Genomic DNA, 57,671 nt, shown 5'->3' on the forward strand with positions numbered 1-57,671 from the left:
TTATTGATTTTTCGCGAAACCATTTGATCATATGACAAGATGTGTATCCACCTTAACTTAATGATTTTTACCAAAATCATTAGGGGATTCATCAGCGCCTGGCATGCGGGTGTCTCGATGTATCAGGGGCGCGAGCGTTGCAATGACTTCTCTATTGGGATTGAACTGGAAGGCACGGACACCACCCCTTATACCGATGCACAGTACCAGCGGTTGGTGGATATCACCCAAACGCTCATCAGGCTTTACCCTGCGATTGCAGAGAACATGACGGGACACTGTGATATCGCCCCGGCGCGAAAAACCGATCCTGGCCCTGCATTTGACTGGCCCCGGTTTCGCGCCATGCTTACCGCGTCGTCAGAATAAGGAGATAACATGACGTTGTTTACCATGCTGCTGGTTATCATCGCTGAACGCTTGTTCAAACTCGGTGAGCACTGGCATCTGGATCACCGGCTGGAGGTGCTTTTCCGCCGGATTAACCATTTTTCCATGCTGCGTACGCTGCTGATGACCGCGGGCGTGATGGTGATTACGTTCTTGCTGCTGCGCTCGTTATACGGCCTCTTTTTCAACGTGCCGCTACTGGTGGTGTGGATCCTGCTCGGCGTGCTGTGTATTGGCGCAGGCAAGGTGCGTATGCACTATCACGCTTATCTGAAAGCCGCTTCCCGTGATGATGCGCATGCACGTAGCGCCATGGCCAGCGAGCTGACGATGATCCACGGCGTGCCGCCGGATTGCGATGAACGCGAGTTCCTGCGTGAACTGCAAAACGCGCTGCTGTGGATTAACTTCCGCTACTACCTGGCGCCGCTGTTCTGGTTTGTGGTGGGGGGCCCGTGGGGGCCGGTACTGCTGATGGGATATGCGTTCCTGCGCGCCTGGCAGACCTGGCTTGCCCGCTATCTCACCCCGCATGAACGTTTGCTCTCCGGCATTGATGCGATCCTGCACGTGCTCGACTGGCTTCCGGTTCGTCTGGTGGGTGTGGTCTACGCGCTTATTGGCCACGGCGAAAAAGCGCTCCCGGCGTGGTTCGCCTCGCTTGGCGACCGTCATACCTCGCAGTACCAGGTGCTGACACGCCTGGCGCAGTTCTCTCTGGCGCGTGAGCCGCATACCGACAAGATAGAAACGCCGAAAGCGGCGGTCTCGATGGCGAAGAAAACGTCGTTTGTGGTGGTCGTTATCGTGGCGTTGCTGACCATTTACGGCACGCTGGTCTGAACCCGCGTGCCGTAGCGGTTACGGCGTATCGGCAGGCGGGATGCCAAAATCAGGCATCCCGTTTTCGTGCCAGCGGACGAGCTTCAGGCGGGTATGACGATTGGGGTCATAAAGCGGATCGCCTTCAATTTCGGTGTAATTTCGCGCGTGATACACCAGCACATCTTCTCCTTCCGGCGTTTGCGTAAAGCTGTTATGGCCTGGCCCATACTGGCGGTTTTCGTAGCTGGTGATGAAGACCGGGCGCGAGGCCTTGTGCCAGTTGGCAGGATTTTGCGGATCGGCATTGATCTCTGTCCACAGCAGCCCCATGCAGTAGTTCTCGTCGGTCGCGCTGGCGGAATAGCTGATATACAACTTGTCGCCGTGGAACAGCACCGCCGGGCCTTCGTTGACCCAGAAGCCGCGGCACTCCCAGTCATATTCCGGTTTACTGAGCATCACCGGCTCGCCTTTCAGCGTCCACGGGTTCTCCATTTCACATAAATAGAGATTGGAGTTGCCGGAGATATCCGGGGCTTTTTGCGCCCACAGATACCAGCGTTTCCCCTGATGCACGAACGTGGTCGCGTCCAGCGCAAAGGTGTCGAACGGCGTTTTTACCTGGCCTTTTTCAGTCCACGTGCCGGTTAGCGGGTCGCGGTCGGCACACTCCAGCACAAACATGCGGTGCTGGAACATGCCCAGACCGTCCAGCGCCTGGGTGTGCGCGGCGGCAAAATAGATGTACCACTTGCCGTCGATATGATGCAGTTCCGGTGCCCAGATAAGCTGGCTCATTGGGCCGGTCTCCGGTTTGCGCCATACGACCACCTCGTCGGCACTGCGCAGCCCTTCCAGCGTCGCTGCCCGGCGGATCGCCAGCCTGTCGTATTGCGGCACGGAGGCGATAAAATAATATTGCCCTTCATGACGCAGAATGTACGGGTCAGCGCGTTGTTCTATAAACGGGTTAGGCCAGTTATGCATGCGGCGTTCCTTCTTTTGTTTCGGCTCTCGTTTCCTGCCAGGCGTTCAGTTCGCTGTAGTTGGTGCGGCGTTTCTCCAGGTCGAGCTGGATCTGTTTCATGGTTTCCCGATCCACTTTCAGCAGTCGTACTACGCCCGCAGTGATCAAATACCCCACACCCGGGATCACGGTAAACAGCAGAACGATCCCGTTAATGGCCTCTGCGCTTTGTGCTTTCGCACCGGCGTCGTAGCCATACCAGGAGAGCAGGAAGCCCACCATCGCGCCAGCAATCGCCAGCCCCAGCTTGAGGAAGAAGATATTGCCCGAGAAGCTGATCCCGGTGATGCGTTTACCGGTTTTCCACTCGCCATAGTCATCCACATCGGCCATTAGCGACCAGTGCAGCGGAGACGGGATCTGGTGAAGAATGTTAAGCAGGAAGTAGAGCACCACGATGGTGACGGTCGCTTTCGGGTCGAAGAAATAGAACGCGCAGGAGAAAAGCGCCAGCACGATGTTGGTCCAGAAGAACACTTTCAGTTTACACCAGCGGTCGGTCAGCACTTTCGCCAGCATACTGCCGAGCATCATTCCCACCACGCCCAGGCTGATAAACAGGGTGGCAAAGTGAGTGCTCTGGCCCATTACCCAGGTGACGTAATACATGGTGGCCGCCATGCGGATAAAGCCCGGGCAGACGTTGCAGAGCGTCAGCAGCAGAATGCGTACCCACTGGTCGTTTTTCCACACGTCCTTCAGATCGTTTTTCAGCTCATCATGGGTCTGCACCGCCGGACGTACGCGCTCGCGCACGGTGGCGAAGCAGAACAGGAACATACAGGTACCAATCAGCGCCAGCACGGTCATCGCCATCTGGTAGCCTTTGGCTTTGTTATCGCCACCAAACCAGTCCGCCATCGGCAGGAGCGTGAGCGACAGTAAAAGCGTGGCAATACCCACCATCACAAAGCGATAGGACTGGCAGGCCACGCGCTCTTTTGGGTCATTGGTGATCACGCCGCCCAACGAGCAGTAGGGAATGTTGATGGCCGTATAGGTTAACGAGAGCAGGAAGTAGGTCACAAAGGCATAGATAACTTTGCTGTTATAGCTCCAGTCTGGCGTGGTGAACATCAGGATACTGAACAGCGCATAGGGGAACGCAATCCACAAAAGCCATGGACGAAACCGCCCATATTTACTGCGGGTACGGTCCGCGATGGCTCCCATGATCGGGTCCGTAACGGCATCAATGACGCGCACGGACAGCAGCAACACGCCGACCAGCGCAGGTGCCAGCCCAAAAATATCGGTATAAAAATAATTAACAAACAACATGATGGCGCCGAAGATGATGTTGCATCCTGCATCGCCCATCCCATAGCCGATCTTCTCTTTTACTGACAGTTTATTGTTATCCATTGACTGCTCTCCGGGTGACGGTATGGAGAGAATTATTTGCTGGCTAATCGATATATGCGTTGCAGTATCAGGGCGGTGATATGGATAAAGCGGCTGACGAGGTGAATTTGTGAGGAAGGTAACAAACGCTCAGCACCCGCGAAACGAGTGCTGAGCTGAAGAGCTATTAATGTGCTTTTACGGTTTTACCGTTTTTCTGTTTTACCAGATACCCCACGCCGAGGATCGCAATCCAGACCGGGATCAGGTAAACGGAAATCGCCATGCCTGGGGTGAGTAGCATAATTACCAGCACGCCCGCCATAAACAGCAGGCAAACCCAGTTACCCAGCGGATAGAGCAGGGCAGGGAAGCGGGTGGTTACGCCCTGCTGCTGTTTAGCGCGGCGGAACTTGATGTGCGCCAGGCTGATCATCGCCCAGTTAATCACCAGAGCCGAGACCACCAGGGCCATCAGCAGGCCAAACGCCGATTCAGGTGCCATGTAGTTAATCAGCACGCAAAGCGCCGTCACGATAGCCGAAACAATGATGGTATTGACCGGCACGCCGCGCTTATCGACGTTCAGCAGGGCTTTTGGTGCGTTACCCTGCTGCGCAAGGCCGAACAGCATGCGGCTGTTGCAGTACACGCAGCTGTTGTAAACGGAAAGCGCCGCCGTCAGCACGACGATATTGAGCGCATTCGCCACGAAGGTATCGCCCAGTTCGTGGAAGATAAGGACGAACGGGCTGGTGTCGGCCGTGACGCGTGTCCACGGCAGCAGCGAGAGCAGAACGGCCAGTGAACCCACATAGAAGATCAGAATTCGGTAGATAACCTGATTCGTCGCTTTCGGGATGCTTTGCTCCGGGTTGTCGGCTTCAGCGGCGGTGATCCCCACCAGCTCCAGCCCCCCGAAGGAAAACATAATAATGGCCATCATCATCACCAGACCGGTCATCCCGTGAGGCAGGAATCCACCTTGCTCCCAGAGGTTACGCACCGTGGCCTGTGGGCCACCGTTGCCGCTGAACAGCAGCCAGCCGCCAAAGATAATCATCGCCACCACGGCAATGACTTTGATGATGGCAAACCAGAACTCCATCTCACCGAACACTTTTACGTTGGTCAGGTTGATGGCGTTGATAATGACGAAGAACGCTGCCGCAGAAACCCAGGTTGGGATCTCGGGATACCAGAACTGAATGTATTTCCCCACGGCGGTCAGTTCTGCCATGGCCACCAGAACGTAAAGCACCCAGTAGTTCCAGCCGGAAGCGAAACCGGCAAAACTGCCCCAGTATTTGTAGGCAAAGTGGCTGAACGAGCCTGCAACCGGCTCTTCAACGACCATTTCACCTAACTGGCGCATGATCAGAAACGCAATAAAACCTGCGATAGCGTAACCCAAAATAATGCCTGGACCGGCGGACTGGATGACGGATGCGCTTCCCAGAAACAGGCCTGTGCCGATAGCACCACCCAATGCGATGAGCTGTATATGGCGGTTTTTAAGGCCGCGCTTTAGCTGATCGCCGTGCTGTTGAGCTTCCATTTGAAACCTCGTGTGTGGTTGTTATGTTCACGCTGTGCGTGTGTAATTATGAATATCCGTTTTCTGTATTTATTTCTTTACGGTTAATAAGACCGAAAAAAGCGGAGATGTCTTCCGTAAGCGCAAGAATAGTGGTAAGCGCCTGTGAATGCACCTGCTTTATGAAGGGCTGATGACGAGTTGAATAAAAAGAAAGCATTTGTAAATCGCACCGTTAATTCTTACTACCCCAACCTATAGAATAGAAATGCCTTAAAAGTGGGCGAATTTTCATTTTTTGCGTTGTTGAATCGCTTCAGATTGCAAAAACCCTCGTTTCATTATGGTTAAAACTCCCTCTTTGGTAGTAATCAGCTCATTTGTGCAAAGTTACATTTCTGAAACGTTATTTCTGTAAGGTTGTTAAAATGTGCAGGGTTTACTGATTTCAATCAAAACCAATATGGACAGAAGGTGAATACTTTGTTACTTTAGCGATACGAACTTGAAATTGGTAAGACCAATTGACTCCGGGCAAAAAGGCGTAAGACAGGGAATATGGCCTACAGCAAAATTCGCCAACCAAAACTATCCGATGTGATTGAGCAGCAGCTGGAGTTTTTAATCCTCGAGGGGACACTGCGTCCGGGTGAGAAACTTCCGCCAGAACGCGAGCTGGCTAAACAGTTCGACGTATCCCGCCCCTCTCTGCGTGAGGCGATTCAACGCCTCGAAGCAAAGGGCTTGCTGCTTCGTCGCCAGGGCGGCGGAACCTTTGTTCAAAACAGCCTGTGGCAGAGCTTCAGCGATCCGCTGGTAGAACTTCTCTCTGACCACCCAGAATCCCAGTTTGATCTGCTTGAGACCCGTCACGCGCTTGAAGGTATCGCGGCCTATTACGCCGCCCTTCGCAGCACTGATGAAGATCGCGTGCGTATCCGCGAACTGCATCAGGCCATTGAACGGGCACAGCAGTCCGGCGATTTAGACGCCGAGTCCAATGCCGTCGTCCAGTATCAGATTGCCGTCACCGAAGCGGCACACAACGTAGTGCTCCTCCATCTGCTACGCTGCATGGAGCCGATGCTGGCCCAGAACGTTCGTCAAAATTTTGAATTGTTGTATGCCCGTCGGGACATGCTCCCGCTGGTAAGCAACCATCGCACCCGAGTATTCGAGGCGATAATGGCCGGGGAACCGGAGCAGGCGCGCGAAGCGTCGCACCGACATCTGGCTTTCATTGAGGAAATCTTGCTGGACCGCAGCCGAGAACAATCGCGTCGCGAACGTTCATTACGCCGCATACAGCAACGAAAGGATTAAGCGCCAGGTACTTTTAGAGCGCGGCAACTAAACGCAGAACCTGTCTTATTGTGTTTTCTGACGAAAATACAATGGGACAGGTTCCAGACAAATCAACGTATTAGATAGATAAGGAATACCCCCATGTCAGAACGTCTCCAAAATGACGTGGATCCGATCGAAACTCGCGACTGGCTACAGGCGATCGAATCGGTCATCCGTGAAGAAGGTGTTGAGCGCGCTCAGTATCTGATTGATCAGCTGCTTTCTGAAGCCCGCAAAGGCGGCGTGAAGGTTGCTTCAGGTGCAGGGGCTAGCAACTACGTAAACACGATTGCCGTTGAAGACGAACCGGAATACCCGGGCAATCTGGATCTGGAACGCCGTATCCGTTCTGCCATCCGCTGGAACGCCATCATGACCGTTCTGCGTGCGTCCAAGAAAGATCTGGAGCTGGGTGGCCACATGGCGTCCTTCCAGTCCTCTGCGACCGTTTACGAAGTGTGCTTCAACCACTTCTTCCGTGCTGCTAACGAGAAAGACGGCGGCGACCTGGTGTACTTCCAGGGCCACATCTCTCCGGGCATCTATGCACGTGCATTCCTGGAAGGTCGTCTGACTGAAGAGCAGATGAACAACTTCCGTCAGGAAGTTCACGGTAAAGGTCTGTCTTCTTACCCGCACCCTAAACTGATGCCTGAATTCTGGCAGTTCCCGACCGTATCCATGGGTCTGGGCCCAATTGGTGCAATCTATCAGGCGAAATTCCTGAAGTACCTGGAACACCGTGGTCTGAAAGATACCTCTGAGCAAACCGTTTACGCCTTCCTGGGCGACGGTGAGATGGATGAGCCAGAATCTAAAGGTGCGATCACCATCGCTACCCGTGAGAAGCTGGACAACCTGTGCTTCATCATCAACTGTAACCTGCAGCGTCTGGATGGTCCGGTAACCGGTAACGGTAAGATCATCAACGAACTGGAAGGCATCTTCGCAGGTGCTGGCTGGAACGTTATCAAAGTAATGTGGGGTTCCCGTTGGGACGAACTGCTGCGTAAAGACACCAGCGGTAAACTGATCCAGCTGATGAATGAAACCGTTGACGGTGACTACCAGACCTTCAAATCCAAAGACGGTGCCTACGTTCGTGAGCACTTCTTCGGCAAATATCCTGAAACCGCCGCACTGGTTGCAGACTGGACTGACGAGCAGATCTGGGCGCTGAACCGTGGTGGTCACGATCCGAAGAAAATCTACGCTGCACTGAAAAAAGCGCGCGAAACCAAAGGTAAAGCGACTGTAATCCTGGCCCACACCATTAAAGGTTACGGCATGGGTGATACCGCAGAAGGTAAAAACATCGCTCACCAGGTTAAGAAAATGAACATGGACGGCGTGCGCTATATTCGCGACCGTTTCAACGTGCCAGTGACCGATGAGCAGGTAGAAAACCTGTCTTACATCACCTTCCCGGAAGGTTCTGAAGAGTACAAGTACCTGCACGAACGTCGTCAGGCGCTGAAAGGCTACCTGCCAGCTCGTCAGCCTAACTTCACCGAGAAACTGGAACTGCCAGCGCTGGAAGACTTCTCTCAGCTGCTGGAAGAGCAGAACAAAGAGATCTCCACCACTATCGCTTTCGTTCGTGCCCTGAACGTGATGCTGAAGAACAAGTCGATCAAAGATCGTCTGGTGCCAATCATCGCTGACGAAGCGCGTACATTCGGTATGGAAGGTCTGTTCCGTCAGATCGGTATCTACAGCCCGAACGGCCAGCAGTACACCCCGCAGGACCGTGAGCAGGTTGCTTACTACAAAGAAGACGAGAAAGGTCAGATCCTGCAGGAAGGTATCAACGAGCTGGGCGCAGGCGCATCCTGGCTGGCTGCTGCGACCTCCTACAGCACCAACAACCTGCCGATGATCCCGTTCTACATTTACTACTCTATGTTCGGGTTCCAGCGTATCGGTGACCTGTGCTGGCAGGCAGGCGACCAGCAGGCTCGCGGCTTCCTGATTGGTGGTACTTCCGGTCGTACGACCCTGAACGGTGAAGGTCTGCAGCACGAAGATGGCCACAGCCACATTCAGTCTCTGACTATCCCTAACTGTATCTCTTACGACCCGTCTTACGCGTACGAAGTGGCAGTCATCATGCATGACGGTCTGCAGCGCATGTACGGCGAAGCGCAGGAGAACATTTACTACTACATCACCACCCTGAACGAAAACTACCACATGCCGGCAATGCCAGCAGGTGCCGAGGAAGGTATCCGTAAAGGTATCTACAAACTCGAAACCATCGAAGGTAGCAAAGGTAAAGTTCAGCTGCTGGGCTCCGGTTCTATTCTGCGTCACGTTCGTGAAGCAGCGCAGATCCTGGCGAAAGACTACGGTGTGGGTTCCGACGTGTACAGCGTGACCTCCTTCACTGAACTGGCGCGTGATGGCCAGGATTGTGAGCGCTGGAACATGCTGCACCCAATGGAAACCCCACGCGTTCCGTACATCGCTCAGGTGATGAACGACGCGCCAGCGGTGGCGTCTACTGACTATATGAAACTGTTCGCTGAGCAGGTTCGTACTTACGTTCCAGCTGATGATTATCGCGTACTGGGTACTGACGGCTTCGGTCGTTCTGACAGCCGCGAAAACCTGCGTCACCACTTCGAAGTTGATGCTTCTTACGTGGTTGTAGCAGCACTGGGCGAACTGGCTAAACGTGGCGAAATCGATAAGAAAGTGGTTGCGGACGCAATTACCAAATTCAACATCGATGCAGAAAAAGTTAACCCGCGTCTGGCGTAAGAGGTAAAAGAATAATGGCTATCGAAATCAATGTACCGGACATCGGGGCTGATGAAGTTGAAATCACCGAGATCCTGGTCAAAGTAGGCGACAAAGTTGAAGCTGAACAGTCGCTGATCACCGTAGAAGGCGACAAAGCCTCTATGGAAGTCCCGTCTCCTCAGGCTGGCATCGTTAAAGAGATCAAAGTCTCTGTTGGCGATAAAACCGAGACTGGCAAACTGATCATGATTTTCGATTCCGCCGACGGTGCAGCAGCTGCTGCACCTGCGCAGGAAGAGAAGAAAGAAGCTCCGGCCGCCGCTGCTCCAGCAGTTGCCGCGGCAGCGAAAGAAGTTAACGTGCCTGACATCGGTGGTGACGAAGTTGAAGTCACTGAAATCCTGGTGAAAGTGGGCGATACCGTTGCAGCTGAGCAGTCTCTGATCACCGTAGAAGGCGATAAAGCGTCTATGGAAGTGCCGGCGCCGTTCGCGGGCACCGTTAAAGAGATCAAGATCAACACCGGTGACAAAGTGTCTACCGGCTCTCTGATCATGATCTTCGAAGTGGCGGGTGCTGCACCTGCCGCTGCGCCAGCTCAGGCTGCTGCTCCGGCTCCAGCGGCTGCACCAGCAGCAGGCGGTGTGAAAGACGTTAACGTTCCTGACATCGGCGGTGACGAAGTCGAAGTGACCGAAGTGATGGTGAAAGTGGGCGACAAAGTTGCCGCTGAACAGTCACTGATCACCGTTGAAGGCGACAAAGCCTCTATGGAAGTGCCTGCGCCGTTCGCGGGTACCGTTAAAGAGATCAAAATCAGCACCGGCGACAAAGTCTCTACCGGCTCTCTGATCATGGTCTTCGAAGTGGAAGGCGCTGCGCCTGCAGCCGCTCCGGCTGCCGCGGCTGCTCCAGCACCGGCTGCTGCACCGGCTCAGGCTGCTAAACCAGCGGCACCTGCTGCAAAAGCGGAAAGCAAATCTGAGTTCGCTGAAAACGACGCTTACGTCCATGCGACCCCGCTGATTCGTCGCCTGGCGCGCGAATTCGGCGTGAACCTGGCGAAAGTGAAAGGGACTGGCCGTAAAGGTCGTATCCTGCGCGAAGACGTTCAGGCTTATGTGAAAGACGCGGTGAAACGCGCTGAAGCTGCACCAGCTGCAGCCGCAGGCGGCGGTATCCCGGGCATGCTGCCATGGCCGAAGGTGGACTTCAGCAAGTTCGGTGAAATTGAAGAAGTGGAACTGGGCCGCATCCAGAAAATCTCTGGTGCTAACCTGAGCCGTAACTGGGTCATGATCCCGCACGTTACGCACTTCGACAAAACCGATATCACCGATCTGGAAGCGTTCCGTAAACAGCAGAACGCCGAAGCTGAGAAGCGTAAACTGGACGTGAAATTCACCCCAGTGGTCTTCATCATGAAAGCCGTTGCCGCTGCCCTGGAGCAGATGCCACGCTTCAACAGCTCCCTGTCCGAAGATGGCCAGAAGCTGACGCTGAAGAAATACATCAACATCGGTGTTGCGGTTGATACGCCAAATGGTCTGGTTGTTCCGGTCTTCAAAGACGTGAATAAGAAGAGCATCACTGAGCTGTCCCGTGAACTGACCACCATCTCCAAAAAAGCGCGTGATGGTAAGCTGACTGCCGGCGAAATGCAGGGCGGTTGCTTCACTATCTCCAGCATCGGCGGCCTGGGTACTACCCACTTCGCACCGATTGTTAACGCGCCGGAAGTGGCTATCCTCGGTGTGTCCAAGTCCGCGATGGAGCCGGTGTGGAATGGCAAAGAGTTCGTGCCGCGTCTGATGATGCCAATCTCTCTGTCCTTCGACCACCGCGTGATCGACGGTGCTGATGGTGCGCGTTTCATCACCATCATCAACAACATGCTGAGTGACATTCGCCGCCTGGTGATGTAAGTGAAAAGCCGGCCAGTCGGCCGGCTTTTTTCTGTTAATCTCATGTGGTTTGTGAGGTTATTGGCGAAAGCGACAATTCGTGAGCCGTTTGTTGTTTCAAAATTGTTAACAATTTTGTAAACTGCGGGCGGATAGAACGTCCCGGTGGATGAAGGGCGACAAGTACCTGGACCGCCGGAAATCAATAAGAGGTCATGATGAGTACTGAAATCAAAACTCAGGTCGTGGTACTTGGGGCAGGTCCCGCAGGTTACTCTGCAGCCTTCCGTTGCGCTGATTTAGGTCTGGAAACCGTCATCGTAGAACGTTACAACACCCTTGGTGGTGTTTGTCTGAACGTAGGTTGTATCCCTTCTAAAGCGCTGCTGCACGTAGCGAAAGTTATCGAAGAAGCCAAAGCGCTGGCTGAACACGGTATCGTCTTCGGCGAGCCGAAAACCGATATCGATAAAATCCGTACCTGGAAAGAGAAAGTTATCACTCAGCTGACCGGTGGTCTGGCTGGCATGGCGAAAGGCCGTAAAGTGAAAGTGGTTAACGGTCTGGGTAAATTCACCGGCGCGAACACTCTTGAAGTGGAAGGCGAAAACGGCAAAACCGTAATCAACTTCGACAACGCGATCATCGCGGCGGGCTCTCGTCCAATCGAACTGCCATTCATTCCACATGAAGATCCACGCGTGTGGGATTCCACCGATGCCCTGGAACTGAAAACCGTTCCAAAACGTCTGCTGGTTATGGGCGGCGGTATCATCGGTCTGGAAATGGGTACCGTGTACCATGCACTGGGTTCAGACATTGACGTGGTTGAAATGTTCGACCAGGTTATCCCGGCTGCGGATAAAGACATCGTTAAAGTCTTCACCAAGCGTATCAGCAAGAAATTCAACCTGATGCTGGAAACCAAAGTGACTGCCGTTGAAGCGAAAGAAGACGGTATTTACGTTTCCATGGAAGGTAAAAAAGCGCCATCCGAACCACAGCGTTACGACGCCGTGCTGGTGGCGATCGGCCGTGTGCCGAACGGTAAGAACCTCGACGCGGGCAAAGCTGGCGTGGAAGTGGACGACCGTGGCTTCATCCGCGTTGACAAACAGCTGCGCACTAACGTGCCGCACATCTTTGCTATCGGCGATATCGTCGGTCAGCCAATGCTGGCGCACAAAGGTGTTCACGAAGGTCACGTTGCCGCTGAAGTTATCGCCGGCATGAAACACTACTTCGATCCGAAAGTGATCCCATCTATCGCGTACACCGAGCCAGAAGTGGCATGGGTCGGTCTGACCGAGAAAGAAGCGAAAGAGAAAGGCATCAGCTACGAAACCGCCACCTTCCCGTGGGCTGCTTCTGGCCGTGCTATCGCTTCCGACTGCGCAGACGGTATGACCAAACTGATCTTCGACAAAGAGACTCACCGCGTTATCGGTGGTGCGATTGTCGGTACCAACGGCGGCGAGCTGCTGGGTGAAATCGGTCTGGCGATCGAAATGGGTTGCGACGCGGAAGACATCGCGCTGACCATCCACGCTCACCCAACTCTGCACGAGTCCGTGGGCCTGGCGGCAGAAGTGTTTGAAGGTAGCATCACCGACCTGCCAAACGCGAAAGCGAAGAAGAAATAAGTTTCTTCAGACAAAAAAAGCGGCCTGTGGCCGCTTTTTTTATGTGCTGGATTCAGGGAGCCACAGGCTGCCAGGTTTTATCCGGGCTATAGGCGGTTAACGCCTGGGCTTTCTGCTCAGAGTCATTGCCGAGATCGGCCTGGTACACTTTGTCATCCTGGTTTATCACAAAGCTCATGACGCCTGTCTGGCCATAGCTGACGGGCCACGCCACCATCGCAAAGCCTTTTTCATCAGGCAGGATACGGAACCGATAGCCGTGATAGCCTGCACCGGGCTCTTTGGGGCTGAAGGCCGGTCCCAGCGGGCTGGGGGCTTCACCCGGCGAAACGGGCCAGTAGAGACCATCTTTTTTCCCTTCAGAGCTGACAATTTTCTGCGCGTATTTTTGATTCATGGCGAAATAGCTCTGCTGGGCATCCACATAGGCATGTAATGCTTCGATGGCGGCAAGCTCGTTACGCCCGATCTCGCGGGTCAGGATCTCCTCGGCGCCCTCCTTGATATCGAATTGCCATCCGGCAGCGGTTTTGACAACCGGGATAGGCAACTGCCAGTCGTTATTTCCGACGACCAGATGCGCCGTATTACCGTCGATAACCGTGTTGTGCCGCACCTTCCAGTCGCGGAGGAAACGATCGACGGCATCAGGATCGACCCCTTCAGGCGGCAGAAAATCGCGCCAGTTCTCTCCAAGCAGATTGTTCATTGCCGTTTCATTCTGTTCACTGATGGCATGCGCCAGCGCATCGGTCGCCTGAACGGGCGTGCTGAAGGATTGCTGTGCCATCGCAGCGGCGGACATCATGAACAACACCATTCCACAGACAAGATTCTTTTTCATGTTGGCTCCCTTAACGATGACGGAATTCACGGTGTTCAGCACGTCCGGCAGGGGCCTGACGCGGCTGCTGATGACGGGCAGCCAGTTGTCTGCTTTGCGCACCTCGCTGCTGCTGGGCTTGCCAGTTGGCAGAGCGGCTGTCGTTACCACTCAGGGCATTCGCGCGAGGCTGGCTGGTTCGCTGCGGGATATGGCGTTGCTGAGCAGGCTGCGCGATCCGTTTCTCCTGCCGCTGTGTTACGGCATGGCGATTATCACGCTGCTGCGTGGTGGTTCGCTTTGCCGTTTGCGGTCTGGTGTCGTAGCCACGGTAGTTGTTGCGCTGGGATATCTGCTTCAGCTGTTCGCCTGAAGCCTGGCGCTGTGCATCTTTGGTTCCCGGACGCGCGGTTTGCGGGAAGGTTTTACCCGTCGATTTCTCCATCTGGCTCAGGGCCGCCTGACGCTGGCTGTCGCGGTTAACCGGTTTTTGCTGCGTAGAACTGAGCCCCGTTACCGTGTTAGTGGAATGGAAGCGGTTATTAAGCTGGCTGGTGGGGTAGGGCACACCTTCCCGATACGCCGGGTTATGCTGCCAGGTGCGGTTGGCATCCGTCAGGCGTTGACCACTGATTTTGTTGAAGTTCTCAACGTTAATATTGATATTGTTATCACCGTTGCGGTTATAGCCGCCGTGATTCCAGTCATCGTCATGATGGTGGTCCCAGTCGTCGTCATCATCCCAGTCGATGTTGCTGAAGATGGCGTAGGTTGTCGCCACACCCAGGCTGAAGCCTAAGCCTTTGACCAGACTGTCCGTAAACTGCTCTCCCGGAGAAGGAGGAAGATAGGTTGGCGGATAGGCAGTGTTTGGCCAGGTACCGTAAACGGTATTGGGGTTATAGGTGGGGACGTAAACGACCTGCGGATCCGCGGATTCAATTTTGATCACCGTCGGGGCAGGCGTGGTGGAAGTCGTCGATTCGCTGGTGGCCGATTTGGCCGGGGCAGGTTTCGTCACGGTGGTGATCGTCTGCTGAGGCGTCGATTGTAAGGCGCCGGTCTTTTGAGCCAGCGCGCGCAGGCGTTGGACGGAATCCATGACATCCTTCGGTTGCGCGAGAAACGCATCCCCCAGATTTTGTACCCACGGCGGGTTTTCACCCATCAGCGACATCAGTTGAGGAAACGCGACCAACGATTTTACGCTGGGATCCCAGGGCTGGCTGGCAACGGCCTGGATAGCGGCGTCTCCTTCCATTTTAGGGTTGTCTTTGGACCACTGCGCCGCCTGGATGACGTTGGCCGGGTAGGTCGAGGCCATTAAAATTTGTGACAGCAGGGCATCCGGATAGAGCGCGATGGGAGCAACCCACTGATCGATTTGCGCGGCCGTATAGGCTGGGGCGACGACAGGGGCGGGTTGCACTGCTGCGGGGGGTACCGGTTGTTGTGCGACGGGAGCGGGGACGACAGGCTCTGTCGCCCGACTTTTGACAAACATGACGCCTGAGGCGGCAAACAGCCCGGCACTGCACAGAAGAACAAGCAGATGTGGTTTAAAGGGCAACTTCATAAAATGACTCCAACGAGACAAGCGCTGTGCCGTGAGGCGTTACGGTTGGCGTGAGTATTATTCACTCGCCTTTTACTGTTTTGACTTTTGTTGGGGAACTGCCGGTACGTCCGGATAAAGAGTGTGAGTATTTATTACACAATTATATGTGATAGCTGAAAAGCCGCTGGGATTTCAGAAGGCCGCTCTTGCGAGCGGCCAGCAGCTAGTTGCCGAGGTTTACAACAAACAGCACCGTGATGTCGGATATGTTCCAGCCACCGTGCAGTGCCGTAAGCAGTAAACCGAGCGCAACGATCAGCGCAGTGATTCGCATCTCCATTGCGTGCGTTCCTGTACAGGCTACGCGGGTTCATTCTTCACCGGGAAAGGCAGAACCTGGCAAGTTGATGTTGCCGCGTAGATGAAGGAACTGCTCCCGGGCCCGGTGACTGGTTGCTACACCAGCGGAGCAGGCCGCGGAGAAGAATAGTCAATTCAATGGATCTGAAGAAGGCAAAAAATGCAATTACATGGGCTTTCATACGAAATGGGAAGGTGCTACGCAAAATCGTGATAGCAGCTTGCAAGCCCACAGGGAGTGATGCACAATATTTCACGTTGGTGTTGCCGCAAATCTGCCAACCCGGTGTGCTACCACCGCAAGGCAACAAATAAACCGCTTTCAGGCGGTTTTTTTGTTGCCAAAATTCCCCCCGTCTGCCCTCTACACCATGCTTAACGATTCAGCAAATTTTTTAATGTTGCTTTTTTGTAAACGGATTAACACTGTGCAGAAATCCTGCTATGCTGCCCGACGCGGTATCGGGCATTTACCCTACAAACTGCTGTCTCACAGGAGCGTGAAGAGAACGCCCGCCGCATATGACAATGAGAGCGAGGAGAACCGTCGTGCTAGAAGAATACCGTAAGCACGTAGCAGAACGTGCCGCCGAGGGAATTGTACCCAAACCGTTAGATGCAACCCAAATGGCCGCGCTCGTCGAGCTGCTGAAGAACCCGCCTAAGGGCGAAGAAGAATTCCTGTTAGATCTGCTGATCAACCGCGTACCGCCTGGCGTAGATGAAGCTGCCTACGTAAAAGCCGGATTCCTTGCTGCTATCGCCAAAGGCGAAGCCACCTCCCCACTGGTTACTCCTGAAAAAGCCATTGAACTGCTCGGCACCATGCAGGGTGGTTATAACATTCATCCGCTGATTGACGCGCTGGATAACGACAAGCTGGCACCGATTGCCGCTAAAGCGCTCTCTTCAACGCTGCTGATGTTCGATAACTTCTACGATGTGGAAGAAAAAGCCAAAGCAGGCAACGTCTATGCGAAGCAGGTGATGCAGTCCTGGGCCGATGCCGAATGGTTCCTGAACCGTCCTGCGCTGGCTGAAAAAATTACCGTTACCGTATTCAAAGTCACCGGTGAAACCAACACCGATGACCTCTCTCCGGCACCGGATGCATGGTCTCGCCCGGATATCCCGCTGCACGCACTGGCGATGCTGAAAAACGCCCGTGAAGGCATTGAGCCGGATCAGCCAGGCGTTGTCGGCCCGATCAAACAGATCGAAGCGTTGCAGAAAAAAGGATTCCCGCTGGCTTACGTCGGTGACGTTGTCGGTACCGGTTCTTCCCGTAAATCCGCCACTAACTCCGTCCTGTGGTTTATGGGTGACGATATTCCGCATGTGCCGAACAAACGCGGTGGCGGCCTGTGCCTGGGCGGTAAGATTGCCCCAATCTTCTTCAACACCATGGAAGATGCTGGCGCACTGCCAATCGAAGTGGATGTCTCTAACCTGAACATGGGCGACGTGATTGACGTTTACCCGTATAAAGGTGAAGTCCGTAACCACGACACCAACGAGCTGCTGGCGAGCTTCGAGCTGAAAACCGATGTGCTGATCGACGAAGTGCGTGCCGGTGGCCGTATCCCGCTGATCATCGGTCGTGGCCTGACCACCAAAGCGCGTGAAGCGCTGGGTCTGCCGCACTCAGACGTGTTCCGTCATGCGAAAGACGTAGCAGAAAGCAATCGTGGCTTCTCGCTGGCGCAGAAAATGGTTGGCCGCGCGTGCGGCGTGGCCGGTATCCGTCCTGGCGCTTACTGCGAGCCGAAGATGACCTCTGTGGGCTCTCAGGACACCACTGGCCCAATGACCCGTGACGAGCTGAAAGACCTGGCGTGCCTGGGCTTCTCGTCCGATCTGGTCATGCAGTCCTTCTGTCACACGGCGGCGTATCCGAAGCCGGTTGACGTAACCACGCACCACACGCTGCCAGACTTCATCATGAACCGTGGCGGCGTCTCTCTGCGTCCGGGCGACGGCGTTATCCACTCCTGGCTGAACCGTATGCTGCTGCCGGATACTGTAGGTACCGGCGGTGACTCCCATACCCGTTTCCCGATTGGTATCTCCTTCCCGGCGGGCTCCGGTCTGGTGGCGTTTGCCGCAGCGACCGGCGTGATGCCGCTGGATATGCCGGAATCGGTACTGGTGCGCTTCAAAGGTAAAATGCAGCCGGGTATCACCCTGCGCGACCTGGTTCACGCTATCCCGCTGTATGCCATCAAACAGGGCCTGCTGACCGTTGAGAAGAAAGGTAAGAAGAACATCTTCTCTGGCCGCATCCTGGAAATTGAAGGGCTGCCGGACCTCAAAGTTGAGCAGGCATTCGAGCTGACCGATGCGTCTGCAGAGCGTTCCGCCGCGGGTTGTACCATCAAGCTGAACAAAGAGCCGATCATTGAGTATCTGAACTCTAACATCGTCCTGCTGAAGTGGATGATTGCGGAAGGCTACGGCGACCGTCGTACGCTGGAGCGTCGTATTCAGGGGATGGAGAAATGGCTGGCGGATCCGCAGCTGCTGGAAGCCGATGCTGACGCAGAATATGCGGCGGTGATCGACATCGATCTGGCAGACATTAAAGAGCCAATTCTCTGTGCACCGAACGATCCTGACGATGCGCGTCTGCTGTCTGACGTGCAGGGCGATAAGATCGACGAAGTGTTCATCGGTTCCTGTATGACCAACATCGGTCACTTCCGTGCTGCCGGTAAACTGCTGGATACTCATAAAGGCCAACTGCCAACCCGCCTTTGGGTAGCGCCACCAACCCGTATGGATGCGGCGCAGCTGACTGAAGAGGGTTACTACAGCGTGTTTGGTAAGAGCGGTGCGCGCATCGAAATCCCTGGCTGTTCCCTGTGTATGGGTAACCAGGCGCGCGTGGCAGACGGTGCGACGGTGGTCTCCACCTCTACCCGTAACTTCCCGAACCGTTTAGGTACCGGTGCGAACGTCTACCTGGCGTCTGCTGAGCTGGCGGCGGTTGCGGCGCTGATTGGCAAACTGCCAACGCCGGAAGAGTACCAGACCTTCGTTGCTCAGGTTGATAAGACGGCGGTGGATACCTATCGCTATCTGAACTTTGACCAGCTCTCTCAGTACACCGAGAAAGCTGACGGGGTGATCTTCCAGACGGCGGTATAAAAGCAAAACCGTCTCCACGAGACGGTTTTTAGTGTTTGCACCCTCTCCCGTGGGAGAGGGCCGGGGTGAGGGCATCAGGCCGCAGGGCCTTGCTCTCACCTTTTTATTTTCATTCCTCCCACCTCACACGCTTTTTTTCTTCCTCTCTGCTGCGATAATTACCGTAATGGCTTTGCAGAGGAAAACACTATGGATTACGAATTTCTGCGCGACATCACCGGGGTGGTGAAAGTGCGTATGTCGATGGGCCACGAAGCCGTTGGACACTGGTTTAACGAAGAAGTGAAAGAAAATCTTGCGCTTCTTGATGAAGTTGAACAGGCGGCGAATGCGATAAAAGGCAGTGAACGCTCCTGGCAACGTGCGGGTCATGAATACACGCTGTGGATGGATGGCGAAGAGGTGATGGTGCGGGCCAATCAGCTGGAATTCTCGGGCGACGAGATGGAAGAGGGGATGAGCTACTACGACGAAGAGAGCCTGTCGCTGTGCGGCGTGGAGGACTTTCTGCAGGTCGTGGCGGCGTACCGGGAGTTTATGAAACAGAAATAGCACACAGGAGCGTCCTTGCTCCGTGCGAGTCTTACACGGCCGGAATATTGCGGCCGTAGTAGATTTCGCGCATCTCTTTCCAGAGCAGGTCGGTAATGACTTTACGCTCTTCTTCGCTTAAATCTTCTGGCTTTGTGTGGAACATGTAGTGCTTAAGGTCAAACTCCTTAAGCAGCATCTTGGTGTGGAAGATGTTCTCCTGGTACACGTTCACGTCCATCATGTCGTACAGCGATTTCATGTCCTCGGACATAAAGTTCTGAATGGAGTTGATCTCGTGATCGATAAAGTGCTTCATGCCATTGATATCGCGCGTAAAACCACGCACACGATAATCAATGGTGACGATATCGGATTCCAGCTGGTGAATTAAATAGTTCAGCGCGTTTAGCGGGGAGATCACGCCGCAGGTGGATACTTCGATATCGGCGCGGAACGTACACAGGCCGCCTTCCGGGTGGCTTTCCGGGTAGGTGTGCACGCAGATATGGCTTTTATCGAGGTGGGCGACAACCACTTCAGGCAGCGGGCCCGGGTGTTCGGTTTTGTCGATAAGCTTAGGATCGACCGGCTCTTCGCTGACCAGAATGGTCACGCTGGCGCCCTGAGGTTCATAATCCTGGCGGGCGATGTTCAGAATATTTGCGCCGATAATAGAGCAGGTTTCCGACAGGATCTCGGTCAGTCGGTTGGCATTGTAGAGTTCATCGATATAGGCGATGTAGCCATCGCGCTCTTCCGCTGTTTTGGCATAGCAGATATCGTAAATACAAAAACTCAGGCTTTTGGTCAGGTTGTTAAAGCCATGCAGTTTAAGCTTTTTCAATTAGTTCACCCCCTGGGAGGACAGTGCATCTTGCAGGTACTGTGGCAAGGCAAAGGCTGCGGTATGGACCGCCGGATTGTAGTAACGGCACTGGAGACCCGCCTGATGGAAGCGCGCCTGGATAATTTCCGTGGAGAGATGGCGCAGGACGTCGTTATCCGTCGCCCAGGCAAAGGTCATGATCCCGCCGTAGTAGGTCGGAATGGCAGCCTGATAGAAGCTAACATCGCCAAAATAGGTGCTCAGTTTGCGGTGGCTGTCGAGCGCTTCATCCTGCTGCAGGAAGCAGACGCCATTTTGCGCCACGAAGATACCGCCAGGGTTCAGACAACGCTTGCAACCCTCGTAGAACGATGAGGTAAACAGCGAGGCTCCCGGGCCGATAGGGTCGGTACAGTCGGAGATAATGACGTCAAACGTCTGAGTCGTCTGGTTGACGAAGTTCACGCCATCGTCAATCACCAGCTTAAAGCGCGGATCGTCGTAGCTACCCGCGTTATGGTTAGGCAGGTACTGACGACAGAATGAGACCACGCCCGCGTCGATCTCTACCATGGTGATGGTTTCAATGGACTGGTGGCGGGAGACTTCGCGCAGCATCGCCCCGTCGCCGCCGCCGATAATCAGCACGTGCTTCGCGTGGCCATGGGCCAGCAGCGGGACGTGGGTCATCATCTCATGATAGATAAACTCATCTCGCTCGGTGGTTTGCACCACGCCGTCCAGCGCCATTACGCGGCCAAAAGCGGCATTCTCGAAGATGATCAGATCCTGATGATCGGTTTTCTCATGATAAAGCACGTTATCAACGGCAAAGTACTGACCAAACTGGTCATGCAGTGTTTCATGCCACAACGTGTGGTCGGCCATACGCGGACTCCTCTTCGTTAACATCCGTTACACTCACGAAAAATGAGCGAAACATGATAGCTAACTATAACCGTGGTTGCACGGTTCCAGGCGAAACAAGAGGCGTCGGGAAGGTTATTTCACGTAGGCGAGCAGGCTAAGCGAATCGCGGGCCAGCGCTTTGCATTTTTTTGCCGTTGGGATGCCAATACCGCTTAAATCACGGTAACTGTCTTCACCGAGCGCTTTCATGTCGAAGCTGTCGTAGTTGCTGAGGTCCCATTGGTTCTGCTGGGCAAAAAAGACCAGTGCGCGACGAATTTGCCCGTTGGGTAAATTCTGGTAGCCACAATCATTTTTCAGGAACACAAAAACCGCCGTCAGATCGGCCATATCTTCCGCTTCATTTTCACTGAGCGCATAGCTGTTGGCACACATTGCCATCAGGCTGGTGAACAAAATTGTCCTGAAAAACGTCTTCATTGCTTCTACCACTGCATCACGGAAAATCAACGTTAGCATATTTGGTGCCAGTGCGACGATCTTTATTATTGCCGCGTTACTTGACCTTCCGGTAAGGGGAGGGTTTATGCTCAAAAGATCGTCTGCACGAAATAAGGAAATGAATATGCAACGTCGTGAATTTCTAAAATATTCCGTTGCGTTGGGGGTTGCCAGCGCATTACCACTGTGGAGTCGCGCGGTTCTGGCGGCTGACAGACCTGCCTTACCCATTCCTGATTTATTGACCGCCGATGCCCGTGGCCGTATCCAGTTAGTGGTTCAGTCCGGTAAAACGGCCTTTGGCAAATATAACGCCACCACCTGGGGCTATAACGGCAATGTGCTTGGCCCGGCGTTGCAGCTGCGCAGAGGAAAAGCCGTCACCGTTGATATTCACAACACGCTGGCAGAAGAGACGACGCTGCACTGGCACGGGCTGGAAGTGCCGGGCGAGGTCGACGGCGGCCCGCAAGGGATTATAAAAGCGGGCGGGAAGCGCACCGTGACCTTTATCCCCGAGCAGCGGGCGGCAACTTGCTGGTTCCACCCGCATCAGCATGGTAAAACGGGCCATCAGGTGGCCATGGGGCTGGCAGGCCTGGTGCTGATTGAAGATGACGAAAGTCGCCTGCTGCGTCTGCCCAAACAGTGGGGTATCGACGATGTGCCGGTCATTGTGCAGGACAAAAAATTCTCCACAGACGGTCAGATTGATTATCAGCTGGATGTGATGACCGCGGCGGTAGGCTGGTTTGGCGATACGCTGCTGACTAATGGCGCGATCTACCCCCAGCACGCTGCACCAAAAGGCTGGCTGCGGTTACGTCTGCTCAACGGATGCAACGCGCGCTCGCTGAACTTTGCCACCAGCGATAATCGTCCGCTGTACGTCGTGGCGAGCGACGGAGGACTGCTGCCTGAGCCGGTCAAAGTGAATGAACTCCCTGTGCTGATGGGCGAGCGCTTTGAGGTGCTGGTGGACATCAGCGACGGTAAGTCATTTGACCTGGTGACGCTCCTGGTCAGCCAGATGGGGATGGCCGTTGCGCCATTCGATAAGCCACACCCGGTTTTACGTATTCAGCCGCTGCAGATCACCGCCTCCGGTACGCTGCCGGACACCTTAACCACGCTGCCGGCGCTTCCATCCCTGGATGGGCTTACGCAACGTAAGCTGCAGCTCTCCATGGATCCGATGCTCGACATGATGGGCATGCAGGCGCTGATGAAAAAGTATGGCGATCAGGCGATGGCGGGGATGCACCACGGGCAGATGATGGGCCATATGAACATGGATCACGGCACGATGGGCGGTATGAATCACGGCGGTCACGGGTTTGATTTCCACAACGCCAATATGATCAACGGCAAAGCGTTCGATATGAACACGCCAATGTTTGCTGCTACAAAAGGGCAGTTTGAGCGCTGGGTGATTTCAGGCGAAGGCGACATGATGCTGCATCCGTTCCATATTCACGGCACCCAGTTCCGTATTCTTTCAGAGAACGGCAAAGCGCCGGATCCGCATCGCGCGGGCTGGAAAGATACAGTGAGAGTGGAAGGCGGCGTCAGCGAGGTGCTGGTGAAGTTTGACCACGAGGCGCCAAAGGAGTTTGCCTATATGGCGCACTGTCATCTGCTGGAACACGAAGATACGGGGATGATGCTGGGTTTTACCGTATAAAAAAGCCGGGTGGCGGCTTCGCCTTACCCGGCCTACATTTCGCAGGTGCGGCCTGATGCCCTCACCCTGGCCCTCTCCCGGTGGGAGAGGGAACAAACATAAAAAACGGCAACCGAAGTTGCCGTTTTGCATTTATTTTGCGTCATCCGGCAACGCATACGCGACAATATAGTCGCCCATCTTCGTGCCAAACGAACCGTGACCGCCCGCAGAGATGACAACGTACTGCTTGCCATTCACTTCATAGGTCATCGGCGTTGCCTGTCCACCGGCTGGCAGACGGCCTTGCCACAGTTTCTCACCGTTGGTCATGTTGTACGCGCGCAGGTAGTTATCTGCGGTTGCCGCGATGAACAGCACGTTACCGGCGGTAGAAATTGGGCCACCCAGCATTGGCATACCCATGTTGAACGGCACCGGAACCGGCATCGGGAACGGCATGCTGTCCTGCGGGGTACCAATACGTTTTTTCCACACGATCTGGTTGGTTTTCAGATCCAGACCGGAGATATACCCCCAGGCAGGCTGTTTACACGGCAGACCAAACGGAGACAGGAACGGATTCAGGGTCACGCCAAACGGTACGCCATACTGCGGCTGAATACCGGCTTCGGTACCGCTGCCTTTCGCGTCTTTCGGCTGCTCCATTGGGTTACCTGGACCACGTGGGATCAGTTTAGAGACAAACGGCAGCGCCATCGGGTTGGCGATCGCTACCTGGCGGTTAGGGTCAACGGAGATCCCGCCCCATTCGAACATCCCAAGGTTACCCGGGAAGACCAGCGTGCCCTGCTCAGAAGGCGGGGTAAAGATGCCTTCATAGCGCAGCTGATGGAACATTACGCGGCACACCAGCTGGTCAAACATGGTGGCACCCCACATGTCTGCGCCGCTGAGGTCTTTCTTCGGACGGAAGCTCAGTTCGGAGAACGGCTGCGTTTTAGTGACGTAATCGCCTTTAGCCGCGCCCTGAGGAACCGGTTTTTCCGGTGCAGGCACAACCAGCTCGCCGTTACGGCGGTCCAGTACGAAGATGTTACCGGTTTTCGCCGGAGCATAAATCACCGGAACGGTTTTGCCGTTAACGGTAATGTCTGCCAGCGTTGGCTGGGACGGCATATCCATATCCCACAGATCGTGGTGAACGGTCTGGTAGCTCCACGCCAGTTTCCCGGTGGTCGCGTTCAGCGCCAGAATGGAGCTGGCATAACGTTCCTGCTCAGGGGTACGGTTACCGCCCCAGATATCAGGCGTGGTCACGCCCATTGGCAGGTAGACCAGATCCAGCTTCGCATCATACGCAGCCGGTGCCCAGGAGTTTGGCGAGTTGAAGGTAAAGGTGTGTTCATCAGACGGGATCGCGTTAGGATCTTTCGCGCCCGGATCGAAGGCCCACAGCAGTTTACCGGTATTCACGTCGAAACCACGGATAACGCCAGAGGTTTCGCGGGTGGAGAAGTTATCCGTGACCGAACCAGCAATCACGATGGTTTTATCAGTGATGATTGGCGGTGAGGTGGGTTCATACAGACCCGGCGTGGTGTCCGGCATGTTGGTCTGCAGGTTCAGGATACCTTTGTTGGCGAAGGTTTCGCACAGCTTGCCCGTTTCGGCGTTAATCGCGAACAGACGGCCATCGTTCACCGGCAGCATAATGCGGCGAGGACAGTCGGCAATGACGTCCGGACTGGCATTATCCGCACGCGCTTCGTGGTAAGAGACACCGCGGCAGGTGATGTGCTGGAACGACGGGTTGGAGTTCAGCTGCGGATCGAAGTGCCATTTCTCTTTACCGGTGGCCGCGTCGAGCGCGAACAGGCGCTGGTGCGCCGTACACAGATAAAGCATGTTGCCCACTTTAATTGGCGTCACTTCGTTGGTCAGTTCACCCGGATCGTTTGGCATCTTCAGATCGCCGGTACGGAATACCCAGGCTTCTTTCAGGTTTTTCACGTTGTCCGCGTTGATCTGCTTCAGCGGGGAGTAGCGCTGACCTTCCTGGTTACGGCCATACGCTGGCCAGTCGCCGTCAGCCACCTGCGAGATAGCCGCCGCAGGGGTGGATTCTGCATTCAGCGTACCGTTGATCTCCTGCGGGTCGTTAAAGCCGGCCCAGGTCAGGATACCGCCACTGATTAGCAGAGCGACAAGCAGCGCTGCAACGGCACCGCTGGAAGGCACAATCAGGCGACGCCAGACGAACGGCAGGATCAGCCAGATACCGAAGAAGACCAGAATGTCGCTGCGTGGCGTCAGTGCCCAGAAGTCGAACCCGACTTCCCAGACGCCCCAGATCATGGTTGCGAGGAGTAATGCCGCATAAAGCCACAGTGCGGATTGTTTTCTACGCCAGAGCAGAACAGTTACGCCAAGCATAACCAGGCCCGCAATGGGGTAGTACCAGGAGCCGCCAATTGCGACCAGCCAGACGCCACCGATTAACAGGTACAGGCCGCAGAAGGCGGCGAATAACGCTGTTAGTGTCACCAGTAGACGCGGCCGTTTAGAGTTTGTTTCAGCCATAGAAAGTGTACTCGTCAGTTTTTGTTAATAATTTGCTAGCAACTAATTATAGGTATTAACAAGTGTGATCGGAATCACAATATTTGCTTTTTATAACTCATACGCCAGGCTTAGCCATTTGCTGATATAATGGCTGGCTTGCGTATCGATGCCGGAATAACATTCATCCGCATTGAGAGATTTTCATTAAAATCATATGGTTAGTAATATGAAACATACTGTTGAAGTGATGATCCCGGAAGCCGAGATCAAAGCGCGTATCGCCGAACTGGGTCGTCAAATCACCGAACATTACAAGGACAGCGGCAGCGAAATGGTGCTGGTTGGTCTGTTGCGTGGCTCTTTCATGTTCATGGCAGACCTGTGCCGTGAAGTGCAGGTGTCACATGAGGTCGATTTTATGACCGCCTCCAGCTACGGCAGCGGCATGTCCACAACCCGTGATGTGAAAATCCTGAAAGATCTGGATGAAGATATTCGTGGCAAAGATGTGTTGATCGTCGAAGACATCATCGACTCCGGTAACACGCTTTCTAAAGTGCGCGAGATCCTGAGCCTGCGTGAGCCGAAATCCCTGGCCATCTGTACTCTGCTGGATAAACCAGACCGCCGTGAAGTGCAGGTACCGGTGGAGTTTGTTGGTTTCTCTATTCCGGACGAGTTCGTCGTCGGTTACGGTATTGACTACGCGCAGCGTTATCGCCATCTGCCGTATGTTGGGAAGGTTGTGCTTCTGGACGAGTAGTGCGGCCTGGTGCCCTCACCCCAGCCCTCTCCCACAGGGAGAGGGAGAAAATCCCCGCTTTATTTATGGTTCACATGCTTAAGCTTGAGGTTGGCAATGCCCGAACGGTAACGCTGCTCCAGCGTTTCGCGGTTGGTGGCGGTCACTTCCAGATTGCGCAGCAGGCCGTCGTGAATGCCGTACGCCCAGCCGTGGATAGAGACCTTCTGCCCGCGCTTCCACGCTGACTGCATGATCGTTGAATGACCCAGGTTATACACCTGCTCCATCACGTTCAGTTCACACAGCGTGTCCATCCGGCGCTCCTGCGGCATTTCACCCAGCAGTGAGCTATGTTTGAACCAGATATCGCGGATGTGCAGCAGCCAGTTATCGATGAGCCCCAGTTCCGGGTTTTCCACAGCGGCCTGCACGCCGCCGCAGCCGTAGTGACCGCAAATAATGATGTGCTCGACCTCCAGGACGTCTACGGCGTACTGAACGACAGACAGGCAGTTGAGATCGGTATGAATCACCAGGTTGGCAACGTTACGGTGAACAAACAGTTCGCCGGGCTCAAGGCCCGTCAGTCGCTCAGCCGGAACACGGCTGTCGGAACATCCAATCCAGAGAAAGCGTGGATTCTGCGCTTGCGCGAGCTTTCCAAAAAAACCGGGGTCTTCCTCCACCAGCATTTTTGACCATAGTGCATTGTTGCTGATGAGTGTATCTATGTTGTTCATGGAGGTTAGCGACCTGTAACCAAGTGATTGCGTTGCGCTACTATAGGGTAACCCGACTTTTAATGAAACCACACAACGTGTGTCAGAAACTAAGGTAAGTTTAATTCATGGCGATTGCACTGGAGCTTGAGCAGCTTAAAAAAACCTATCCGGGCGGCGTTCAGGCGCTACGCGGGATAGATCTCAAAGTAGAAGCGGGGGATTTCTATGCGCTTCTGGGGCCGAATGGCGCGGGGAAATCGACGACCATCGGCATTATCAGCTCGCTGGTCAATAAGACCTCTGGCCGGGTCTGCGTGTTTGGCTACGATCTGCAAAAAGATGTAGTCAACGCCAAACGTCAGCTCGGTCTGGTACCGCAGGAGTTCAACTTCAACCCGTTTGAGACGGTGCAGCAGATCGTCGTCAACCAGGCGGGCTACTATGGCGTTGAGCGAAAAGAAGCGTTAGCTCGCAGCAAAAAGTACCTGAAGCAGCTTGATCTATGGGAAAAACGTAACGAACGTGCGCGTATGTTGTCTGGCGGCATGAAGCGCCGTCTGATGATTGCCCGTGCGCTGATGCATGAGCCAAAACTGTTGATCCTCGACGAGCCCACCGCCGGGGTAGATATTGAGCTTCGTCGCTCAATGTGGGGGTTCCTGAAAGATCTCAACGACAAAGGCACCACCATTATTTTGACGACGCACTACCTTGAAGAAGCGGAAATGCTGTGCCGCAACATCGGCATCATTCAGAACGGCGAGCTGGTGGAAAACACCTCAATGAAGGATCTGCTCTCGAAGCTCAAATCAGAAACGTTCATTCTGGATCTGGCGGCAAAAAGCGCGCTGCCGAAGCTTGAAGGGTACCAGTATCGCCTGGTCGACACCTCCACGCTGGAGGTGGAAGTATTGCGGGAGCAGGGCATTAACAGCGTCTTCTCCCAGCTGAGTGCCCAGGGCATTCAGGTTTTAAGTATGCGTAACAAAGCGAACCGACTGGAAGAGCTGTTTGTCTCTCTGGTGCAGGATAAACAAGGAGACAAGGCATGACGCATCTTTATTGGGTCGCGCTGAAAAGCATCTGGGCGAAAGAGATTAACCGCTTTATGCGCATCTGGGTACAAACCCTGGTGCCGCCGGTGATCACCATGACGCTCTATTTCATCATCTTCGGTAATCTGATTGGTTCCCGCATTGGTGAGATGCATGGCTTTACCTATATGCAGTTTATCGTTCCGGGTTTGATCATGATGGCGGTGATCACCAACGCCTATGCCAACGTGGCTTCGTCTTTCTTTAGCGCTAAGTTCCAGCGCAACATTGAGGAGCTGCTGGTGGCACCGGTACCAACGCATGTAATCATCGCGGGTTACGTTGGCGGTGGTGTGGCGCGCGGCCTGTGCGTCGGGATCCTGGTGACGGCTATCTCCTTGTTCTTCGTGCCGTTCCAGGTGCACTCCTGGCTGTTCGTGGGGCTGACGCTGCTGTTGACGGCGATCCTGTTTTCGCTTGCCGGTCTGCTGAACGCGGTGTTTGCCAAAACGTTTGACGATATCAGCCTGATCCCGACCTTTGTGCTGACGCCGCTGACCTATCTGGGTGGGGTGTTTTATTCCCTGACGCTGCTGCCGCCGTTCTGGCAGGCGTTGTCACACCTGAACCCGATTGTCTACATGATCAGTGGTTTCCGCTTCGGCTTTCTCGGCATTACTGACGTACCGCTGTTCACTACCGTTGCGGTGCTGGTGGTATTTATCGTCGCCTTCTACCTGCTGTGCTGGTACTTAATCCAGCGCGGACGCGGACTGCGCAGCTAACCTTCCGCCCGGTGACTTTCTAGTTGCCGGGCCTTTTCTTTGACTGTTATCACCGTAAGCTAATCTTCACTTCGCTAAACTACTCGCCTGCTAAGGAGAGAGTTATGCTGGGATGGGTCATTACCTGCCACGATGAACAGGCGCAGGAGATGTTGATAAAGCTTGAAGCCAGGTTTGGTCCACTGGCGCAGTGTCGTGCGGTGAATTACTGGCAAGGGCTGAGCACCAACATGCTGAGCCGGATGATGTGTGATGCCCTGCATGAAACCGACACTGGCGAAGGCGTTATCTTTCTCACCGATAAATCTGGCGCTGCGCCGTATCGTGCGGCTGCTCTGTTGAGCCACAAACACGACGGCTGCGAAGTGATCTCCGGTATTGATCTTCCCCTGCTTGAGTTAATGTATCCACGGCGTGAATTATTAAGCAGCGCAGAGTTTCGCGATGCCATCGTGGCGCAGGGTGAGCCGGGCGTCAGCAGCTTGTGGCATCAGCAGCAGAAAAATCCCCCCTTCGTTCTTCTTCACGACCTGTATAAGAATTAAACATTGGTATTGATGGTGCATTTGTTACAATGGCACCAGTTTATTCGTGCCGATATCACATACATGTTCACGCGTATTTTGTTCCTGTGCCTGCTGGTTCTCTCTGGCGGGGCATCAGCCAGTTTATTAAGTCAGCAAGGTCTTCCTGCCCAGTACATGCAAACCACTGAAGATGCGGCTATCTGGGCGCAGGTGGGAAACGAGGTCGTTAACGTCGGCCATGTCAGAGCCGGACAGATCCTTGCCGTTGTGCCTACCGCTGCGGATTATTACGAGTTTCGCTTCGGCTTCGGGACTGGATTTATCGATAAAGGCCATCTGGAGCAGGTGCAGGGAAAGCAGCGCGTTGAGGACAGCCTTGGCGATCTTAATAAGCCGCTCAGTAATCAAAACCTGATCACCTGGAAAGACACACCGGTCTACAACGCGCCGTCCAGCGGCAGTGCGCCATTCGGTACGCTGAGCGCCAATCTTCGGTATCCGGTTTTAAGCAAACTCAAAGACCGCTTAAACCAGACGTGGTACCAGATCCGTATCGGCAATCGCCTGGCATGGATCAGCAGCCTGGACGCGCAGGAAGATAATGGCCTCCCGGTGCTGACCTACCATCATATTCTGCGTGATGAAGAGAACACGCGTTTCCGGCATACCTCTACCACCACCAGCGTGCGCGCGTTCAATAACCAGATGGCCTGGCTGCGTGACCAGGGGTATACCACCCTGACGATGTACCAGCTGGAAGGGTATGTGCGTAACAAACTGAACCTGCCGGCCAAATCGGTGGTGATTACGTTTGATGACGGGCTAAAGTCCGTAAGCCGCTATGCTTACCCGATTCTGAAAGAGTACGGGTTTAACGCCACGGCGTTTATCATCTCATCCCGCATTAAGCGACATCCGCAGAAGTGGGATCCGAAATCACTTCAATTTATGAGCGTTCAGGAGTTGAAGGGCATCCAGGACGTGTTTGACATTCAGTCCCACACGCACTTCCTGCACCGCGTGGATGGTAACAAGCATCCGATTCTACTGAGCCGCAGCTACCACGTGATTTTGTTTGATTTCGAACGCTCGCGCCGGGCGCTGGCGCAGTTTAACCCGCGCGTGCTGTATCTCTCTTATCCGTTTGGTGGCTATGACAATAAAGCCATAAAAGCCGCGAATGACGCCGGTTTTCACCTCGCAGTGACAACGGTAAAAGGGAAGGTCAAGCCGGGGGATAATCCGTTCTTACTGAAACGCCTGTACATCTTAAGAACGGATTCGCTGGAGACCATGTCGCGGCTGATCAGCAACCAGCCGCAGGGGTAAGCTATTCGTAGGTAAACTGCAGGGTGCCGATGGCGCTGAACGTGCCTGAAGTGACTTTTTCTGTATCAGACTTAACTAACCGGGCCGTAAGTAACCAACTGAATATCGTGAGGGTAGTATTATCTTGTGCGGTATAGCTGCTAGTTGAATTAGGCACTATCTGCCTGTTGTTCGGCCACTTCAGTAACACGCCCACGCCTTGTGCCGCGTTCGACGATGCGATGTTGGCGAGTAATGAGCCATCAGTCCCGGTTGTTTTACTGGTGGTCAACTTCACGGTGACTTTACGGGTGTTGGTGCAATTCCCTGTCACCCCAAAATCGGCGTTTATGGTTTTATCGTTCTCGATATCGGATACACCATAATCCCCCAGGTCTACGGTTTTGGGAGCCGTGAGCGTGCAGGTGGGTTTTTCTATTGGTGTAATGAAGGCCATATTGGCTATGGTAATGGTCGGTTTGGGATGATCGTCTGGATCGGATCCCACCGGGTCTCCAATGGTAATTTTTCCAATTGTTCCACCAACCGGGCCAATAGATACTACGTTAGCAGGAATACCGGCAAACGTGGGAAGTTGGTAAAATTCGACCATGGCCCGCCAGGCGCGATTATCCAGCAGCTCATCCTGGTCATTCATGTGTAATGCAAGAAACCAGCTCGTACTGGGAGCGAAATAGGCCGTGGCAGTATTGTCTACTGTGCCAAAAGCCAGAGCATAGGCTATTCCGGTTACATTGGTTTTGAATAAAGCTTTACCATCAATACTGCCGACTAACAGACTGGCGTCTGCCAGGGTGAAAATGTTTTCGCCATGTTTTCCTAACGTGCATTTACTACTTAATCCGGGGCTCAGATTCAGGCGATATAGCGAGCTGATTTTTGTAGGAACAGCGACATTATCCACGATTTGCAGGGTCGGCTTTGCGCCATTAAAGTCGCCGATGGACTGCGTGTCGCCAAATCGAAATTTACACTCAATATCTGCATGGGCGTAAAAAGCGTTCATGGTTAAAAACATAAATAAAATGATAAAACCGTTAAAACGTGGGGACACGGTTATCCCAGGACGCTGTGCCATAATTGTTCCTTTTTAGCGTTGCCTGTTAGCGATATGTCACGCTGACTAATGCGCGCGCGGTCACTTTTCCTGCGCTGACCGGGCCGTAATTTTGGTAGCGGGCGTAAAAGTTATACGCTTTCAAATAGCTTTGTTGGTCTGATGGGGTCGCTATTTTGACCTCCACATCAGACTGCCCCTCGCTGTCGAGGACGTTTTGATTATTGGATTCAGAAAAAATTACAATCCCCACGTTTTCAGCGCCGCCAGCAAGGGCGGATGTTTCATTACTGAATATCTGTTTTGAAATCCCATCAATTTGGGCAGACTGCGGTTTAAAGGTAAAGTGCAGCGCTTGTCCGGATCCCGATTCATCCCCGCTGCAGTCCACAACCTGAATCATAAAGCGTGTTCCTCCCGCGGGGTCTGCTGGTTGAAGTCGATCGGTGCCCTCCGCGGTATAAAACCACGTTTTTCCCACCGTTGGCAGCGTTACGTTTCCACTTTCTGGAATACTGACCTGGCACGTATTGTTGATAATATTTGCCGTCATATCCATTTCCAGGCTGGAGGCAAAACCCGCAGCGGGAAACCCCATGCAGAGGGCCAGCCATGACATCGCATTTCTTAAGATTAAGCGGGACTGGAACATCCTGTTTAAGCTACCTGTCTGAATAAACATTATTGATAGGTCACGGTAAACGTCACGGGCGCATTGACCGAACCTGTCGTCACGTCCGAAATCGTTTTACCATTTGCAATGACGATGCGCGCATCCATTTCAAAATTCCCCGTCCCGTTAGACAGGTTGATGACAGACGTCGGGACAGTGGCGCAGTTCAATATGGAGCCTGAGTCGACAGAGCCTTTCCAGATTTCAAAACCGACGTTATGCCCGGCTGCATATGCATTACCGGTACACGACCCGCCTGCACCCGGCATGGCCTGAATGGCGGCGTTTTTTACCCCGGCACAGTTCGTGAAGGCGATTTTGAAGGTTTCTCGTCGGCTCTGGCTCACCAGGTCAGACTTAAACACATCGCCAAACGGCAAAATGTCAATGGGGGCTCCGCTGGCGTTTTGAATCTCCGCGTTACAGGTCCCGGCCTCAATGGTGGATGTAAACGTTGCCTGCACGCTCGTCGTCCCCGTAATCGCACTTAACGCAACGGAAGGCAGGGTGGCAGTCATTGCAAGCACCAGTAATGTCATTTTCATTTTCATATCAACGCTCCTCATTGCTGCCAGTTATTCATAGGTGAAATTAAACGTAGCGATACCGCTAAAATTGCCGGTCGTGCCCTGGCCGTTTGCGGTTTCCACCAGCGTTGCCAGAAGTGGTACCTCGCCAGCACTTATCTCTCCGCTCGACCAGACGAGGCGCTGTGTATCGGTGGATGAATTAATGACGAAGGGGGTATTCGGGGTGGCGGTACGGGAAATCGCCACGCCAATATTTTCCGCACTGCCGTCGCCGGAAAGGGAGTTCTTAATTGCCGTCGTCAGCGTGCTGGCGCTACCGCTGATGGTGGTTTTCAGCGATGCCAAACTCGGCGGGCATGAGACCATTTTGAGTTTAAAGTTGGTCGTGGCTTTGGCATTTTTCAGGATGATGTAATCCAGGCGCACCTTGCCGTTAGTCCCTATTGGGATCACATTGCTGGTGCCATCACCGCTGCCGCCTTCGATTTTCATATCGCAGGTGGTGTCACGGATATTTGCGGTAAAGGTAATATCGAGATTATCGGCGTGTGTTTCCAGCGACAGCGCCATTAGCCCCGTGCTTAAAATAACTAACCCTGTTTTTTTCCAGGCTCTAAAAAGCATGTTTTAACTCCCTTTATAAGGCTGTGACGCGGCAGGTCTGGCCCGTCAGCAGCGTTGTCGGTCCAATCTTTTTCGCATCCGGTGGGATGTGGTAGGAGACGGTACAAGATGTGCCGGGCTCATTTCCCCAGACGATGTTTAACGTCCCTTTATCTTCAATTCCGCGGATCCAGGCTTGCCCGGCCTGACCCACGCTACCCACGGATACGCCCTGGTCGGTTTGCACATCGGCGCCTAACGGGATAAACCCGCCATCGTCACGCATCAGTTCCATTAACACTGAGCGCCCCTGATCGGTTTCAAAGTTAACCAGCACAACGGCACCGCTACGGGGAACGGTGGTGGAGCGGGTATTTTTCACTTCCACGTCAGAGTGCATTTCGCTGATATCAAGACCTACGCTATTTTCACGGTAGGCGGACAGATAGGGCATAAGGGCATAGCCTGAGGCGCCGATTTCACCGTTACCGATAGAGACGCGGGCGCCTTCTGCCCCCTCAGCTTTAATTAAGGCAAGCGTATCGCTTTCGCTGATGCTGCCAGGAGCAAGTGTTACGCCACCGGAGTGCAGAACAATCCCGCCGCTATAGCTGGCAGAATATTGTCGTGTACCGTCATCTGAGGCGGAGACGGAAAGGCTTAGCGGTCCATGCGGGCCGTTATAACTGCCGTACCCGCTTAACTGATTTAACGTATCGTCGTAACGCGTGGTGCTTTCGGTAATGCTGTAACTGAAGCGGTTATCTTCGGTGTTGCCGTTAGCGCTGGCGTTAAAGCTACTGCCGCCTTTTAAATCGCTGCCGATGCCCGTCGTGAGTGAGGAGAATCCACCCGCTCGCTTGCTGTTACCCATCAGCGTGTCGAATGGAATCGTGAGGTTCAGATAGACGCTGTCATCTTTTTCCCCAAACTCATTGTAGGTGCGCTGCACGGTGAGGCTATAACTTCCCCAGCTTAACGAATGACTGTGGCCAACCGAGTATTGCGCCGACGAACTGCTTTCATTCCAGTAGTCCTGCCAGGTTGAGTTGACATACAGCGATCCCAAATCAAGATCGGCAATATTCAGCGGTTGGCTGATATTCACCTGGATCTGGTTTTTCATGCGCTGGAAGGTCTGATACACGTCGCTATTGTTACGTTCCGGGTTACGCTCCCTGTCACGGTATTTGATCTCATTGGTCAACGAGGCCGCATCGTTCAGGCTGAGATAGTCAGACGTTGAAAACCGGTAGGCGGCGACGTTGAAAGAGGTATTCGTGGCTTCCATAAGTTTGCTGTAGGAGACGCGATAACTTTCGCCCGTGAGATGTCGTAAGCCGTCTATCCGGGCATCCGAATGCGTGACATCAAGAGCGAATGCGCCGACTCCGGTATTCATGGCAATACCCAACAATGCGGCGTAGAAATCGCTATCGGTATATTCCAGTCCCGCATACCCCGTGAAGGTATTGGTTAAGCCATAGTAGCCCGTCGCATATCCCACCTTTGGTTTGTCACGCAGGCTGTCGTCACGCAGTTCACCCACGCCGACATCCCATCGGGAATAGCCAGGACGAAGCATTTGTGCGACGGAAGAATAGGCGACTGAGAAGGAACGTTTGCTCCCATCCGTCTCTTCTACCGTGACGATGAGATCGCTACCGTAACCTGTTGTACTGAGGTCGGTGATTTCAAACGGTCCTGGGGGGACGGAGGTTTCGTAAATCGTATTGCCGCTTTGGGCGATCGTGACTTTGGCGTTGCTGTTTGCAACCCCTCGGATCACCGGCGCATAGGTCGATATACCATTTGGAAGCATACGGTCATCGTTATACAAACGCGCCCCGCGCAGGCTAATGGAATCGAAGGCGTCGCCACGGGTATAGGAATCGCCGGCGATAAACTGCGCTTTCAGCGGCGTGATATCACGCTGAAGATAGATATCCTGACTGGCGTAATGGGTACCGGAATCCTGATCCCAGTTCAGGTTGCCTCGCGCCCGGAGTCGCCATGGCCCCAGGTTTGCCCCATAGCGCAGACCTGCATAGGCCGTATCAGTGCTGGAATCCGGCATGTCTGCGTGCCAGCCGTTAAGATCCCATGAGAGCATGGCCACCGGGATCCCGTCTTCCCACAGTGAAGGATCGACAAATCCCGCAGGACGCTGAATGACGAAAGCCTGAGGAATGGAAAGGTCTAACTCCTGTGTGGAGGGATCGTAAGCCACACGCGAGCCGGGATAGGCGTCTGGCATAGAGACACAGGTGTCAGCAGAATCCTCCTCAGGGTGTTTCAGTTGCTCGGTGGTGACATTTGCCTGCGTGAGTAGTTTCGGGGTGATGCAGGGAGTGGCGCGCGGTGTGCCATTCTCCTTAAACAGAAGATCCGTGGTAACGGAAGGTTTCCCGTTAACGATCATCTTCACCTTATAGGTTCCGGCAATAACAGGGTTGCCTTTTGAAAAACGACTGATATCAATGGATGCGCCAGTGTTATAAAGAAACTGCTCGTTAAACTGCACGTCTTCTTCGTTATTATTTTCAGCAGCAAATGCACATAACGGCAATACCGCACTTATCGATAAACATAGTAGCGAACGTCTAAAGTGCATGATGAACTCTGTCCCAGGGCAACGCTAATTATACTTTTTGTGAATGTTCTGAAGCTGACAGGGAATCAATGCGGTATAGACTCATACTTATCAATTCCACCGAAATCATTAATGGCTTGCCAGGTTATTTTGCTATTTCCAGATGAGGTGTAATTTTTCACATTCATCGTCTGGCTTGAGAACGGTTCAATATAATGCGTTTCGATCTCGTAACTTTTACCGCCTGAAATAAGCGCCGCACTTGCCAGCGAAACATAATAAGGCGAATCATTTTTCGCACTTAAAACGATTTTTTGCCCTTGTCGGGTTTGGGACCACTTAAGATTTTTGGCCGCGTCTGTCGGTTCCCCTTTTAACCCAGTGGGACGGAAAAAGAGTTTAATGCGGGTGCGGAAAGCAAGCTGCAGCATACTTTGGTTATCGCTCTCCTTAGCCTTCGGCGGAACTTCCAGAACGTTAAACCAGAACAGCGACTCTTTATCTTTTGGCAATGCCTGACCCAGCCAGGTGATTCTGACGGTTTGCCCTTTTTGCGGTTCAACACGCGAAACAGGCGGCGTCACAATAAAAGGCAGTTTCAGCTCCTGAGGGTTAGTGGTATCTCTTCCATCATCGAGCCAGGTCTGTACCAGCAGAGGCCGGGTGCCACGGTTATCCATTGACACCGTTACGTCTTTTGCCGATTCAGGATAAATAACACGGGTGCCGGAAATCACAATATCTGCACTGGCATTAAGAGCAAACACGCTCATCGAGGCCAGCAGCAGGGCTTTTAGTCCGCTCTTAATATTCAGTACGTGCATGTCTACTCTCAAAAAATAGGCAAAAATGTGCCCAGCAGGGCACATTAACGGGAGGGATAAAATTATTCGTAGCTCATGGTGAAGTACGCGTTGGCGCTGACTTTACCTGACTGCACTGGGTTCGTGTCTTTCACCCAGTTGGAACCCGGAACGTATGCAACGCGATAGAACAGCTTGCCGGAACCGGCGGTGAGATTGGCTTTCTGCGTATTATTAGCAGGCTGGCCGACCATAATACGAGAAGATTCGGTAGGGGCATTATTATACAAGGCAAGTGCAACGTTGGTTGCTGCGCCTGCTACGCTGGCGTCAGGTTCAATGGTACCGTTTGCAATGGCACCCATATTTTTTGACATAAAGCTTGCTGAAGCAGTCTTTAATGTTCCAGGGCAGTTGGTGAGCAGCAGTTCAAAATTCTTAGAGCCGACACCGGTATCGACGGTGGTTGATTCAACATCAGATTTTTTAACAACCGGTAAGGTAATAGTAATATTATTTTGTGATTCACCATTGGCGGTGGAAATATTACACGTTGTGTCTGTTACCGCACCGTCAAAGGTGATTAAACCGATATCGGTGTCTGCTATTGCTGAAAAAGAACCCATTGCAAACAAAGTTACAGCTGAAGCTAATAACGTTTTTTTTAACATAATTTAAATTCCATTTAAAAACATTGTGCAGATTTAATTTAAGCAAAATGATGATAGGGATCTATGAATGGGTTGGGTATTTAAAATTGCTAAAAGCCATTATTAGAAAAATTGAATGTTTGATAAGTTATTGAAAATGATCTTTAAATTTGTTTTGAATGAACGGAGAGAGACGATTTTTATTGTAGCCAAATTATATTGGATTGTTTAGATTATAAATGGCAAAGATCATTCCTTTAATTATATCATTCAGAATAATGTTTTTTTTAAACCAAGAGAAACGCTAAGAGAGGAGAAAATAGGGGAAATAAATAGAGGAGAGGCTATGTATACAAAAAAAAGATGTTTTCTTTTCCTTTGAGGAGCGGAACCTGAAGGCTCCGCTCCTGGCGGCATCAGGCAACCTGCACCGGAATTGCCTTCGCGGTGCGTTTCATCTCGTTGTCGCCTTCAAAATAGGCGACTTTAGGCTGCCAGCGGCGCGCCTCTTCGTCGGACATCATGACGAAGCTCGCGATGATCACAATATCCCCTACGTCTGCACAGTGCGCGGCGGCACCGTTAACGGAGATGATCTTAGACCCGCGCTCTGCGGCAATCGCGTAGGTGGAAAAGCGTTTGCCGTTGTTCACGTTCCAGATGTCAATCGCTTCGTTTTCAAGAATACCCGCCGCGTCGAGAAAATCCTGATCGATCGCGCAGGAGCCTTCATAGTGCAGGTCGGCCTGCGTGACTTTCACACGGTGAAGCTTACCTTGCAGCATTTTGCGAATCATTACGTGTACCTTTAATCATGCGTTAACCCCTCCTGTAAGAGGGGAGGGTAAGAAGGTTATGCCAGTTCAACCACTTTGTTGTCGATAAGGCGCGCCTGGCCGAGCCATGCAGCCACCAGAATAACCGCGCGCTTGCTGGCGTCGGTTAACTCAAGCAACGTGTCAGCATCACGGATTTGAATATCGTCAGCGCGGAAGCCTTTATCGTTCAGCGCTTGTTCAGCCAGGGCCACGATCTCTTCAGCGGTCAATTCTTTCGCCGACAGTTGCTCTGCCATGGTATTCATGACTTTGCTTAATCCTGGGGCAATCTTACGCTGGTCAGCGGTCAGATAGCCGTTACGGGAGCTGAGCGCCAGACCGTCTTTGGCACGTACAATCGGCACGCCCACGATCTCGATATCATAACCCATGTCGGCAACCATCTTACGGATCAGAGCCAGCTGCTGGAAATCTTTCTCACCAAAGCAGGCTACGTCCGGCTGCACCAGGTTGAACAGCTTGCTGACGATGGTGGACACGCCGCGGAAGTGGCCTGGACGGCTGGCCCCTTCGAGCATGGTCGAAATGCCCGGGACATCAACGTACGTGGACTCTTCCGTACCCTGAGGGTAGACATCTGCAGGTGCCGGCGCAAAGACGAAGTCCGCATGGCGCTTTTTCAGCTTCTCGCAATCTTCCTGCAGCGTACGAGGATAGCGCGCCAGGTCGTCCGCGCGGTCAAACTGCATCGGATTAACGAAGATACTGACCACCACGATATCTGCACGGGCTTTCGCTTCGTCGACCAGTTTCATATGGCCGTCATGCAGGTTACCCATGGTTGGGACCAGTGCGATACGTTTACCTTCCTGTCGTGCACGGCGAATATGCTGGCGAAGCAGCGGCAGGGTTTCAATGATTAGCACAACGAGACTCCTTAATGGAAACTGTGTTCTTCACCCGGGTAAACACCGGATTCGACGTCGGCAATATACTGCCTGACCGCGGCGCGCATGTCGCCCGCTTCAGTAAGGAAATTTTTGGCGAATTTCGGGATATGGCCGCCGGTGATGCCAAAGGCGTCGTGCATCACCAGAATCTGACCGTCGGTCACGTTGCCAGCCCCAATCCCGATGACCGGAATAGACAGCGCGTCGGTGATGCGTTTTGCCAGCTCAACCGGTACACATTCCAGCACCAGCAGCTGTGCGCCCGCCGCTTCCAGCGCGAGGGCATCATCAAACAGCGTCTGCGCGGCATCACCGCGGCCCTGCACCTTGTAACCGCCAAAGATATTGACGGACTGTGGCGTAAGGCCCAGATGTCCGCACACCGGCACGGCGCGTTCGGTGAGCATTCTTACCGTCTCCACCAGCCAGGCACCGCCTTCGATTTTGACCATATTGGCGCCGGCGCGCATCACGGCCGCCGCATTGTCGAAAGCCTGCTCTGGCGTGGCGTAGGCCATAAACGGCAGATCGGAAAGCAGAAGACAGGCAGGTGCACCACGGCGCACGGCGCGGGTGTGGTAAGCAATATCCTCGACCGTGACCGGCAGGGTAGAGTCATGTCCTTGTACCGTCATCCCTAACGAGTCCCCGACCAGCATGACGTTGATCCCCTCTTCGGCAAACAGTTTGGCGAAGCTGTAGTCATATGCGGTGATGGTGGCGAAGCGTCTCTTTTCCTGTTTGCATTTCTGCAGTAAGGAGATGGTGGTTGGTTTCATACTGTTTCCTGATAACCCAAAGCGAATCTTTGCGCATTCTAACAGTAACATTCGAGGGAACAATGATTTTAGGTCGTCTATTAGCCACAATTATTTTGTGGCTAATGCGCGGGGGCACAGGCTTACCAGCGAGCGGGTTTTTCTGCGTGGAGGTTGTCCAGGATCTCCCTGAGCGGGATGCCGTCCGGGAAGGTGAGATCGGGGGCGACTTCAAACAGCGGCCAGAGCATAAATCCGCGATTTTTCATGTCGTAATGCGGCACCGTCAGGCGTGAAGTGTTAATCACCTCGTTGCCAAACAGCATGATGTCGAGGTCAAGGGTACGTGGCCCCCAGCGCTCTGCTTTACGCACGCGACCCTGTTGCAGTTCAATGCGCTGGGTGTTATCAAGCAACGTTTCGGCATCCAGCGCGGTGTCCAGCACCACGGCGGCATTCAGATAATCAGGCTGATCCTGCGGGCCGAGCGGCGGTGTACGGTAAAACGAGGAGACTGCCACAATGCGGCTCTGGGGGATCTCACCCAGCGCCTGAACGGCAGCATTAACCTGCTCCAGAGGAGAGGCCAGATTGCTGCCGATAGCGATATACGCGAGGGTCATGCCGTGCCTTCGCGACGCGGTGCGCGCTTGCGCGGACGACGGTGACGACGACGCGGCGCCGGCTCTTCATCAAGGCCAGTGAGCATGTCTTTCTGCTCCGGCGGTGCGGAGACCTGGAACTCGGCCCACCACTGCGCCAGACGCTGCAGCTCCTGGTTGCGTTCAATTTCAGCACGCAGAGAGAGCAGATCAAAGGCCGCGCGGAACTTAGGATGCTCCATCAGCTTCCAGGCGCGTTTGCCCTGACGACGGGACATACGCAGCTGAAGCTGCCAGATATCACGCACCAGCGTGGTAATACGTTTCGGAATGGCCAGCGTACGGCAGCCTTCGTCCAGTACGTCGTTTGCCGCCAGAGCGAAAGCGTCATAATAGGCGAGGCCGCTTTCCTGGGTAATACGCTGAGCCGTTTCCAGCAGCGGATACCAGAACATCGCCGCAAACAGGAACGCCGGGTTCACACGCATATCGTTGCGGATACGGGTGTCGGTATTCTTCAGGACCTGCGCAATCATGCGTTCCATTGGGCTGTCACCATTTTCGGTGAAGTAGCGGGTAATGGACGGGAATAACGGCTGGAAAAGGTTGTATTCGCGCAGCAAGTTATAGGTGGCAAATCCGTGACCGGCTTGCAGCAGTTTGAGCGCTTCTTCGAACAGGCGGGCTGGCGGTACGTCATTGATAAGCGTCGCCAGACGCGGGATCGGCTCTGCCGTCTCCGGGCTGATGCGCATATCCAGCTTGGCGGCGAAACGCACGGCGCGCAGCATCCGCACCGGATCTTCGCGATACCGGGTTTCCGGCGTGCCGATCAGGTGAATCAGGCCCTCTTTCAGATCCTGCATGCCGCCGACGTAATCACGCACGGTGAAATCCGCCACGCTGTAGTAAAGGCTGTTGATGGTGAAATCGCGACGCTGGGCATCTTCTTCGATCGAACCGAAGATGTTGTCGCGCAGTAGCATACCGTTCTGGCCGCGCTGGGAAGTTGTGCGATCGGATGCGCCCGCTTCGTGGTGACCACGGAACGTCGCCACCTCAATAATTTCCGGCCCAAACATGACGTGTGCCAGACGGAAACGGCGACCAACGAGACGGCAATTGCGGAATAATTTACGCACCTGTTCGGGCGTGGCGCTGGTCGTCACGTCGAAATCTTTGGGTTTTTTGCCCAGCAGTAAATCACGTACTCCACCGCCAACGAGATAGGCCTCGTAGCCCGCTTTATTCAGACGATAGAGCACCTTGAGGGCATTTTCACTGATATCTTTGCGGGAAATATTGTGCTGCTCACGCGGGATAACCGACATCTGTGGTTGCGCAATAGCGTCATTCGCCATGCTCTCTTCGCGGCTTAGCACTTTACGGCAAAAATTAGCGACTCGGGTAAAAATGGTACACCTCGTAGTGTGTTTTGTTATGAAAAAAGCGGCTAATCATAGCTCAGCGCAACGCATTTGAGAATGCTGGATTTTTGGCACGCTCGTGAGCGACCAGGTGGCAACGGCCAGTTTCAGCAATTCGTCAATGGAAAGATCCTGCCATTCGTTGGTTACATTCTGGTTGAGAAATCGTAACGCGTCGATCAAAACGGGGCGCGGATCGCCATCTGGCAGGGCGGGGGCGTGGTTTTGCTTCGACAGCTTATCGCCCCGCTCGTTGACGGCCAGCGGCAGATGAATGTAATCCGGTGCCGTCCAGCCAAACTGGTGATACAACGCTATTTGCCGCACCGTAGGTTCAACCAGATCGGCTCCGCGCACAATTTCAGTGACACCCTGAAAGTGGTCATCCACCACCACCGCCAGGTTATAGGCAAACAGCCCGTCACGGCGGTGGATAATAAAATCTTCCCGCGCCAGCCGTTCATCCGCATGAATGTCGCCAGAGAGCAGGTCGTTAAAGTGGAGCACAGGAGCACGCTGGATCAGACGAACGGCGGCGTTTTCCGGGCCGTGGTTGAGCGTGCGGCAGTGGCCGTCATAGACGCCCCCCACGCTCTGTATGCGCGCGCGGGTACAGGTGCAGTTATATGAGAGCCCTTGCTCAGCGAGCCAGGCCAGACGTTCCCGGTAGGCGTCGTGACGTGTTGATTGCCAGACAACTTCGCCGTCCCAGTGAAGACCGTAATGTTCCAGCTGACGCAGAATGGTGTCTGCTGCACCGGGAACTTCACGTGGAGGATCAATATCTTCAATGCGGACGAGCCATTTACCCAGGCGTGCGCGAGCCTGCAGGTAGCTGCCGAGAGCGGCAATTAACGAGCCGAAATGTAATTCACCGGAGGGGGATGGCGCGAAGCGCCCGATATAGTGAGATTCAGACATATCAACAGTAATAAGGCGGGAGAGACTCCCGCCTTTGGAGTGGGTAAACAGGACCGGGATTAACCCGCCATCTGTTTTTCGCGGATTTCTGCCAGCGTTTTACAGTCGATGCACAGATCGGCGGTCGGACGCGCTTCCAGGCGACGAATGCCAATTTCAACACCACAGGATTCGCAGTAGCCAAAATCTTCGTCCTCGACCTTCTTCAGCGTTTTTTCGATCTTTTTGATCAGTTTGCGCTCGCGATCACGGTTACGCAGTTCAAGGCTGAACTCTTCTTCCTGAGCGGCACGGTCTACCGGATCCGGGAAGTTAGCCGCTTCATCCTGCATATGACTAACGGTGCGATCGACTTCATCCCTGAGTTGATTACGCCATGCTTCAAGAATACGCTTGAAGTGCGACAGCTGGGCTTCATTCATATACTCTTCGCCCGGTTTCTCTTGATACGGCTCCACCCCAGCGATGGCGAGAATACTCAGGGACGATGTTTTACGGTTTTGCCCTTCTTGCATGTTGCTTCTCCTTAACACGCACTATCGATCCCCGTGTTGGGGGAAAAATCAGGTCGCTATAAATAGCAGATGCTTTTCCGTATGGCAATTATCTAAACGTAACACTTGACAAGCCTGTGAGGAAAAGCGTATTTGCGCACGCGGCCAGAACACTTATTCATCAATCGTCTATTCCCTTATAAGACAATGGGAAGAGAGGATCTCAGAGTCATATTATCGGCAGAAAGTTCCGCTTTATAAGCCAAAACCTCTACCCCCTGCTTTTGTGCCTCATTCAACAATTGCGCGTATTTGAGATCAATATGGCGGGCTGGAGAAAACCGTTCAATGGCTGAGTGCAAAACCGCAAACAGCAGTACGGCGCGTTTGCCCGCCGCCGCAACACTCATCAGCTCCCGCAGATGCTTTTGTCCCCGTAGCGTGACTGCATCCGGGAAATAGCCATTTTCCTGATCCGCTAACGTGACTGATTTGACTTCAATATAGCACTCGGGACGGTCTTCCGCCTGTAACATAAAGTCAATTCTGCTGCCTTCATCGCCATATTTCACTTCAGATTTATGGGTGCCATAGCCCACCAGTTCGGGAAGGGTTCCGTTCGTCAGAGCCTCCTTAACTAATTGATTCGCGCGCAGGGTGTTAACGCAAATAAAAGCCCCTTGTTGGGTTTGCGTCATTTCCCAGGTGTGAGGATATTTGCGTTTAGTATTTTCTGAAGTGGAATACCAGACCGTGTCACCCGGTGTCGCACATCCCGTCATTGCCCCGGTGTTGGGGCAGTGCAGCGTTAACGGCTCTCCCTCTGGGGTGACGACATCAGCGAGAAAACGCTTGTAGCGTTGAATAAGCGTGGCGTGTTGCAGTGCAGGACTAAACTTCATCAGAATTCCTTAGGGTATCGCCCAGCGTCCAGCGCTGGAGCGGCGTATAGCGGGTGCGTCCTTGTGAAAAAACAGATTCGTACAGCGCGAAAGAGGTCACCGGAAAGGCCCAGTGAAATCCCGGTGGCGGGATAGCAACGGCCTGACCGGCATCGCGCAGTAGCGTAATGTGAGGATTAAACGGCTGCGGGCTCTGGTAACACCCGCTGCGTGCCGCCTGGGCGCGCAGCATATTCGCAAGCTGTAATAATCCGCGCGGCGGCTGGCGCGTGCCCAGCCAGACGACGCGGGAGCGGAGCCACTGCCCCGCATCGTCAAGGGTCAGCGTAAATCCCGGCTGGGAAATCCGACCGGCCATCGCCGCCAGGGCGCGCTGTTTCTCGCCGCTGACGTCGCCCAGAAAAGCCAGCGTCAGGTGGAGGTTTGCCGCAGCAACCGGGCGGCCCGCTTCGGGCGGGAAGTGTTCGGCGCGCCAGCGAACAATTTGCCGTTGGATCGGCGTGGGCAGCTCAATGGCGAAAAACAGTCGTTTCGACTCAGACATACAGGGGACTCGGTAATGATATGCGCCGATGCTACAATGTACGCCGACTAATGTTAACCCTCTGGAGCTGTTAGTGTCCTCATTGCCGGTCGCCGTCGTCCTTCCTGAACTGCTCGCTGCCTTGCAGGATGCCCCGCAGGTTTTACTTAACGCCCCTACGGGTGCCGGTAAATCCACCTGGCTACCGCTGCACATTCTCAACGCAGGCATTATCAGCGGGAAGATTATCCTGCTGGAGCCGCGCAGGCTGGCTGCGCGCAACGTGGCGCAGCGCCTGGCGGAACTGCTGAATGAAAAACCGGGCGAGACGGTAGGCTACCGTATGCGCGCCGAAACCTGCGTCGGCCCGTCCACGCGGCTTGAAGTGGTGACCGAAGGGATCCTCACCCGTATGCTGCAAAACGATCCGGAACTGTCCGGCATCGGGCTGGTGATTCTGGATGAGTTCCACGAGCGCAGCCTGCAGGCGGATCTGGCGCTGGCGCTGTTGCTGGACGTCCAGCAGGGGTTACGGGACGATCTCCGACTGCTCATCATGTCGGCCACGCTGGATAACGAGCGGCTACAGCAGACGTTACCGGATGCGCCGGTCATCACCTCCGAAGGGCGCGCGTTTCCGGTTGAGCGCCGCTATCAGCCGCTTCCTGCCCATCAGCGTTTCGATGAAGCGGTGGCGATCGCCACGGCTGATTTGCTCCGGCAGGAATCCGGTTCGCTGCTGCTGTTTTTGCCGGGCGTTGGCGAAATCCAGCGGGTGCAGGAGCAGCTTGCCGCCCGGGTGGGCAGCGACGTATTGCTCTGCCCGCTCTACGGCGCACTGTCGTTGAGTGACCAGCGCAAGGCCATCCTTCCCGCGCCAACGGGGCAGCGTAAAGTGGTACTGGCCACCAATATTGCCGAAACCAGTCTGACCATTGAAGGCATTCGCCTGGTCGTGGACAGCGCCCAGGAGAGGGTAGCCAGTTTTGACCCGCGCACCGGGCTGACAAAGCTGCTGACGCAACGCATCAGCCAGGCGTCGATGGTTCAGCGAGCTGGCCGTGCCGGGCGTCTTGAGCCGGGCATCTGTTTACATCTCATCAGCGCAGAACAGGCCGAACGCGCGGCTGTGCAGAGCACGCCGGAAATTTTACAAAGCGATCTTTCGGGGCTGATCATGGAACTGTTGCAGTGGGGTTGCCCCGATCCCGCGCAGTTAACCTGGCTCAATGCACCTCCCGCGGTAAACCTGGCGGCGGCGCGCGCGTTGCTGACCCAGCTAGGGGCGCTGGACGGCGAAAGGCTATCATCACGTGGGCAGAAAATGGCCGCGCTGGGTAACGATCCCCGGCTGGCGGCGATGCTGGTGGCCGCGCAGGGGGATGATGAAATTGCCACGGCGGCGAAACTGGCGGCTATCCTTGAGGAGCCGCCTCGTGGTGCAAATTGCGATCTGGCGCAGGCTTTTTCACGTAATCAGGGGAACTGGCAGCAGCGCGCGCAGCAGCTCTGTAAACGGCTTAACAGCCGTGGTGGTACGCCGGACGCTGACAGCATTGCGCCTCTCCTGGCGCAGGCATTTGCCGACAGGATTGCGCGTCGTCGCGGGCTGGATGGACGCTACCAGCTGGCAAACGGCATGGGGGCTATGCTGGACAGCGATGACGCCCTGACGCGCCATGAATGGCTGATTGCGCCGCTCTTGTTGCAGGGGAGTCACTCGCCCGATGCCCGAATTTTGCAGGCCGTGGCTGTGGATATCGATGCCCTCACGCGCGCCTGTCCGCAGCTGCTTCAGCAGTCCGACATCGTCGAGTGGGATGATGCGCAGGGCACTCTGAAGGCATTTCGTCGTAGCCAGATAGGTAAACTGACCCTGGGGACGAAGCCGCTGGCAAAGCCATCGGAAGAGGAGCTGCACCAGGCAATGCTGAACGGTATCCGGGAAAAAGGACTAGGTGTTCTGAACTGGACCCCGGAGGCCGAGCAGTACCGTATTCGTCTGCACTGCGCCGCGCGCTGGTTGCCGGAGTATGCCTGGCCGGCGGTGGATGATGACTCGTTACTTGCGTCGCTGGAAACCTGGCTCCTGCCGCAAATGAGCGGTGTACACTCGCTGCGGGCGTTAAAAGCGCTTGATGTTAAGGTCGCGTTACAGAATTTACTCGACTGGTCGTTACGTCAACGTCTGGATAGTGAACTGCCAGGGCATTACACTGTGCCGACCGGCAGCCGGATTGCCATTCGTTATCACGAGGATAATCCACCGGCGCTGGCGGTACGGATGCAGGAGATGTTTGGCGAGGCGATCACGCCATCCATTGCCGAAGGGCGCGTGCCCGTGGTGCTTGAGCTGTTGTCACCTGCGCATCGCCCGCTGCAGATTACCCGCGATCTGGGCGCATTCTGGGCGGGGAGCTACCGTGAAGTGCAAAAAGAGATGAAAGGGCGCTATCCCAAACATGTCTGGCCGGACGATCCGGCGAATACGGCACCGACACGGCGGACGAAGAAATATTCGTAAAGGGGAGTGCGGCCTGATGCCCTCACCCCGACCCTCTCCCACAGGGAGAGGGAGAAAAGCAATTTTGAGAGATTTCTTCTTTCACAGGTCAGTGGAAGAAATGAGAATCGGGCCTTTGCGCCTGAACGTTGCGGAGAAAAAGCATGGCGGGGAATGACCGCGAGCCAATTGGGCGTAAGGGAAAACCAACGCGTCCGGCCAAAGAAAAGGTGAGCCGTCGTCGCCTCAGAGATGAGGATTATGACGATGACTATGAAGACGATTATGAGGATGAAGAACCGATGCCGCGTAAAGGAAAAGGCAAAGGGCGTAAGCCTCGGGGTAAACGCGGCTGGTTCTGGCTGCTGCTGAAGCTGTTCATTGTTTTTGTTGTACTGATGGCGATCTACGGCGTTTATCTGGATCAGAAGATCCGCAGCCGCATCGACGGAAAAGTCTGGCAATTGCCGGCGGCAGTGTATGGCCGCATGGTGAACCTTGAGCCTGACATGTCGATCAGTAAGAACGAGATGGTGAAACTGCTGGAGGCCACCCAGTATCGTCAGGTGTCGAAAATGACGCGTCCTGGCGAATTTACCGTGCAGGCGAAAAGCATTGAGATGATCCGTCGTCCGTTCGATTTCCCGGACAGCAAAGAGGGGCAGGTGCGTGCGCGTCTGACCTTTGACGGCGATCGTCTGGAAACCATCGAGAACATGGATAACAACCGCCAGTTCGGTTTCTTCCGTCTCGATCCGCGTCTTATCACCATGCTCTCTTCGGCGAATGGTGAACAGCGTCTGTTCGTCGCCCGTAACGGTTTCCCGGACCTGCTGGTGGACACGCTGCTGGCAACCGAAGACCGTCACTTCTATGAGCACGATGGTATCAGCCTCTACTCCATTGGTCGTGCGGTGCTGGCCAACCTGACGGCGGGCCGTACGGTACAGGGGGCAAGTACGCTTACCCAGCAGCTGGTGAAGAACCTTTTCCTCTCCAGCGAGCGCTCTTACTGGCGTAAAGCCAACGAAGCGTACATGGCCGTGCTGATGGATGCGCGTTACAGCAAGGATCGTATCCTTGAGCTGTATATGAACGAGGTCTATCTCGGTCAGAGCGGTGATAACGAAATCCGCGGTTTCCCGCTGGCGAGCCTGTACTACTTTGGACGTCCGGTGGAAGAGCTGAGCCTGGACCAGCAGGCGCTGCTGGTGGGTATGGTGAAAGGGGCGTCCATCTATAACCCGTGGCGTAACCCGAAACTGGCGCTGGAGCGTCGTAACCTGGTGCTGCGTCTGCTGCAACAACAGCAGGTGATTGACCAGGAGCTGTACGACATGCTGAGCGCACGTCCGCTTGGCGTGCAGCCGCGCGGCGGTGTGATTTCGCCTCAGCCTGCGTTTATGCAGCTGGTGCGTCAGGAGCTGCAGAGCAAGCTCGGTGATAAAGTGAAAGATCTCTCCGGCGTGAAGATCTTTACCACCTTTGACTCCGTGGCGCAGGATGCGGCAGAAAAAGCGGCCGTTGAGGGCATTCCGGCGCTGAAGAAACAGCGTAAGCTGAGCGACCTGGAAACCGCGATGGTGGTGGTTGACCGTAACACGGGTGAAGTCCGTGCGATGGTGGGCGGGGCTGAGCCGCAGTTTGCAGGTTACAACCGTGCTATGCAGGCGCGTCGTTCGATCGGTTCACTGGCGAAACCAGCAACCTATCTCACTGCCCTGAGCCAGCCAAATCTGTATCGCCTGAATACCTGGATTGCCGACGCGCCGATCTCCCTGCGTCAGCCTAACGGCCAGGTCTGGTCACCGCAGAACGATGATAAACAGTTCAGCGGCCAGGTAATGCTGGTGGATGCGTTGACCCGCTCCATGAACGTGCCGACAGTAAACCTGGGGATGGCACTGGGTCTACCTGCGATAGTTGATACCTGGCAGAAGCTGGGCGTCGCTAAAGATCAGCTGCACCCTGTGCCAGCCATGATCCTGGGGGCGTTAAACCTGACGCCAATCGAAGTGGCACAGGCGTTCCAGACCATTGCCAGCGGTGGTAACCGTGCACCGCTGTCAGCCCTGCGCTCGGTGATTGCCGAAGATGGCTCCGTGCTGTATCAGAGCTTCCCGCAGGCGGAACGCGCCGTTCCGGCGCAGGCAGCCTACATGACGCTGTGGACGATGCAGCAGGTTGTGCAGCGTGGTACCGGCCGTCAGCTGGGGGCGAAGTATCCGGGCCTGCATCTGGCGGGCAAAACCGGGACGACCAACAACAACGTTGATACCTGGTTTGCCGGTATCGATGGTCGTGAAGTGGTGATCACCTGGGTGGGCCGCGACAACAACCAACCAACCAAACTGTATGGTGCGAGCGGGGCGATGTCGATTTACCAGCGTTATCTGGCGAATCAGTCTCCGGTGCCGCTAAACCTGGTTGCGCCGGAGGATATCGTGGATATGGGCGTGGACAGTTCCGGAAACTTTGTCTGTGGCGGCGGTATGCGTACCTTGCCTGTCTGGACAACGAACCCGGATTCCCTGTGCCAGCAGAGTCAGCCAGAGCAGCCGACGGGCAACCCGTTCGACCAGTCTTCTCAGCCTCAGCAGCCGCAGCAACAACAGCCGCAGCAGCAGAACGAGAAGAAAGACAGCGACGGTGTCGCGGGCTGGATTAGAGATATGTTCGGCGGTAACTAACCGTTCAAGGTCCCCCCGAAAGGGGGGATTTTTTTACCCGTTTTCCCCATTTTATTAACCCTCGTTTTAATTCTGATTAACCCTTCGTTTTCTCCTGGTTATTTCTTAAACCCTTAATTCTCGTAGGGCCGCTTCCTGCTTGCTATGCAGCCAACGTTTCGCCTATTATGCTGCGGTCATAATAATAATTCTCGTTTACGTTATCATTCACTTTTCTATCAGAGATACACCATGGCGCTTTCCAATACTGCTCAGCCAATTAACACGTCGCTGCGTAAAATCGCAGTTGTCGTAGCCACAGCGGTTGCCGGCATGTCTGCTTATACCCATGCTGCCGAAACCCCGAAAAAAGAAGAAACCATCACTGTCACTGCCGCTCCGGCTGCACAGGAAAGTGCCTGGGGGCCAGCTGCTACCATCGCAGCAAGACAATCCGCGACCGGGACCAAAACGGACACCCCCATTCAAAAGGTACCGCAATCTATTTCAGTGGTAACAGCCGAAGAGATGGCACTGCATCAACCGCGCTCGGTTAAAGAAGCATTGAGTTACACCCCTGGCGTTGCGGTAGGCACCCGTGGTGCATCAAACACCTATGACTACTTGATTATTCGCGGTTTTGCGGCCGATGGTCAGTCTCAAAATAACTACCTCGATGGCATGAAAATGCAGGGGAACTTCTATAACGACGCCGTTATTGATCCTTATATGCTGGAGCGCGCCGAGATCATGCGCGGTCCGGTTTCCGTTCTGTACGGCAAAAGCAGCCCTGGCGGTTTGCTGAACATGGTCAGTAAGCGCCCAACAACCGATCCCCTGAAAGAGATCCAGTTCAAAGTGGGCACGGATAGCCTGTTCCAGACCGGGTTTGACTTTAGCGATGCGATTGATGACGACGGTGTTTATTCTTATCGCTTAACGGGGGTTGCGCGTTCAAATAACGCTCAGCAGGAGCGTGCGAAAGAGCAGCGTTATGCTATCGCGCCATCTTTCTCATGGCGTCCGGATGATAAAACCACATTTACCTTCCTCTCTTATTTCCAGAACGAGCCTGAAACGGGTTACTACGGCTGGTTGCCAAAAGAGGGGACAGTGGAGCCACTGCCAAACGGTGAGCGTTTGCCGACTAACTTCAATGAAGGGGCGAAGAATAATACCTATTCCCGGAACCAGAAAATGGTGGGGTATAGCTTCGACCACGAATTTAACGATACCTTCACCGTGCGTCAGAATCTGCGCTTTGCCGAGAACAAAACTTCGCAAAACAGCGTTTACGGCTATGGCGTCTGCACCGATCCGGCAAATGCTGGCAACAAACAGTGTGCGGCGCTTGCGCCTGCTGATAAAGGCCATTATCTGGCGCGTAAATATGTTGTCGATAATGAGAAATTGCAGAACTTCACCGTTGATACCCAGTTGCAAAGCAAATTCTCTACCGGCGAGGTGGACCACATACTGCTGACTGGCGTTGACTTCATGCGTATGCGGAATGACATCAATTCCTGGTTTGGTTATGACGATTCTGTTCCGCTGCTGGATCTCTATAATCCTGTGAACAGCGATTTTGATTTCGGTTCAAAAGATCCGGCTAATTCAGGTCCTTATCAAATCCTTAATCGCCAGAAACAGACGGGTCTGTATGTTCAGGATCAGGCGCAGTGGGATAAAGTGCTGGTAACCTTGGGCGGTCGTTATGACTGGGCCGATCAGGAGTCCTATAACCGTGTGACCAATACCACCTCCAAACGTGATGATACCCAGTTCACCTGGCGTGGCGGTGTTAACTACCTGTTTGATAACGGTGTAACTCCTTACTTTAGCTACAGCGAATCGTTTGAACCGGCTTCGCAGACTGATGCACAGGGTAAACTGTTCTCGCCATCTAAAGGCAAGCAATACGAAGCGGGCGTGAAATACGTTCCGAGCGATCGTCCGATCGTTGTCACCGGTGCGTTGTACCAGCTGACCAAAACTAACAACCTGATGGCGGACCCGGCGGGTTCTTTCTTCTCGGTTGAAGGTGGTGAAATCCGTGCCCGTGGCGTAGAGCTGGAAGCGAAAGCAGCCCTCTCTGCGAGCGTTAACGTTGTTGGCTCCTATACCTACACCGATGCGGAATACACGACAGATACTAACTACAAAGGCAACACACCAGCCCAGGTGCCGAAACACATGGCATCTGTATGGGGCGATTACACAATGTATGATGGTCCGCTGTCTGGTCTGACGCTGGGCACCGGCGTGCGTTATACGGGCTCAAGCTATGGTGATCCGGCTAACTCCTTCAAAGTGGGCAGCTACACCGTCGTTGATGCGCTGGTCAGGTACGATCTGGCACGCGTTGGCATGGCGGGGTCAAACGTGGCGCTGCATGTGAACAATCTGTTCGATCGTGAGTACGTTGCCAGCTGCTTTAACACCTACGGTTGCTTCTGGGGTGCTGAGCGTCAGGTTGTGGCTACCGCGACCTTCCGCTTCTAATCTCTCTTCGGGCACGGTTCGCCGTGCCCTTTTTATTTAAGTTGGCTGATATGCAGGATAATAAAACGCAATCCGATACCACCTTTACGCTCAATCAACTCTCCTTTCGTGTTCCCGGGCGCACCTTGCTGCATCCGCTCTCGTTGACGTTCCCCGCAGGTAAAGTTACCGGCCTGATTGGTCACAATGGTTCCGGTAAATCGACGTTACTTAAAATGCTGGGCCGTCATCAGCCGCCTTCTGAAGGGGATATTTTGCTGGACGAACAGCCTCTGGAGAGCTGGAGCAGTAAAGCCTTTGCGCGCAAAGTCGCCTATCTGCCGCAGCAATTGCCTCAGGCAGAAGGGATGACGGTGCGTGAGCTGGTGGCGATCGGGCGTTATCCGTGGCATGGCGCACTCGGGCGCTTCGGTGTCGCCGACAGAGAGAAAGTGGAAGAAGCGATTGCGCTGGTGGGATTAAAGCCGCTGGCGCACCGTCTGGTCGACAGCCTTTCCGGGGGCGAACGTCAGCGCGCGTGGATTGCGATGCTGGTCGCGCAGGACAGCCGCTGCCTGCTGCTCGACGAACCCACTTCCGCACTGGATATCGCTCATCAGGTTGATGTTCTCGCGCTGGTTCATCGCCTGAGCCAGCAGCGTGGCCTGACGGTTATTGCGGTGCTGCACGATATCAACATGGCGGCGCGCTACTGTGATTATCTTGTCGCCCTTCGCGGCGGGGAGATGATTGCCGAGGGTTCGCCGTCTGAACTGATGCGGAGCGAAACGCTGGAACACATCTACGGTATTCCTATGGGGATCCTGCCTCATCCTGGCGGGGCTGCTCCGGTGAGCTTTGTTTACTGATGCTGAATTCTACCTTGTTGAGCCGCCGTCGCCTGCTGACGGCCATGGCACTTTCACCGCTGCTGTTAAAGATGAACCTCGCGCGGGCTGCTGCCGTCGATCCACACCGTATTGTGGCGCTGGAGTGGCTGCCTGTTGAACTGATGATGGCGCTGGGCGTCACGCCGTATGGCGTGGCCGATATTCCCAACTACCGGCTGTGGGTGAACGAGCCGGCGCTACCCGATTCGGTCATTGATATTGGTCTGCGTACGGAGCCTAATCTTGAGCTGCTGACGCAGATGAAGCCGTCATTTCTGTTCTGGTCCGCGGGTTATGGCCCGTCAGAAGAGACAATGGCGCGTATTGCGCTTGGGCGGGGGTTCTCCTTCAGTGACGGTAAAAAACCGCTGACGATGGCGAAAAACTCCATCAACGAGATGGCGCATTTCCTCAACCGTGAGGCGGAAGCCAAACAACATTTCGCAGAGTTTGATGCTCTGATTGACGCCCTGAAGCCGCGTTTTGCCCATCGCGGAGACCGCCCGCTGCTGATGGTGACGCTGCTGGATGCGCGCCATATGCTGGTCTTCGGCAAAAACTGTCTGTTCCAGGAAGTGCTCGATAGCTTTGGCATTCCTAATGCCTGGGAAGGGGAGATGACCTTCTGGGGCAGCACCGCCGTCGGTATCGACCGTCTGGCGGCGTTCCGCGATGTGGACGTGCTGTGCTTCGATCACGGCAACGAGCGTGAAATGCAGGCGCTGATGGCGACACCGTTGTGGCAGGCGATGCCGTTCGTGCGTGAGCAACGCTTTACGCGTGCACCGGCGGTCTGGTTCTACGGCGCGACGCTGTCGGCCATGCACTTCGCCCGGGTGCTGGATAACGCGCTGGGGGGAAAAGCATGAGTACGCGTATTGCCCGTTTCCCGGCGCTGTTGCTGGCTCTGATTTTCCTGACCGCGCTGGCTTTGACCTGGTTTAACCTCTCGACCGCCTTACCGCGCGGGCAGTGGGGCGCGGCCCTGGCTGCGCCGGATATCGATAATATTCAGCAAATGCTGTTCCACTACAGCCTGCTGCCGCGTCTGGCGATTTCGCTGCTGGTCGGGGCCGGGTTAGGGCTGGTGGGCGTCCTGTTCCAGCAGGTTTTGCGTAACCCGCTGGCCGAGCCTACAACGCTTGGCGTCGCGACCGGCGCCCAGCTTGGGATCACGGTGACCACACTATGGGCACTGCCTGGCGTGTTAACCTCGCAGTTTGCCGCGCTTGCAGGCGCGTGCGTGGTAGGCGCGCTGGTCTTCGGCGTGGCGTGGGGGAAACGCCTCTCGCCAGTGACGCTGATCCTCGCAGGGCTGGTGGTGAGCCTCTACTGTGGGGCAATCAACCAGCTGCTGGTGCTGTTTCATCACGATCAGCTGCAAAGCATGTTCCTGTGGAGTACCGGCACGCTGACCCAGACCGACTGGAGTATTGTGCAGCGCCTGTGGCCGCAGCTTGTTGGCGGCGCCATGTTGACGCTGCTGTTGTTACGACCGCTGACGCTGATGGGGCTGGATGACGGCGTAGCCCGCAATCTGGGGCTGGCGCTCTCCCTGGCGCGTCTGGCGGCGCTGACGCTGGCGATTGTCCTCAGCGCATTGCTGGTTAATGCGGTTGGGATTATCGGCTTTATCGGGCTGTTTGCCCCGCTGCTGGCAAAAATGCTCGGTGCGCGTCGCCTGCTGGCGCGACTGCTGCTGGCCCCACTGATTGGAGCGCTGATCCTCTGGCTTTCCGATCAAATCATTCTCTGGCTGGCGCGCGTCTGGATGGAAGTCTCTACCGGGTCGGTAACGGCACTGGTTGGCGCGCCGCTGTTGCTGTGGCTGTTGCCACGTCTGCGCAGTATGAGCGCTCCCGCGATGGACGCGGGGGATAAAGTTTATGCCGAGCGTCAGTCGGTGCTGTGGTTCAGCCTCGCCGGGCTGGCGGTGCTGATCATCGTCTCGTTTGTGGCGCTTGCTTTCGGGCGCGATGCGACGGGCTGGCACTGGGCAACGGGCGATTTGCTCCAGGAACTGCTGCAGTGGCGCTGGCCGCGGATCCTCTCGGCGTTGATTGCCGGGGTGATGCTGGCGGTCGCGGGCTGTATTATCCAGCGCCTGACCGGCAATCCGATGGCCAGCCCGGAAGTGCTGGGTATCAGTTCGGGAGCCGCGTTTGGCGTGGTGCTGATGCTGTTCCTTGTGCCGGGAAATGCCTTTGGCTGGCTGATGCCTGCCGGAAGCATCGGGGCGGCGGTGACGCTGATAATCATTCTGATTGCGTCAGGCCGCGGCGGGTTTTCGCCTCACCGGATGCTGCTGGCCGGGATGGCGCTCAGCACCGCCTTTACCATGCTGCTGATGATGCTGCAGGCGAGCGGCGATCCGCGGATGGCGAAGATCCTGACCTGGATCTCCGGCTCAACGTACAACGCCACCGGCAGTCAGGTGGTGCATTCCGGGATCGTGATGATCGTGCTGCTGGCGATTGTGCCCCTGTGCCGCCGCTGGATGACGATCCTGCCGCTGGGGGGTGAAACCGCACGTGCGGTCGGCATGGCGTTAACGCCAACGCGCGTCGCGCTGTTACTGCTGGCGGCGTGCCTGACGGCCACGGCCACCATGACCATTGGTCCACTGAGTTTTGTTGGGTTGATGGCGCCGCATATCGCCAGAATGATGGGATTCCGTCGGACGATGCCGCATATCGTGATGTCTGCCCTGACGGGCGGGGTGATGCTGGTGGTGGCGGACTGGTGCGGAAGAATGGTGCTGTTCCCGTATCAGATCCCGGCGGGTTTGCTGTCGACCTTTATCGGCGCGCCGTATTTTATTTATCTGTTGAGAAAGCAGAGTCGGTAATAAAAGTAAACGTCAATCCTAAGATTGACGTTTTAGGGTTTGCTCCCTCTCCCGGTGGGAGAGGGCCGGGGTGAGGGCATCACGCCGCACGTGCTTACAACTTCGCAAACACCTTACGCGCCGCGTCGATGGTGTTATTGATATCCTCTTCGCTGTGCGCCACGGACATAAAGCCAGCTTCAAAAGCAGACGGCGCCAGGTAGACGCCTTCTTCCAGCATCAGGTGGAAGAAACGCTTGAAGCGTTCAACATCGCACTTCACCACGTCCTGATAGCTTGTCACGGTTTGGGCTTCCGTGAAGAAGATCCCGAACATCCCGCCCACGTGGTTTACCACCAGCGGAATACCCGCCTCTTCAGCCGCTTCCAGCAGACCATTTGCCAGCTGCGTCGTGCGCTCAGTCAGGGTTTCGTGAATGCCCGGCTGGGAGACTTCTGTCAGGCAGGCGAAGCCCGCCGCCATGGCAATCGGGTTACCGGAGAGCGTACCCGCCTGGTAAACCGGCCCTGTTGGTGCCAGGGCTTCCATCACATCCTTGCGCCCCCCGAATGCGCCCACCGGCATACCGCCGCCGATGATTTTGCCGAGACAGGTCAGATCCGGCTCTACGCCGTAATAAGACTGGGCACCCGCGAGCGCGACGCGGAAACCGGTCATCACTTCGTCGATAATCAGCAGCGCGCCAAATTCATCGCACAGGGCACGCAGGCCCGGCAGGAAATCGGGCTGCGGTGGAATGCAGTTCATGTTGCCCGCAACCGGCTCAACGATGATGCAGGCGATCTCCTGTGGATACTGCTCGAATGCCGCACGAACGGTGTTCAGATCGTTATAGGTGCAGGTCAGGGTGTGTTTCGCGAAATCAGCCGGTACGCCCGGGGAGTTTGGCTGGCCAAGGGTCAGTGCGCCGGAACCCGCTTTCACCAGCAGGCAGTCCGCATGGCCGTGGTAGCAGCCTTCAAATTTGATGATTTTGTCACGACCGGTAAAGCCGCGCGCCAGACGAATAGCACTCATGGTGGCTTCGGTACCGGAGTTCACCATACGCACCATGTCCATGGTTGGCACCAGCTCGGTCACCAGCTCCGCCATTTTGACTTCCATCTCGGTAGGCGCGCCGAAGCTCAGGCCGCGCTGGGCCGCTTCAATCACCGCATTGCGGATGGCAGGGTGGTTGTGACCCAGCACCATCGGGCCCCAGGAGCCGACGTAATCGATATAGGCCTTGCCGTCGACATCAAACAGGTACGCGCCATCAGCACGTTCAATAAACAGCGGCGTTCCGCCTACGCCGGTAAAGGC

Annotated in this window: 46 protein-coding genes and 1 pseudogene (1 of these 47 running past the window's edge); 20 read left to right on the forward strand and 27 right to left on the reverse strand. The window is 54.8% G+C overall.

The annotated features are described in order from the left end of the window. Window positions 1–96 precede the first annotated feature (96 nt). Together ampD and ampE are read left to right on the forward strand one after the other, a co-directional pair. Window positions 97–369: pseudogene (ampD, locus tag ACOTZF_RS18745) on the forward strand (1,6-anhydro-N-acetylmuramyl-L-alanine amidase AmpD); the annotation flags it as partial. Between the two features lie 9 nt (window positions 370–378). Further along, the gene (gene ampE, locus ACOTZF_RS18750; RefSeq protein ID WP_020688508.1) at window positions 379–1,233 is read left to right on the forward strand and encodes a beta-lactamase regulator AmpE; all 855 of its coding nucleotides are present in this window, start codon (window positions 379–381) and stop codon (window positions 1,231–1,233) included. An 18-nt stretch (window positions 1,234–1,251) separates the two neighbouring features. On the opposite strand, the gene ACOTZF_RS18755 is transcribed toward ampE, so the two are convergent. From ACOTZF_RS18755 to aroP, 3 genes are all read right to left on the reverse strand, one after another. Beyond that, complete coding sequence (locus ACOTZF_RS18755) at window positions 1,252–2,202, reverse strand: family 43 glycosylhydrolase (RefSeq protein ID WP_129252014.1); 951 nt, start codon at window positions 2,200–2,202, stop codon at window positions 1,252–1,254. Further along, the gene (locus ACOTZF_RS18760) at window positions 2,195–3,607 is read right to left on the reverse strand and encodes a glycoside-pentoside-hexuronide (GPH):cation symporter (protein WP_020688510.1); all 1,413 of its coding nucleotides are present in this window, start codon (window positions 3,605–3,607) and stop codon (window positions 2,195–2,197) included. Before ACOTZF_RS18760 ends, ACOTZF_RS18755 begins: the two co-directional genes overlap by 8 nt. Window positions 3,608–3,773: 166 nt before the next feature. Next, on the reverse strand, window positions 3,774–5,144 hold the full coding sequence (gene aroP / locus ACOTZF_RS18765; RefSeq protein WP_013095594.1) for an aromatic amino acid transporter AroP: 1,371 nt from the start codon (window positions 5,142–5,144) through the stop codon (window positions 3,774–3,776). A 537-nt stretch (window positions 5,145–5,681) separates the two neighbouring features. Here aroP and pdhR point away from each other — a divergent pair. The 4 genes from pdhR (at window position 5,682) to lpdA (ending at window position 12,762) form a co-directional block, all read left to right on the forward strand. Next, a complete protein-coding gene (gene pdhR, locus ACOTZF_RS18770) occupies window positions 5,682–6,446 on the forward strand; it encodes a pyruvate dehydrogenase complex transcriptional repressor PdhR (RefSeq protein WP_013095596.1) in 765 nt (254 codons plus the stop codon). A gap of 123 nt (window positions 6,447–6,569) precedes the next feature. Continuing rightward, on the forward strand, window positions 6,570–9,233 hold the full coding sequence (aceE, locus tag ACOTZF_RS18775) for a pyruvate dehydrogenase (acetyl-transferring), homodimeric type (RefSeq protein ID WP_013095597.1): 2,664 nt from the start codon (window positions 6,570–6,572) through the stop codon (window positions 9,231–9,233). Between the two features lie 14 nt (window positions 9,234–9,247). Beyond that, a complete protein-coding gene (aceF, locus tag ACOTZF_RS18780; RefSeq protein ID WP_129252013.1) occupies window positions 9,248–11,140 on the forward strand; it encodes a pyruvate dehydrogenase complex dihydrolipoyllysine-residue acetyltransferase in 1,893 nt (630 codons plus the stop codon). A gap of 197 nt (window positions 11,141–11,337) precedes the next feature. Continuing rightward, window positions 11,338–12,762 carry a dihydrolipoyl dehydrogenase gene (lpdA, locus tag ACOTZF_RS18785; protein ID WP_014830669.1) on the forward strand — a complete coding sequence of 475 codons (1,425 nt, stop codon included), beginning with the start codon at window positions 11,338–11,340 and terminating at the stop codon, window positions 12,760–12,762. A 52-nt stretch (window positions 12,763–12,814) separates the two neighbouring features. Here the strand turns inward: lpdA and ACOTZF_RS18790 are convergent, their stop codons facing one another. After that, window positions 12,815–13,606: a DUF2950 family protein gene (locus tag ACOTZF_RS18790; RefSeq protein WP_129252011.1), complete on the reverse strand. Its 792-nt coding sequence runs from the start codon at window positions 13,604–13,606 to the stop codon at window positions 12,815–12,817. A gap of 10 nt (window positions 13,607–13,616) precedes the next feature. After that, the gene (locus ACOTZF_RS18795) at window positions 13,617–15,161 is read right to left on the reverse strand and encodes a DUF3300 domain-containing protein (protein WP_129317701.1); all 1,545 of its coding nucleotides are present in this window, start codon (window positions 15,159–15,161) and stop codon (window positions 13,617–13,619) included. Between the two features lie 891 nt (window positions 15,162–16,052). Between ACOTZF_RS18795 and acnB the strand changes: the two genes are divergently transcribed. After that, a complete protein-coding gene (gene acnB / locus ACOTZF_RS18800; RefSeq protein ID WP_013095602.1) occupies window positions 16,053–18,650 on the forward strand; it encodes a bifunctional aconitate hydratase 2/2-methylisocitrate dehydratase in 2,598 nt (865 codons plus the stop codon). A gap of 189 nt (window positions 18,651–18,839) precedes the next feature. Continuing rightward, a complete protein-coding gene (yacL, locus tag ACOTZF_RS18805; protein ID WP_045292712.1) occupies window positions 18,840–19,202 on the forward strand; it encodes a protein YacL in 363 nt (120 codons plus the stop codon). A gap of 31 nt (window positions 19,203–19,233) precedes the next feature. Here the strand turns inward: yacL and speD are convergent, their stop codons facing one another. The 3 genes from speD to ACOTZF_RS18820 form a co-directional block, all read right to left on the reverse strand. Next, a complete protein-coding gene (gene speD / locus ACOTZF_RS18810; protein WP_013095609.1) occupies window positions 19,234–20,028 on the reverse strand; it encodes an adenosylmethionine decarboxylase in 795 nt (264 codons plus the stop codon). After that, window positions 20,029–20,898: a polyamine aminopropyltransferase gene (speE, locus tag ACOTZF_RS18815; RefSeq protein ID WP_013095610.1), complete on the reverse strand. Its 870-nt coding sequence runs from the start codon at window positions 20,896–20,898 to the stop codon at window positions 20,029–20,031. It lies immediately after the preceding gene. A 114-nt stretch (window positions 20,899–21,012) separates the two neighbouring features. After that, window positions 21,013–21,360: a YacC family pilotin-like protein gene (locus ACOTZF_RS18820; RefSeq protein ID WP_014830675.1), complete on the reverse strand. Its 348-nt coding sequence runs from the start codon at window positions 21,358–21,360 to the stop codon at window positions 21,013–21,015. 145 nt (window positions 21,361–21,505) lie between these two features. Here ACOTZF_RS18820 and cueO point away from each other — a divergent pair, with 145 nt between their 5' ends. After that, window positions 21,506–23,065, forward strand: coding sequence for a multicopper oxidase CueO (cueO, locus tag ACOTZF_RS18825; RefSeq protein ID WP_129317700.1), 1,560 nt, complete (start codon window positions 21,506–21,508; stop codon window positions 23,063–23,065). 132 nt (window positions 23,066–23,197) lie between these two features. Here cueO and ACOTZF_RS18830 read toward each other — a convergent pair whose 3' ends face one another. Then, a complete protein-coding gene (locus tag ACOTZF_RS18830) occupies window positions 23,198–25,588 on the reverse strand; it encodes a glucose/quinate/shikimate family membrane-bound PQQ-dependent dehydrogenase (RefSeq protein WP_129252007.1) in 2,391 nt (796 codons plus the stop codon). Between the two features lie 208 nt (window positions 25,589–25,796). Between ACOTZF_RS18830 and hpt the strand changes: the two genes are divergently transcribed. Continuing rightward, window positions 25,797–26,333 carry a hypoxanthine phosphoribosyltransferase gene (gene hpt / locus ACOTZF_RS18835; protein WP_013095614.1) on the forward strand — a complete coding sequence of 179 codons (537 nt, stop codon included), beginning with the start codon at window positions 25,797–25,799 and terminating at the stop codon, window positions 26,331–26,333. A 59-nt stretch (window positions 26,334–26,392) separates the two neighbouring features. Here the strand turns inward: hpt and can are convergent, their stop codons facing one another. After that, complete coding sequence (can, locus tag ACOTZF_RS18840) at window positions 26,393–27,055, reverse strand: carbonate dehydratase (protein ID WP_013095615.1); 663 nt, start codon at window positions 27,053–27,055, stop codon at window positions 26,393–26,395. Between the two features lie 107 nt (window positions 27,056–27,162). On the opposite strand from can, the gene ACOTZF_RS18845 reads away from it, so the two are divergent. The 4 genes from ACOTZF_RS18845 (at window position 27,163) to ACOTZF_RS18860 (ending at window position 30,712) form a co-directional block, all read left to right on the forward strand. Continuing rightward, window positions 27,163–28,089: an ABC transporter ATP-binding protein gene (locus ACOTZF_RS18845; protein ID WP_129252005.1), complete on the forward strand. Its 927-nt coding sequence runs from the start codon at window positions 27,163–27,165 to the stop codon at window positions 28,087–28,089. Continuing rightward, a complete protein-coding gene (locus ACOTZF_RS18850; RefSeq protein ID WP_013095617.1) occupies window positions 28,086–28,856 on the forward strand; it encodes an ABC transporter permease in 771 nt (256 codons plus the stop codon). Before ACOTZF_RS18845 ends, ACOTZF_RS18850 begins: the two co-directional genes overlap by 4 nt. A 104-nt stretch (window positions 28,857–28,960) precedes the next feature. Further along, on the forward strand, window positions 28,961–29,401 hold the full coding sequence (locus ACOTZF_RS18855; RefSeq protein WP_129252003.1) for a PTS sugar transporter subunit IIA: 441 nt from the start codon (window positions 28,961–28,963) through the stop codon (window positions 29,399–29,401). Window positions 29,402–29,464: 63 nt separating this feature from the next. After that, a complete protein-coding gene (locus ACOTZF_RS18860; RefSeq protein WP_029883642.1) occupies window positions 29,465–30,712 on the forward strand; it encodes a polysaccharide deacetylase family protein in 1,248 nt (415 codons plus the stop codon). Window position 30,713: 1 nt separating this feature from the next. Here the strand turns inward: ACOTZF_RS18860 and ACOTZF_RS18865 are convergent, their stop codons facing one another. The 16 genes from ACOTZF_RS18865 to thpR all read right to left on the reverse strand — a co-directional run bounded on the left by ACOTZF_RS18865 (window position 30,714) and on the right by thpR (window position 44,998). Next, the gene (locus ACOTZF_RS18865; protein WP_129317699.1) at window positions 30,714–31,790 is read right to left on the reverse strand and encodes a fimbrial protein StkG; all 1,077 of its coding nucleotides are present in this window, start codon (window positions 31,788–31,790) and stop codon (window positions 30,714–30,716) included. A gap of 25 nt (window positions 31,791–31,815) precedes the next feature. Next, window positions 31,816–32,451 carry a fimbrial-like protein gene (locus ACOTZF_RS18870; RefSeq protein ID WP_318758621.1) on the reverse strand — a complete coding sequence of 212 codons (636 nt, stop codon included), beginning with the start codon at window positions 32,449–32,451 and terminating at the stop codon, window positions 31,816–31,818. Continuing rightward, complete coding sequence (locus ACOTZF_RS18875) at window positions 32,451–32,993, reverse strand: fimbrial protein (RefSeq protein WP_058650414.1); 543 nt, start codon at window positions 32,991–32,993, stop codon at window positions 32,451–32,453. The genes ACOTZF_RS18870 and ACOTZF_RS18875 overlap by 1 nt, the downstream gene beginning before the upstream one ends. Before the next feature lie 24 nt (window positions 32,994–33,017). Next, window positions 33,018–33,596 (reverse strand): fimbrial protein, encoded by a 579-nt coding sequence (locus ACOTZF_RS18880; protein ID WP_129251999.1) that lies wholly within the window; start codon window positions 33,594–33,596, stop codon window positions 33,018–33,020. Between the two features lie 13 nt (window positions 33,597–33,609). After that, window positions 33,610–36,189 carry an outer membrane usher protein gene (locus ACOTZF_RS18885; RefSeq protein WP_129251997.1) on the reverse strand — a complete coding sequence of 860 codons (2,580 nt, stop codon included), beginning with the start codon at window positions 36,187–36,189 and terminating at the stop codon, window positions 33,610–33,612. A gap of 65 nt (window positions 36,190–36,254) precedes the next feature. Continuing rightward, on the reverse strand, window positions 36,255–36,992 hold the full coding sequence (locus tag ACOTZF_RS18890; protein WP_040022745.1) for a fimbrial chaperone: 738 nt from the start codon (window positions 36,990–36,992) through the stop codon (window positions 36,255–36,257). A gap of 62 nt (window positions 36,993–37,054) precedes the next feature. Further along, complete coding sequence (locus ACOTZF_RS18895; protein ID WP_058679366.1) at window positions 37,055–37,642, reverse strand: fimbrial protein; 588 nt, start codon at window positions 37,640–37,642, stop codon at window positions 37,055–37,057. Between the two features lie 395 nt (window positions 37,643–38,037). After that, entirely contained in the window at window positions 38,038–38,418 is a 381-nt protein-coding gene (gene panD, locus ACOTZF_RS18900) for an aspartate 1-decarboxylase (RefSeq protein WP_003856284.1), read from the reverse strand. Between the two features lie 56 nt (window positions 38,419–38,474). After that, window positions 38,475–39,326, reverse strand: a complete 852-nt coding sequence (panC, locus tag ACOTZF_RS18905; RefSeq protein WP_013095627.1) for a pantoate--beta-alanine ligase — start codon at window positions 39,324–39,326, stop codon at window positions 38,475–38,477. An 11-nt stretch (window positions 39,327–39,337) separates the two neighbouring features. Then, window positions 39,338–40,129, reverse strand: coding sequence for a 3-methyl-2-oxobutanoate hydroxymethyltransferase (panB, locus tag ACOTZF_RS18910; RefSeq protein ID WP_038418704.1), 792 nt, complete (start codon window positions 40,127–40,129; stop codon window positions 39,338–39,340). Window positions 40,130–40,251: 122 nt separating this feature from the next. Then, window positions 40,252–40,731 carry a 2-amino-4-hydroxy-6-hydroxymethyldihydropteridine diphosphokinase gene (folK, locus tag ACOTZF_RS18915; protein WP_013095629.1) on the reverse strand — a complete coding sequence of 160 codons (480 nt, stop codon included), beginning with the start codon at window positions 40,729–40,731 and terminating at the stop codon, window positions 40,252–40,254. Continuing rightward, window positions 40,728–42,125 (reverse strand): polynucleotide adenylyltransferase PcnB, encoded by a 1,398-nt coding sequence (pcnB, locus tag ACOTZF_RS18920; RefSeq protein ID WP_206738696.1) that lies wholly within the window; start codon window positions 42,123–42,125, stop codon window positions 40,728–40,730. Before pcnB ends, folK begins: the two co-directional genes overlap by 4 nt. A gap of 42 nt (window positions 42,126–42,167) precedes the next feature. Beyond that, window positions 42,168–43,058: a tRNA glutamyl-Q(34) synthetase GluQRS gene (gluQRS, locus tag ACOTZF_RS18925; RefSeq protein WP_047023386.1), complete on the reverse strand. Its 891-nt coding sequence runs from the start codon at window positions 43,056–43,058 to the stop codon at window positions 42,168–42,170. A gap of 59 nt (window positions 43,059–43,117) precedes the next feature. Beyond that, the gene (dksA, locus tag ACOTZF_RS18930; protein WP_013095632.1) at window positions 43,118–43,573 is read right to left on the reverse strand and encodes an RNA polymerase-binding protein DksA; all 456 of its coding nucleotides are present in this window, start codon (window positions 43,571–43,573) and stop codon (window positions 43,118–43,120) included. Between the two features lie 176 nt (window positions 43,574–43,749). Further along, entirely contained in the window at window positions 43,750–44,454 is a 705-nt protein-coding gene (sfsA, locus tag ACOTZF_RS18935; RefSeq protein WP_013095633.1) for a DNA/RNA nuclease SfsA, read from the reverse strand. Then, a complete protein-coding gene (gene thpR, locus ACOTZF_RS18940) occupies window positions 44,444–44,998 on the reverse strand; it encodes an RNA 2',3'-cyclic phosphodiesterase (RefSeq protein ID WP_421636194.1) in 555 nt (184 codons plus the stop codon). Before thpR ends, sfsA begins: the two co-directional genes overlap by 11 nt. A gap of 73 nt (window positions 44,999–45,071) precedes the next feature. Between thpR and hrpB the strand changes: the two genes are divergently transcribed. From hrpB to fhuB, 6 genes are all read left to right on the forward strand, one after another. Then, the gene (gene hrpB / locus ACOTZF_RS18945; RefSeq protein WP_129251995.1) at window positions 45,072–47,501 is read left to right on the forward strand and encodes an ATP-dependent helicase HrpB; all 2,430 of its coding nucleotides are present in this window, start codon (window positions 45,072–45,074) and stop codon (window positions 47,499–47,501) included. A gap of 143 nt (window positions 47,502–47,644) precedes the next feature. Then, on the forward strand, window positions 47,645–50,170 hold the full coding sequence (mrcB, locus tag ACOTZF_RS18950; RefSeq protein ID WP_013095636.1) for a bifunctional glycosyl transferase/transpeptidase: 2,526 nt from the start codon (window positions 47,645–47,647) through the stop codon (window positions 50,168–50,170). A 231-nt stretch (window positions 50,171–50,401) separates the two neighbouring features. Then, complete coding sequence (gene fhuA / locus ACOTZF_RS18955; RefSeq protein WP_013095637.1) at window positions 50,402–52,651, forward strand: ferrichrome porin FhuA; 2,250 nt, start codon at window positions 50,402–50,404, stop codon at window positions 52,649–52,651. Between the two features lie 50 nt (window positions 52,652–52,701). Then, a complete protein-coding gene (fhuC, locus tag ACOTZF_RS18960) occupies window positions 52,702–53,499 on the forward strand; it encodes a Fe3+-hydroxamate ABC transporter ATP-binding protein FhuC (protein WP_023620747.1) in 798 nt (265 codons plus the stop codon). Continuing rightward, complete coding sequence (fhuD, locus tag ACOTZF_RS18965) at window positions 53,499–54,389, forward strand: Fe(3+)-hydroxamate ABC transporter substrate-binding protein FhuD (protein ID WP_129317752.1); 891 nt, start codon at window positions 53,499–53,501, stop codon at window positions 54,387–54,389. The genes fhuC and fhuD overlap by 1 nt, the downstream gene beginning before the upstream one ends. Then, window positions 54,386–56,368, forward strand: a complete 1,983-nt coding sequence (gene fhuB / locus ACOTZF_RS18970; RefSeq protein ID WP_129317753.1) for a Fe(3+)-hydroxamate ABC transporter permease FhuB — start codon at window positions 54,386–54,388, stop codon at window positions 56,366–56,368. The genes fhuD and fhuB overlap by 4 nt, the downstream gene beginning before the upstream one ends. A gap of 94 nt (window positions 56,369–56,462) precedes the next feature. On the opposite strand, the gene hemL is transcribed toward fhuB, so the two are convergent. Next, window positions 56,463–57,671, reverse strand: partial view of a glutamate-1-semialdehyde 2,1-aminomutase gene (hemL, locus tag ACOTZF_RS18975; protein ID WP_038981245.1) — the 3' portion only. Its footprint extends 72 nt past the window's final position; the window shows 1,209 of its 1,281 coding nt (coding positions 73–1,281); its start codon lies off the right edge, out of view — the gene reads right to left on this strand; it ends in the stop codon at window positions 56,463–56,465.

The sequence above is a fragment of the Enterobacter cloacae complex sp. SHL021 genome, assembly GCF_049237765.1.
Lineage (GTDB): Bacteria > Pseudomonadota > Gammaproteobacteria > Enterobacterales > Enterobacteriaceae > Enterobacter > Enterobacter cloacae.

Excerpts from the sequence above, each read along its gene's own strand:
- fhuD (WP_129317752.1), top strand. The coding sequence starts at position 53,499 with ATGCTGAATTCTACCTTGTTGAGCCGCCGTCGCCTGCTGACGGCCATG.
- fhuA (WP_013095637.1), top strand. The coding sequence starts at position 50,402 with ATGGCGCTTTCCAATACTGCTCAGCCAATTAACACGTCGCTGCGTAAA.
- ACOTZF_RS18855 (WP_129252003.1), top strand. The coding sequence starts at position 28,961 with ATGCTGGGATGGGTCATTACCTGCCACGATGAACAGGCGCAGGAGATG.
- panD (WP_003856284.1), bottom strand. The coding sequence starts at position 38,418 with ATGATTCGCAAAATGCTGCAAGGTAAGCTTCACCGTGTGAAAGTCACG.
- ACOTZF_RS18820 (WP_014830675.1), bottom strand. The coding sequence starts at position 21,360 with ATGAAGACGTTTTTCAGGACAATTTTGTTCACCAGCCTGATGGCAATG.
- pdhR (WP_013095596.1), top strand. The coding sequence starts at position 5,682 with ATGGCCTACAGCAAAATTCGCCAACCAAAACTATCCGATGTGATTGAG.
- ACOTZF_RS18895 (WP_058679366.1), bottom strand. The coding sequence starts at position 37,642 with ATGTTAAAAAAAACGTTATTAGCTTCAGCTGTAACTTTGTTTGCAATG.
- ACOTZF_RS18865 (WP_129317699.1), bottom strand. The coding sequence starts at position 31,790 with ATGGCACAGCGTCCTGGGATAACCGTGTCCCCACGTTTTAACGGTTTT.
- ACOTZF_RS18880 (WP_129251999.1), bottom strand. The coding sequence starts at position 33,596 with ATGCTTTTTAGAGCCTGGAAAAAAACAGGGTTAGTTATTTTAAGCACG.
- can (WP_013095615.1), bottom strand. The coding sequence starts at position 27,055 with ATGAACAACATAGATACACTCATCAGCAACAATGCACTATGGTCAAAA.
- folK (WP_013095629.1), bottom strand. The coding sequence starts at position 40,731 with ATGACCCTCGCGTATATCGCTATCGGCAGCAATCTGGCCTCTCCTCTG.
- aroP (WP_013095594.1), bottom strand. The coding sequence starts at position 5,144 with ATGGAAGCTCAACAGCACGGCGATCAGCTAAAGCGCGGCCTTAAAAAC.
- ACOTZF_RS18870 (WP_318758621.1), bottom strand. The coding sequence starts at position 32,451 with ATGTTTATTCAGACAGGTAGCTTAAACAGGATGTTCCAGTCCCGCTTA.
- speE (WP_013095610.1), bottom strand. The coding sequence starts at position 20,898 with ATGGCCGACCACACGTTGTGGCATGAAACACTGCATGACCAGTTTGGT.
- panB (WP_038418704.1), bottom strand. The coding sequence starts at position 40,129 with ATGAAACCAACCACCATCTCCTTACTGCAGAAATGCAAACAGGAAAAG.
- ACOTZF_RS18885 (WP_129251997.1), bottom strand. The coding sequence starts at position 36,189 with ATGCACTTTAGACGTTCGCTACTATGTTTATCGATAAGTGCGGTATTG.
- ACOTZF_RS18845 (WP_129252005.1), top strand. The coding sequence starts at position 27,163 with ATGGCGATTGCACTGGAGCTTGAGCAGCTTAAAAAAACCTATCCGGGC.
- ACOTZF_RS18830 (WP_129252007.1), bottom strand. The coding sequence starts at position 25,588 with ATGGCTGAAACAAACTCTAAACGGCCGCGTCTACTGGTGACACTAACA.
- ACOTZF_RS18790 (WP_129252011.1), bottom strand. The coding sequence starts at position 13,606 with ATGAAAAAGAATCTTGTCTGTGGAATGGTGTTGTTCATGATGTCCGCC.
- ampE (WP_020688508.1), top strand. The coding sequence starts at position 379 with ATGACGTTGTTTACCATGCTGCTGGTTATCATCGCTGAACGCTTGTTC.
- hpt (WP_013095614.1), top strand. The coding sequence starts at position 25,797 with ATGAAACATACTGTTGAAGTGATGATCCCGGAAGCCGAGATCAAAGCG.
- ACOTZF_RS18890 (WP_040022745.1), bottom strand. The coding sequence starts at position 36,992 with ATGCACGTACTGAATATTAAGAGCGGACTAAAAGCCCTGCTGCTGGCC.
- mrcB (WP_013095636.1), top strand. The coding sequence starts at position 47,645 with ATGGCGGGGAATGACCGCGAGCCAATTGGGCGTAAGGGAAAACCAACG.
- dksA (WP_013095632.1), bottom strand. The coding sequence starts at position 43,573 with ATGCAAGAAGGGCAAAACCGTAAAACATCGTCCCTGAGTATTCTCGCC.
- yacL (WP_045292712.1), top strand. The coding sequence starts at position 18,840 with ATGGATTACGAATTTCTGCGCGACATCACCGGGGTGGTGAAAGTGCGT.
- gluQRS (WP_047023386.1), bottom strand. The coding sequence starts at position 43,058 with ATGTCTGAATCTCACTATATCGGGCGCTTCGCGCCATCCCCCTCCGGT.
- cueO (WP_129317700.1), top strand. The coding sequence starts at position 21,506 with ATGCAACGTCGTGAATTTCTAAAATATTCCGTTGCGTTGGGGGTTGCC.
- ACOTZF_RS18875 (WP_058650414.1), bottom strand. The coding sequence starts at position 32,993 with ATGAAAATGAAAATGACATTACTGGTGCTTGCAATGACTGCCACCCTG.
- thpR (WP_421636194.1), bottom strand. The coding sequence starts at position 44,998 with ATGTCTGAGTCGAAACGACTGTTTTTCGCCATTGAGCTGCCCACGCCG.
- ACOTZF_RS18795 (WP_129317701.1), bottom strand. The coding sequence starts at position 15,161 with ATGAAGTTGCCCTTTAAACCACATCTGCTTGTTCTTCTGTGCAGTGCC.
- fhuB (WP_129317753.1), top strand. The coding sequence starts at position 54,386 with ATGAGTACGCGTATTGCCCGTTTCCCGGCGCTGTTGCTGGCTCTGATT.
- aceE (WP_013095597.1), top strand. The coding sequence starts at position 6,570 with ATGTCAGAACGTCTCCAAAATGACGTGGATCCGATCGAAACTCGCGAC.
- ACOTZF_RS18850 (WP_013095617.1), top strand. The coding sequence starts at position 28,086 with ATGACGCATCTTTATTGGGTCGCGCTGAAAAGCATCTGGGCGAAAGAG.
- ACOTZF_RS18760 (WP_020688510.1), bottom strand. The coding sequence starts at position 3,607 with ATGGATAACAATAAACTGTCAGTAAAAGAGAAGATCGGCTATGGGATG.
- lpdA (WP_014830669.1), top strand. The coding sequence starts at position 11,338 with ATGAGTACTGAAATCAAAACTCAGGTCGTGGTACTTGGGGCAGGTCCC.
- aceF (WP_129252013.1), top strand. The coding sequence starts at position 9,248 with ATGGCTATCGAAATCAATGTACCGGACATCGGGGCTGATGAAGTTGAA.
- ACOTZF_RS18755 (WP_129252014.1), bottom strand. The coding sequence starts at position 2,202 with ATGCATAACTGGCCTAACCCGTTTATAGAACAACGCGCTGACCCGTAC.
- fhuC (WP_023620747.1), top strand. The coding sequence starts at position 52,702 with ATGCAGGATAATAAAACGCAATCCGATACCACCTTTACGCTCAATCAA.
- sfsA (WP_013095633.1), bottom strand. The coding sequence starts at position 44,454 with ATGAAGTTTAGTCCTGCACTGCAACACGCCACGCTTATTCAACGCTAC.
- ACOTZF_RS18860 (WP_029883642.1), top strand. The coding sequence starts at position 29,465 with ATGTTCACGCGTATTTTGTTCCTGTGCCTGCTGGTTCTCTCTGGCGGG.